A 55,446-nucleotide genomic window follows, 5' to 3' on the forward strand; every position below is an offset into this window, starting at 1 on the left:
AAGCCGATGCAAACCGAATATATCAACGCCTTCGACATCGTTATCGGCGTGCTCTGGCGCTTCTGGCCGGTATGGGCCGGGCTCATCCTGGTGATGGGCGCCAGCTTTACCTACAAGAAGCGGCTTGGCCTCTACGGCCAGCTCTTCGACAGCGGCGTCGGCATTGCCGGGGTCTTCATCTGCCTGTTCTGGCTGTTCACGGCGATTTTCGCTTCCACCATCTCGCCCTTCGACCCGCTGGCGCAGGTCTCGGTGATGAAGGACACGCTGCCCGGCGCGATCGAGCCGGCGTCGAAGCTGGTCTACTATTTCGGCGGCGACAAGCTCGCCCGCGACGTGTTCTCGCGCATGGTCTATGGCAGCCAGATCGTGCTGATCATCGCGCCGGCCGCCACCGGATTCGCGCTGATGGTCGGCATCACGCTCGGCCTCCCGGCCGGCTACTATGGCGGCAAGATCGACACGCTGCTGTCGTTCCTGGCCAATCTGGTGCTGGCCTTCCCGGTGATCCTTTTGTTCTACCTGCTGGTGACGCCGGGCATCATGGACACGCCGATCCCCTATGCGATGGCGGGGTTGTTCTTTCTGTTCCCGATCATCTTCTTCAGCGTGTTGTTCTGGACCCGCTTCAAGAACCGGCCGGACCGCCTCTATATCCTGCTCGGTATCACGCTCGTCGTCGGCGGCTGGATCTATGCCGGCCTGGTCTTCGACAAGGATCCGTTCAAGATCGTCCACATCGATCCCAACCAGCTCAACATCTTCGTGGCGGTGGTGTTCGCCTCAAGCCCCGGCGTGTTCCGCATCGTGCGCGGCTTGACCATGGACATCAAGACGCGCGACTATGTGGCAGCGGCGCAGACGCGCGGTGAATCGCCCTGGTACATCATGCTGTGGGAGATCCTGCCCAATGCACGCGGTCCGCTGATCGTCGATGCCTGCCTGCGCATCGGTTACACGACGATCCTGCTCGGAACGCTCGGTTATTTCGGCCTGGGCCTGGCTCCTGAAAGCCCCGACTGGGGCACCGCGATCAAGGATGCCAGCCGCCTGCTGCGTTCCTTCATCCACCCGGCGCTGCCGCCGACGATCGCGCTGATGTCGTTCGTGCTGGGGCTGAACCTGTTGGCGGATTCGCTGCGTGAACAGTCGATGAAGGATTGATGGCGGGGTCGAAGGCCCTACTTGCCGGAGCATGATCCCGAAAAGTGGAACCCGGTTTTCGGACAAGATCACGCTCAAACCAAAGACCAAGGATTGGAGCGACCCATGAACGAGGCAGTTCGAGATCCAGCCAAGCCGACCAATGGGCCGATCATCGAGATCGAGAACCTCTCGATCTCCTTCTTCACCCGCAAGGGCGAAATACCGGCCGTGATGGACTTTTCCTGCACGGTCATGCCCGGCGAGGCGATGGGCATCGTCGGCGAGTCCGGCTGCGGCAAGTCGACCGTGTCGCTCGGCATCATGCGCGACCTCTCCAACATCGGGAAGATCGTTGGCGGGCGCATCAAGTTCCAGGGCAAGGACATGGGCGAACTCTCCGAGGAGGAGTTGCGCGCCATCCGCGGCAACAAGATCGCCATGATCTACCAGGAGCCGATGGCGAGCCTCAATCCGGCGATGAAGATCGGCCAGCAGTTGATGGAAGTGCCGCTGATCCACGACAAGGTGTCGAAGGAAGAGGCGCATAGCCGCGCGCTGGAGATGGTGCGCGCGGTGAAGCTGCCCGATCCCGAGCGCATGATGCGCTCCTATCCGCATCAGCTTTCCGGCGGCCAGCAGCAGCGCATCGTCATCGCCATGGCGCTGCTGTCCAAGCCGGCACTGCTTCTGCTCGACGAGCCGACCACCGCGCTCGACGTCACCGTCGAGGCCGGCATCGTGGAACTGGTCAAGGGGCTGGGCGAGAAGTTCGGCACCTCGATGATCTTCGTGTCGCACAATCTTGGCCTCATCCTTGAGACCTGCGACAAGATCACGGTGATGTATTCCGGCGAGGCGGTCGAGACCGGCAAGATCAAGGACGTGTTCGACCGGATGCGCCATCCCTACACGCAAGGGCTGTTCCGCTCGATCCCGCTGCCCGGCGCCGACAAGAACTCGCGGCCGCTGATCTCCATCCCCGGCCAGTTGCCGCTGCCGCATGAGCGGCCGAAGGGCTGCAATTTCGGGCCGCGCTGCCACCATTTCGTGGAGGGGGTCTGCAACGCCGCCGAAATCCCGATGGTTCCGGTCGACGGCCATGAGGGGCACTTCTCGCGCTGCGTGCGCTTCAACGAGATCGACTGGGAGGCGCTGCCGCCCGGCGCCAAGAAGGTCAATGAAAAGGTCGAGCCCGGCGCGCCGGTCCTGAAAATCCAGGACCTCAAGAAATACTACAAGGTCGGCGGCAGCGAAGTGTTCGGCTCCAGCGAGGGCCGCGTCGTCAAAGCCAACGAGACGATCTCGTTCACCGCGCGCGAATCCGAGACGGTGGCGATCGTCGGGGAGTCCGGTTGCGGAAAGTCGACCCTGGCCAAGGTGCTGCTTGGTCTGGAGACCGCCAGCTCCGGCACCGTGAGCCTGGCCAACAAGGAAATCCAGTCGACAGGCATCGAGAAACGCGGCGTCGATACGGTGTCGTCGATCCAGATGGTGTTCCAGAACCCGTTCGACACGCTAAACCCCAGCCATTCCGTCGGCTCGCAGATCATCCGCACGCTGGAAAAGTTCAATGTCGGCAAGAATGTCGCCGAGCGGCGCCAGCGCATGCTGGAGCTGCTCGACCTGGTGAAGCTGCCGCGGGCCTTCGAAACCCGCAAGCCGCGCCAGCTTTCGGGCGGCCAGAAGCAGCGCATCGGCGTGGCGCGCGCCTTCGCCGGCGATGCCAAGGTGGTGGTGGCCGACGAGCCGGTCTCGGCACTCGACGTCTCGGTGCAGGCGGCGGTGACCGAGCTGTTGATGGACATCCAGCGCAAGAACAAGACGACGATGCTGTTCATCAGCCACGATCTGTCTGTGGTGCGCTACATCGCCGACCGCGTCGTCGTCATGTATCTCGGCTACATCGTCGAGCAGGGCACGACCGACCAGATATTCTCGCCGCCCTACCATCCCTATACCGAGGCGCTGCTTTCGGCGATCCCGATCGCCGACACCAGCGTGGTCAAGAAACATATCGTGCTCGAAGGCGACATCCCCTCGGCGATGAACCCGCCGACCGGCTGCCCGTTCCAGACGCGCTGCGGCTACAAGAAGCTGGTGCCGGACAATCTGTGCGAGACGAAAGTGCCGCCGGTGAAGAATCTCGGCGACGGCCATATGAGCCTGTGCTGGCTCTCGGACGAGGTGCTGGCCAAGATGGAGCCGGTCATCAAGTTCGACAAGGAACATGCCGCGCATGAAGGCGTGCCGGAAGATGCTCCGCACGGCTCGGGACCGGGCTTTACCGGTACGCCGCCGCAGCGTCCGGGTGGCAAGAAGCCGAGTTGACACGCATAGACGCAACGAAGTCTGTTGACGTATTGCCTCGGTAGCGTCGTCACATCTCATCTGTATCACGGCATTACAAGACCGAGTTCGCTTGAACATCAGGGACCATTGCCTTATGTGATGCGTGATGTTTGATGCGCAATGGAGCGTATTGTGAGAACGACACTTGCAATCGATGACGATGTCCTCCTTGCGGCCAAGGCCATTGCGCGACAGCAGGATCGCAGCGTTGGCGAGGTCATTTCCGATCTAGTTCGCCGTTCACTGCGCAGGCCGCAAGTCGGCGGTGAGCGTAACGGTATCCCTTTGCTTTCATTGCAGCCCAACGGCCCGATGGTCGATCTCGAAATGGTCAACGCGCTTCGCGACGAACTGCCGTGACCTTTCTGCTTGACGTCAATGTGTTGATCGCGTTGATCGATCCGGCTCATGTCGCGCATGAAGATGCGCATCGGTGGTTCCAATCCACCGGGCATTTGTCATGGGCAACATGTCCCATTACCGAGAATGGTGTCATCAGGATCGTGGGCAACCCGAAATACCCAAATTCACCCGGCTCGCCCGCTGTCGTTACGCAGTTTGTCGCCAAGTTGCATGAACTTTCAGGACATCGTTTTTGGCCCGATGATATCAGCTTGGTGGGTTCGGCAGACATTGACGCGAGCAAGATAATGACCCCCGGGCAAACAACGGATAGTTACTTGCTTGGGCTTGCCAAGGCGCATGGCGGCCAGTTGGCGACATTCGACCGGAAGCTGTCGACGGCGGCGGTGAAGGGAGGGAAGTCGATCCTCCACCTGATCCCCAGTGAATGACGGACAGCGTCCGCTTTCGATCAAGAGTTACATCGCTTTCCGGGATGCCAAGTGGCTTTAGTTGGCTGCGCGATATCCCGTCGACGTCAGCTTCCGCACTGCCGCATCTGCGCGGCGTAATCGCGGGCCATCTGGTCGGTGGCGCGCGCGTAGCTTTGAACGCCGCCGTCGCCGCGATTGCCGCGGCCATAGGCTGTCCAGCCAAGATAATAGGCCAGGTAGAGATTGTAGGTGTCGTTGCGCGCGACTTTGAACGTATCGGCGGTCTTGGAGTGGTACCAGCCGACGAAATCGATGGCGTCGGCAAAACGCGTGCGGCGTGCCGTCCAGTTGCCGGTCTCGCTTTGATATTGCGACCAGGTGCCGTCGAGCGCCTGCGAGTAGCCGGTGGCGCTCGAGACATGCGTCCATGGGATGAAGCCGAGCAGCTTGGTGCGCGGCGGTCGGGCATTGCTCTTGAAGCCGGACTCCTTGCGCACCGTGGCCATCAGCACCGGAACGGGAATGCCGTATTTCTGCTCGGTGCGCTCCGCGGCGGACTGCCAGTTGTCGAACCAGCCGTCATTCTGGTCGAAGACGGCACAGACATTGTTGATGTGACTGGGCGCCGTCGCGCAGGCCGAAAGCGCCAGCAGCACGGAGACGGCGACAATTTTACTAAAACTCGATCTACGCATTGAAAGACGAATAGGCCGAAATCATAAAAGGAGTCTTGCGCGGTTCCTTAACGCGGGCGCCGAAGGCGCGAAAAATCGAGTATCGATATTACGACTATCTATGTCGCTATCCTTGTCATTGACCTTGAAGAATGCCGCCTTGGCTAAAATCACGCCGGCAAATGGCGAATTTCTGACAGCCCGCCTGTGATGCGGGCGCTCTGATGCGCGCATGAGCGAACCAAGACGCAAGCGCGGCGCCGAACGCACCAGCAACCGGGGGCCGGCCGCTATTCCGCAACTGCCGCGGCGGCGGGTGGAGAATCCCTATCCGCCGATGGCGCTGCTGTCGGCCGACCAGATCGAGGCCATCCACCAGGCCTCGATGCATATCCTGGAGAATTTCGGTATCGAGGTGATGAGCCCGCGGGCGCTGTCGCTGTTCGAGCGTGCCGGCGCCAAGGTCGATCAAGCCATGATGAATGTGCGCGTCGATCGCGGCATGGTCGAGGAAGCGCTGAAGTCGACGCGCAGCCACTACACGCTTACCCCACGCAATCCGGCACAAGCCGTCCATCTTGGCGGCAGCACGATCAACTTCACGCTGGTGGCGGGGCCGCCCAATGTGCATGACATGGAACGCGGCCGCCGTGCCGGCAACATGCCCGACTATCAGGATCTTGTCCGGCTGGCACAGCATTTCAACTGCATCCACATGCTGGGCAACCAGGTCTGCGCGCCGATCGAGCTGCCGGCGAACACAAGGCACATGGACACCTATTTCGCCAACCTGACGCTGACCGACAAATGCTTCCACGTTTCGGCAATCGGAAGAGGCAGGGCGCTCGACGGCATCGAGATGATGGCGATCGCGCGCGGACTGACACTGGATGAGATGCGCGACGATCCCGGCATCACCACCATCATTTCGGTCAATTCGCCGCGCCGCTTCGATGAGATGATGGCCGAAGGGCTGATGACCATGGCCGAGTACGGTCAGTCGGTTGCGGTGACGCCGTTCACCCTGATGGGCGCGATGAGCCCGGTGACGCTTGCCGGCGCGCTGGCGCAGCAGAATGCCGAAGCGCTGTTCGGCATCGTGCTGACGCAGCTGGTGCGTCCCGGCGCGCCGGTGATGTATGGTGCCTTCACCTCCAATGTCGACATGAAGTCGGGCGCGCCGGCCTTCGGCACGCCGGAAAACACCAAGGCCAACATCGCCTCGGGGCAGTTGGCGCGGCGCTACAATTTGCCATACCGCACGACGCCGGGCTCGGCCTCCAATGCCGCGGACGCGCAGGGCGCCTACGAGACGTTGATGGCGTTGTGGGGCGCGGTGCTTGGCCACGGCAATCTCGTCTACCACGCCGCCGGCTGGCAGGAAGGCGGGCTGACGGCATCGTTCGAAAAGCTCATCATCGACGTCGAGATGATCCAGCACATGATGGAATTCCTGCGGCCGATCGTCGTCGACGAGGGCGAGCTGGCGGTGGAGGCATTGGGCGCAGTGCCGACCGGCGGCCACTTCTTCGGCGAGCCGCACACGCTGGAGCGCTACGCCACGGCCTTCTACCAGCCCATGCTCTCCAACTGGCAGAATTACGAGGCCTGGCAGGAGGCCGGCGGGCTCGACACGACGGCGCGCGCGACGCGGCTCTGGAAGAAAGCGCTGGAGGAGTATGTTCAGCCGGCCATGGATCCTGCTGCTCGCGAAGCGCTCGAAGCCTATATGGCACGCCGCAAGGTAGCGATCGGGCAGGGCGAGCCGTGACTTTAGCGTCGGCGCGAGCTGGCGCTTCCCGTCCCGATTCATCTCACCGATCCAACTCACTGAACGAACGAGAAAAAGCCCATGAAGTCGCATGCAAAGGTCGTGGTTATCGGCGGTGGTGTCGTCGGATGCTCGGTGCTGTTCCATCTTGCCCGCCATGGCTGGACCGATGTCGTGCTTTTGGAGCGCGACGAGCTGACGTCGGGCTCGACCTGGCACGCCGCTGGCGGCATGCACACCATCAATGGCGACCCCAAGGTCGCCAAGCTGCAGAAATACACCATCTCGCTCTACAAGGAGATCGAGGAGTTGTCGGGACAGGCGACCGGCGTGCACCTCACGGGCGGCGTGCTTCTGGCGGCGACCGAGGCGCGGCTCGACTGGCTGCGCGGCGTGGTGTCGAAGGGCCGCTATCTCGGCATCGACCTCGAAGTGATCTCGGCGAAGGAAGCGGCGGAATTGATGCCGCTCATCGATCCCAGCCAGTTCGTCGGCGCGGTGCGCAACAAGGAGGACGGCCATCTCGATCCGTCGGGCGTGACGCACGCCTATGCCAAGGCCGCACGCAAGCTTGGCGCCGAAGTCGAGCGCTTCACCAAGGTCGAGGACATCGTGCGCCGGTCCGACGGGTTGTGGCGTGTGATCACCAACAAGGGCGAGGTGGTGACGGAGCATGTCGTCAATGCCGGCGGCCTGTGGGCACGCGAGGTCGGCCGCATGGTCGGGCTTGAACTGCCGGTGCTCGCCATGGAGCACATGTACCTGATCACCGAGGACATGCCGGAGGTCGCCGACTGGAACGCAAAGACCGGCACCGAGATCATCCATGCGGTCGACTTCGACGGCGAGCTCTATCTGCGCCAGGAGCGCGGCGGCATGCTGATGGGCACTTACGAGAAGGCGAACAAGGTCTGGTCCGAATTCCAGACACCGTGGAATTTCGGCCACGAGCTGCTGGAGCCGGACATCGACCGCATCGCGCCGTCGCTGGAAGTCGGCTTCCGTCATTTCCCGGCTTTCCAGAAGACCGGCATCAAGCAGATCATCAACGGCCCCTTCACCTTCGCGCCGGACGGCAATCCGCTGGTCGGTCCGGTGCGCGGCCTGCCCGGCTTCTGGGTCGCCTGCGGCGTCATGGCGGGGTTCAGCCAAGGCGGCGGCGTCGGGCTGGCGCTCTCCAACTGGATGATCGAGGGCGACCCGGGCGCCGACATCTGGGCGATGGACGTGGCGCGCTACGGCGACTGGGCGACGATGGCCTACACCAACGCCAAGGTGCGCGAAAACTATTCGCGCCGCTTTTCGATCCGCTTCCCGAACGAGGAACTGCCGGCAGGGCGTCAGCTCAAGACGACGCCGGTCTATGACACGCTTGCCGCCCAGGGCGCGCAATGGGGTGTCTCTTACGGGCTCGAGGTGCCGCTTTGGTATGCGCCGGATGGCGTCAAGGACGAGTTCTCGTGGCGGCGTTCGAGCGACTTCGACCATGTCGGCAAGGAAGTCGCGGCCGTTCGCAACGGCGTCGGCCTGTCGGAGATTTCGAACTTTGCCAAATACAGGGTGACCGGCGAGGGCGCGGCTGCCTGGCTCGACCGCATGCTTGCCTGCAAGCTGCCCAGACGCGGCCGCATGACGCTGACGCCGATGCTGAAGGACGACGGCCGACTGATCGGCGATTTCACGCTCGCCAATATCGACGACCGCGAATGGTTCATCGCCGGCTCCGGCGTCGCCGAGCAATATCATATGCGCTGGTTCGAGGCGCATCTGCCGAAGGACGGTTCGGTGCGGGTGGAAGCGCTGGGACAGAAGCTCACCGGTCTCGCCATTGCCGGGCCGAAGGCGAGGGAGGTTCTGGCCAAGGTCACCCGCGCTGACGTTTCCAACGCGGCATTCCCCTTCATGGCGGTTGCGCGAATGGATATCGGCATGGCGCCGTGTCAAGTCGGCCGCGTCAGCTACACCGGTGACCTCGGCTACGAGATCTGGGTGGCGCCGGAATATCAGCGCGCCGCCTACCAAGCGCTGGTCACAGCAGGCGAGGAGTTCGGCATCGGCCTGTTCGGCTCGCGCGCGCTCAACGCGCTGAGGCTGGAAAAGAATTACGGCTCGTGGGCGCGCGAATACCGGCCGATCTACGGGCCGGTCGAGGCCGGGCTCGACCGTTTCGTCGCCTATGGCAAGGACGCCGATTTCATCGGCAAGGAAGCAGCACTTGCCGAGCGCAGACAGGGCGGCAAGCTTCGGCTGCGCAGCTTCATCGTCGACGCCACCGATGCCGATGTGATCGGCGACGAGGCGATCTGGCATGACGGCGTCGTGCGCGGCTGGGTCACGTCCGGCGGCTATGCGCATAATTCGAAGAAGTCGGTCGCCATGGGCTACGTGCCGAAGGAAATCGCCGACAGGCCGGACGGTTTCGAGATCGAGATCCTTGGCAAGCGCCATGCGGCGCGCGTCCAGGCGGCGCCGCTGTTCGACGCCAATTTCGAACGGATGCGCGCCTGAAACCGGGCGCGCTGATCAGGCCTTGGCGTTGTTGCGATTGTCCAGCGCGAAAGCGCCGGGTCCGGCGAAGATCAGATAGAGGAAGATGAAGCAGAAAGAGATCGCCGAGTCGCCGCCATTGTTGACGGGGAAGAAGTCGCGCGGCGCATGCGCCATGAAGTATGCGATGGCCATCTCGCCGCAGAGCAGGAACGCCACCGGGCGCGTGAATAGCCCCACTGCCAGCAGGACGCCGCCGGCGAACTCGAGAATGCCGGACGACAGCGCGAGTCCGGTCAGGGCCTCGGCATGGGGGCCGGGAGGAAAATTGAACAGCTTCTGGGTGCCGTGCTCGATGAACTGCAACGCGGTCATGATGCGCAGCACACCCAGCGCCTGCGGTCCGTACTGGGCAAGGCCTTCGAATAGCTTCATCCAGAACTCCAATTTAACCCCAGGACCGGCCACAAATATCGCCCGGCAACCGACCGCTCGCGTCCCATGGCTTGCCATCAACAATCGGTGAGCGGAAATGGTTTCAACTCTCATATTTTTTCTCGCAATGGTTGCATTTGTATCCTTATGGTTGTATTGATGCGGGTACACCAAACCGTGCGAGTCCCTTTGCCATGAAAAAAGTCGCCATCAGCCTCTTCGCAATCCTCGCAGGCACGAGCTTCGCCATGGCCGGCGACGCCGGCTGTGATGCCTTCAAATGGCCGGTTGCACGCGAGCAGGCTCTGTTTCCGGCGGCGCCCGCCGCGCAGTCCGGGGCCGCCCTGACGGTCGGGCAAGCGGTGGATTTCTCGCTCGCGGCGGTCGACACGATCAGCTTTGAAGTGCCGCCGGAACATGCACCGGCAGCCGGCACGTTCGGCGCGACGGCGAGCGTGACCGTGCCGCCTGAAGGCGAACTCCAGTTCAGCCTGTCCGACGAGGCCTGGATCGATGTGGTGCAGGACGGGCAGGCCGTAAAATCAGCGGCCTTCAGCGGCGTGAGGACCTGCCCCGGCATCCGCAAGAGCGTGCGTTTCAAGCTGACCGCCGGTACCGCCACCGTGCAGCTCAGCGGCGCGAAGAAGGCCGATCTGAAACTGGCGGTGCTGGCGCCGGAGTGACGCACAAGAGGGCGAGGTCTGCGGGACCGCGCCCCCTCTGTCCTGCCGGGCATCTCCCCCACAAGGGACCCACAAGGGGGAGATCGGCAGTCGCTACCGCGTCGGCGCGAGCAAGGCGAAATGCGCGCCTTGCGGGTCCTGGCACTGGATAATCCACTGGCCGCTCGGCACATCCATCGGTCCCATCAGCACCTTGCCGCCATTGTCGGTGACGCGCTTGGCGGCGGCGTCGATGGCGTCGACGTTGAAATAGAACTGCCATACGGGAACCGGGATCTGCGGCGGCTTGTTCATGATGCCGCCGCCGGATTCGGGGCCGGCGCCGAAGGTCTTGTAAGTCCCCATCTCGCCCATATCGAACTCGCCGGCGCTCTCCCAGCCGAACTGGCTTGAATAGAAGTCGAAAGCGGCTTTCCAGTCCGAAGTGTAGAGCTCATGCCAGCCGACATGGCCGAGCGTGGTCGCCGGCACCGGCGGCTGGTCGGGTTGGTTGGGTTGCAGGAACATGAAGGTTGCGCCTTGGGGATCGGCGACGACGGCAAAGCGGCCGACGCCCGGGATGTCGTCCGGTGCGCGGTGGACGGCGCCGCCTGCCTCCTGCAACGCCTTCGTCGAGGCATCGACATCCCTGGTGTAGATGTAGCCCATCCAGGCGGGCGGCATGCCCATCTTGGCTGGTTCTTCCGGCATCGTCATCAGTCCGCCGACACCACGCACGCTGGAATTCATCACGATGTAGCGGGGCATACCGGGCGCCTTGTCGAAGGGCTCGGCCCTCCAGCCGACAATTGCGGTATAAAAGGCCTCGGCGGCGTCGAGGTCGGTGGTCATCAGTTCGTACCAGAAGAAGGGTTTTGGGGCATTCGGCATGGTCGGTCTCCTCACCGGTTCAGGCAGCGATCGTGGTTCGATCCATCCTAGGACGATCCTGGCGACAGAAATCCGACATCTGGGCCAGAATTCGAGGATGGCAAGGCACTCTGTCCTGCGATCTTGCGTGTCCAGCGATTTTCGACTTTGCTGCCCTCAAAGAGGGGGTTGCGTTTCCATGCGTCGAATGTCGCTCACGTCAGAGCTTGTCGCGCTCTGCCATCGCGAGGAAATCGATCCCGGTCCGAGCGGGGAGTGGACGCAGCTGAGCGACGACGATTTCAGAGCGCTCGCCTCGCGTCTCGCCGATGAAGCCGACGAGGGGCCGCTCTGGGTATTCGCCTATGGCTCGCTGATTTGGAAGCCGGCCTTCGAATCGGTCGAACAGCAGCGTGCGGCGGCGCATGGCTGGCACCGGTCGTTCTGCCTCGACATAAGGCGCTGGCGGGGCAGCCGCGAACAGCCTGGATTGATGATGGCGCTGGAACGCGGTGGGCGCTGCGACGGCGTCATCTACCGCCTGCCGGATGGCGAAAAGCCCGCACAGATCGAACGACTGTTGCGACGCGAGATAGATGACCATGAAAGCGTCAGTTCGGTGCGATGGGTTCCGGTGCGCACGACACAAGGCCGGTTGCGGGCGTTGGGCTTCTGGGTGGGCGTGACCGGCAAGGGCACGTCGCTCAGGCAGCCGCTGGAAAGGGTAGCGCAGATACTGGCACGCGCGTGCGGCCATGTCGGCTCCGGCGCCGAATACCTCTACAACACCGTCAGCCACCTCGAGACATTCGGCATCCATGACCGCAATCTGTGGCGCCTGCAGGAACTGGTCGCGGATGAAATCCGATCGATCCATCCTGCCAAGAGTGAAACCGGGGAGTCCTCTGGTGCTGCTGCGATGGCATAATATGACTTAATCTATCATGTTTTTTCCAGCCCTTACAGTGACTTGGCCGAAAATTGACCAATTGATAAAAAAACAAAACGTGCTAGCCTTCCCCAAAACGACAACAAGGGGAACTGGAATGGCAACTGGTCATTTCATTGAAGGCATTGCCGGCGGCAGGCTGTCTTCCGAGCAATATGCCGACAATTTCTCCGACCTGCATCCGCCGCTCGACCACCATGAGGCGCTGGTCGAGGCCGACCGCTGCTATTTCTGCTACGACGCGCCGTGCATGAACGCATGCCCGACGTCGATCGACATCCCGCTGTTCATCCGGCAGATCGCCACCGGCAACCCGCTGGGCTCGGCCAAGACGATCTTCGACCAGAACATCCTCGGCGGCATGTGCGCCCGCGTCTGCCCGACCGAGACGCTGTGCGAAGAGGTCTGCGTGCGCGAGGTGGCGGAAGGCAAGCCGGTGCAGATCGGCCGGCTGCAGCGCTACGCCACCGATGTCGCGATGAGCGAGGACAAGCAGTTCTATAAGCGCGCCGAGCCGACCGGAAAGACGGTCGCCGTGGTCGGCGCCGGGCCTTCGGGGCTGGCGGCGGCGCATCGCCTTGCCCGCCACGGCCATGACGTGACGATCCTGGAGGCGCGGCCGAAGGCCGGCGGCCTCAACGAATATGGCATCGCCGCCTATAAGAGCGTCGACGATTTCGCCCAGGCCGAAGTCGACTATGTCACCGCGATCGGCGGCATCGATATCCAGAACGGCAAGGCGCTCGGCCGCGACTTCCAGCTCTCCGATTTGATGCGCAACTACGATGCGGTGTTCCTTGGCCTTGGCCTCGGTGGCATCAACGCGCTGCGCGCCGAAGGCGAGGACGCGGACGGTGTTGCCAATGCCGTGGAATTCATCGCCGACCTGCGCCAGGCGAGCGACCTTTCCGACCTGCCGGTCGGCCGGCGCGTCGTCGTGATCGGCGGCGGCATGACGGCAATCGACGCCGCGGTGCAGTCGAAGCTGCTCGGCGCGGAGGAAGTGACGATCTGCTACCGCCGCGGCCAGGAGCATATGAACGCCTCCGGCTTCGAGCAGGATCTGGCCGCCGCCAACGGCGTCACCATCCGCCACTGGCTGCAGCCGAAGCGCGTGATAGCCGAGAACGGCAAGGTATCGGCGATCGAGCTCGAATACACCGCGATCAGCGGCGACAAGCTCGCCGGCACCGGCGAAACGCTGCGGCTCAACGCCGACCAGGTGTTCAAGGCGATCGGCCAGAGCTTCGTGCCGGCTCATCTCAACGGCAGCGGCGAACAGATCGAGCTCGAAGGCGGCCGCATCAAGGTCGATGCCGAAGGCCGCACCTCGCTGGCCAAGGTCTGGGCCGGCGGCGACTGCATCTTCGGCGGTGACGATTTGACGGTCTCGGCGGTTGCGCAAGGCCGCGACGCCGCCGAGAGCATCCATCGGGCGCTGACCTCTAACGGGAGGGCATGAGCATGGCAGACATCCGCAACACTTTCGTCGGCATCAAGTCGCCCAATCCATTCTGGCTGGCCTCGGCGCCGCCGACCGACAAGGCCTACAATGTCGAGCGCGCCTTCAAGGCCGGCTGGGGCGGCGTGGTTTGGAAGACGCTGGGCGAAGAGGGCCCACCGGTCGTCAACGTCAACGGGCCGCGCTATGGCGCGATCTGGGGCGCCGATCGCCGGCTGCTTGGCTTGAACAACATCGAGCTCATCACCGACCGCGACCTGCAGGTCAATTTGCGCGAGATCAAGCAGGTCAAGAAGGACTGGCCGGACCGCGCCATCGTCGTCTCGCTGATGGTTCCTTGCGTCGAGGATGCCTGGAAGGCGATCCTGCCGGTGGTCGAGGACACGGAAGCCGACGGCATCGAGCTCAATTTCGGCTGTCCGCATGGCATGTCGGAACGCGGTATGGGCGCGGCCGTCGGTCAGGTGCCCGAATACATCGAAATGGTGGTGCGCTGGTGCAAGCAGAATACCCGCATGCCGGTCATCACCAAGCTGACGCCCAACATCACCGATGTGCGCAAGCCCGCGCGCGCGGCACTGGCCGGCGGCACGGACGCGGTGTCGCTGATCAACACGATCAACTCGATCACCGGCGTCGACCTCGACAGTTTCGCGCCACAGCCGACCATCGACGGCAAGGGTTCGCATGGCGGCTATTGCGGCCCGGCGGTGAAGCCGATCGCCATGAACATGGTGGCCGAGATCGCGCGCGATCCGGAAACGCATGGATTGCCGATCTCGGGCATCGGCGGCATCACCACCTGGCGGGATGCGGCCGAATTCATGGCGCTCGGCGCCGGCAATGTGCAGGTCTGCACGGCGGCGATGACCTATGGCTTCAAGATCGTGCAGGAGATGATCGCCGGCCTGGAGAACTGGATGGACGAGAAGGGGCACGCCTCGCTCTCCGACATCATCGGCCGCGCCACGCCCAACGTCACCGATTGGCAGTATCTCAACCTCAACTATGTCGCCAAGGCGCAAATCGACCAGGATGCCTGCATCAAATGCGGCCGCTGCCACATCGCCTGCGAGGACACCTCGCACCAGGCGATCACCAACATGGTCGACGGTGCCAGGCATTTCGAGGTGATCGAGGCCGAATGCGTCGGCTGCAATCTCTGCGTCAATGTCTGCCCGGTCGAGGGCTGCATCACCATGGAGCCGCTGGCGGCCGGCGCGATGGACCAGCGCACCGGCAAGCCGGTGTCGCCGATCTACGCCAACTGGACGACGCACCCGAACAATCCGATGGCCAGGGTGGCTGCCGAATAGGGATTCGTCCAAGGTTTAGCTAAATCGCTCCGCGCCTTCGCATGGGCGATTTTATGTGACGCGCGGCGCCTCGATTTCAGAGGTCCGCGCCGCCCCTCATCCGCCCTTCGGGCACCTTCTCCCCGTGAACGGGGAGAAGGCTAGGTGAGGCGTCCTCGCCGCCCTTCATGCGCAACGGTGGTGATTGGCGAAATCGTTGGCGAAGGCGTCTTTCGCCCCGTTTACGGGGAGAAATGCCCGGCAGGGCAATGAGGGGCAGCGCCAACCTTCGAGGGCATGCGCCGCGAAGTCCTTAGCTCTCCGCACGGCCTTTGGCACAACCGATATCACAACCGCGATTGTACGAAATCCAGACTCGCCTATTGCAGATAAAAAATATCCACGATAAGATATATCCATGAATAGGAGATTGGCACGATGAAGCTGGGTGAGGGCGTTGAGGCGGCCATCCACTGCGCGGCGACGCTTGCCAGCGTCGATGGCAACAGCACCATGCCAGGTGCTGCGCTCGCGAAGTGCTTCGGGCTGTCGCCAAGCTATCTGCTGAAACATCTCAACCAGCTGACGGCGGCGCGCATCCTGGAATCGGTGCCGGGGCCGGCGGGCGGCTATCGGTTGGCGCGACCGGCCGAGCGTATCACGCTCCTCGATATCGTGCTGGCCGTCGAGGGACGGGAGCCTGCTTTTCGTTGCGGCGAAATCCGCCAGCGTGGCCCGGTTAAGATCGACGCGTCGGCCTATGTCAAACCCTGCGGCATCAATGCCGCGATGCTCAAGGCCGAGCGCGCCTATCGCGCTGCGCTCGCCGAAGTGAAGCTATCCGATATCGTGGCGGACTATGCCGCGGAAGGCGATCCCCGCGCGTTTGCCGCGAGTTGCGCCTTCGTCGAGCGCCATCAGCGGCCGCAGAAATCCGCTCCACCCAAGCAGATCTAACCCAACCTCCAAACCCACCCAAAACCTGGAAGGAAAGACGATGAAACAGAGATTGCAGTTTTTTGCCAAGGCGCCCGAGATCATGAAGGCGGTGTCGGCGCTCAACAAGGCCGTCGACGAATGCGGACTGGAAGTGAGCCTGCTGCATTTGATCAAGCTCAGGGCGTCGCAGATCAATGGCTGCTCGTATTGCGTCGAGATGCACAGCCGCGAGGCGAGGTGCGACGGCGAGACCGAAACCCGGCTCTACCTCGTCGCCGCCTGGAAGGAATCGCCGCTGTTTTCCGAGCGCGAACGGGCCGCCTTCGCCTGGACGGAGGCCGTGACGCTGATCGCCGACAATGGCGTATCGGACGAACTCTACGCCCGCACGCTCGAACACTTCTCGGAAGAAGAGCTGGTCAAGCTCTCGGTGGCGCTCGGCATGATCAACACCTGGAACCGGCTGTGCGTTCCGTTCCAGGCCATTCATCCGGTGCCGGCCGCCAAGGCTGCGTGATCGGGCGAGCTGCGCGCGGATGAAAGATCCGCGCGCCTCATTGTTCACGCGGCGTAGCGCAGGCCGCCGTCGCAGGTGAGCACCTGGCCGGTCATGAAGCCGTTGGAGACCAGGAAGGCGATTGCGCCGGCGACATCGTCGGCGCGGCCGATGCGGCCGACCGGCGTCTTGCCGGCATATTCGGCGAACACCGCCTGCCGCTGGTCGTCCGGCAAGAAGTCCCACCAGGGGGTGTCGATGACACCAGGCGCCACGACGTTGACGCGCAGCGGCTTCAGCTCGACTGCCAGGATCGGCACGACGGTCAAAAGCATGCCGTTGATGGCGCCGATGCCGGCGATGCCGGGCGCTGCAATCTGCGCCGAGACGGCCGAGATGAAGGTCACCGATCCGGCTTTGTTCAAGGTCGGCAGGGCCGCCTGCAGACAGGACAATTGCGGCCGGATCTTTTCGTCGACGCCGCTGCCGATATCGGCGAGATCGAGGGTTGCGAACGGCCCCAGCCCCTTGCCGCCGCTGGCGGCGAGAACCAGGTGATCGAACGGCCCGAGATCATCGAAGAAATTCCGGACCTCATTCGGCTTCGTGGCGTCGAACACGGCCTTGCCGACGGTGCCGCCAAGGGACTTCCACGCGCCTTTGAGCTTCTCCTCGTGGCGGCCGGTGATCGTGACTTTCATGCCGGGGCCGACCAGCCGTTTGGCCGTGGCAAGGCCGATGCCGGATGAGCCGCCGATGATGACGCAGTGTTCGATGTTCTCGCTCATGAGTTTTTTTCCCTGGATGTCGCAGAAGATTGTCCGGTCAATTCGAGGCTGAGCGCGCGCAACTGGCGGCGGGCCTTCCCGTCATAGGCCTGGGCATCGGCGCGCGATTCCCGCTGGCCGTCGAAATAGAGGCCGCTGCGCCGTTCGAGCGCCGGCGACGTTGCCAGGTTGAGGATGGCGTCGGCGCCGGTCTCGACCAAGTTCCATGGCGTGACCCCAGCCTGCCGGACCATGGTGGTGTCCATGTAGCTTGCCGGGTGCAGGGCATTGACGGTGATGCCGGTGCCGTCGAGCTGCTCCGCCAGATCGATGGTGAACAGGATCTGCGCCAGCTTGCTCTGGCAGTAGGCCCGCACGCCGCTATAGCCATGCGTCAGCATCACGTCGTCGAAATCGATCGCCTGCTGGCCGGCCGAGGCGACATTGACGATGCGCGCCGGCGTGCTTGCCTTGAGCAAGGGCAGCAGTTCCGACGTCAGCAGGAAGCCGGCGAGATAGTTGACGGCGAAGCGCAGCTCATAGCCGTCGGCGCTGGCCTGCCGCTTCGCGCCCTGGCCACCGGTGCCGACGCCGGCATTGTTGATCAAGATGTCGAGCCGATCGGTTCTTGCGCGCACGGCTTCGGCGAGGCGGCGGACCTCGGCAAGCGAAGCGAGGTCGGCGAGGAGCAATTCCGCCTTGCCGCCCTTGGCCTCTATGGCGGCAACTGTCGCCTTGCCGCGGCCTTCGTCGCGGCCATGCACCAGCACGCGTGCTCCGCCGGCGCCGAGCCTTTCGGCGACCACGCGGCCGACGCCGTCGGTCGAGCCGGTGATGAGAATTGTTTTGTCCTTGAGTTCCATGTTCAGAGCCTCCTTGCGCTGCTCTGAACGGAAAGATGGGACACGGCGCGCGCCCCAAACAGTTCAAACTTTATCCTGGTATCAGTACTGCTATAATACCGGGATGGATGCCAACACCCATTCCCCCGAAGATCACCGCCGGCGAGAGCTCGGCGCCTTCCTGCGTTCCCGCCGCGAGCGGCTTTCACCTTCCGATACCGGCATCGCGGCCGGGCAGCGGCGGCGCACGCCCGGGCTGAGGCGCGAGGAAGTGGCGATGATCGCCGGAGTCGGCACGACCTGGTACACGTGGCTGGAGCAGGGCAGGGACGTGCGGCCTTCGGTCGAGGTGCTGTCGGCGCTCTGCCAGGCGCTGCGGCTCGACGGCGCCGAGCAGCGGCACCTGTTCACGCTTGCCGGCCGCCAGCAGCCGGAACGGCGGCGCATCGTTGCGGGAAAGGTCGAGGGGCCCTTGCTGCACATGTTGCAAAGCCTGGTCCTGCAGCCCGCTTATGTCGTTGGCCCGCGCTGGGACGTGCTGGCATGGAACGACGCGGCCGTCGCCATTTTCGGCGATTACGGCCTGTTGGAGGGCGACGCCCGCAACATCATCCATGGCGTGTTCACCGATCCGCGCCGGCGGCACCTTTTGGTGGACTGGGAGCAGCTGGCACGCGCAACCCTTGCCGCGTTCCGCGCCGAGAGCGCGAAATATACCGGCGATCCGGATTTCGAACGGCTGATCGAACTCATGATGCGCTCAAGTCCCGAGTTTCGCGAATGGTGGCCGCAGCGGGATGTGGTGCACCGGCTTTCCGGGTTGAAGCGTCTGCGGCATCCGATCGCCGGCGCGATGACGTTCGAGCATATGAGCCTGTCGATCGACGACGGCTCGGATATGAGGCTGATCGTCTACACGCCGCTTGCCGAGCAGAACTCGATTGTGAAGCTGCGGAAACTGCTGGATGACCTTCCATCCGAGCGGCGCAGCGCCTGAAGCCCTCAGCTTCGTCATCCACGGGCGGAGCGGGAGCGAAGCGGACGCGGAGACCCGAGGATCCATTCCGTTACCTTTGCCGTGGGGATGCAGCGGAGCAGAATTCCGGATCGTTGCAACGCGTCGAAGGCACGGAATGGATCCTCGGGTCTGCGCTGCGTCGCTACGCTCCCGCTCCGCCCGTGGATGACGAAATGATGGGCGCCTCGGCTAGTCTCCACGGTCGGCAACAACCAGGCGGCGGACAAGTTGGCCCCACACACGGTCCACCTGCTAAGCCATCTTGTCGACGCTAACCCTTCGGCTTCAGCCCCTCGAGGAACAGCTGCTCGAGGAAGCGGGCCGCGTCCTCGAAGCGGCCGTCGCCGCCGCGGTCGGTGCCGAGCACGGCGCGCACCTGGACGTCGAAATCGGCATAGTGCTGCGTCGTCGCCCAGATCGAGAAGATCAGGTGCCAGGGATCGGTGCGGGCGATCTTGCCGGCGCGCATCCAGCCCTTGATGACGGCGGCCTTCTCGTCGACCAGCGATTTGAGTTCGCCCTCCAGCATCGGCTTGATGCGCGGCGCGCCCTGCAGGATCTCATTGGCGAACAGCCGGCTCTCGCGCGGAAAATCGCGGGCCATTTCCAACTTGCGCCTGATGTAGCTCCTGAGTTCGGTCAGGGGATCACCGATATCGTCGAGTTCGCGCAGCGGCGCCAGCCATGTGTCGAGAAGGCGCTGCATCAATGTCTCGTGAATGTCCTCCTTGCGGCGGAAGTAATAGAGAAGGTTCGGTTTCGACATGCCGGCGGCTACGGCGATCTGGTCGATGGTCGACCCGCGGAAGCCATTGGTGGAGAACACTTCGAGTGCTGCCTCCAGGATGAGCTCCCGCTTTTCCTGCTGGATGCGGGTCCGGCGAGGGGCTTCCATGCTCGTCGTCACCGTAGCGGCTCCCTGCATTGACGGTCATCTGGACCAATTCTCTGGACCAGTTTTTCCCCAGCCTGTGGAACGCACTTCAGGAGCCGCATTTCCGCTAGTAATCCCTTGACCGCCGACAGGGCGGTGCTAACGTTTGTCCAATCGGTCAAAAATTTGCGTAGCATGAAAGCGCGGCAAAGACCAAGCGTTGGACGCACCGAAACAGGTTACAAGGGGAAGTCTTGGTCATGTCCAACCGGCTGAAAGTCACGCCGAACGATCTCAGCGCATTCTGGATGCCGTTCACGGCAAACCGGCAGTTCAAGCAGGCGCCGCGCATGTTCGTGTCCGCCAAGGACATGCACTACACGACCAGCGACGGCCGCAAGGTGCTCGACGGCACTGCGGGTCTGTGGTGCGTGAACGCCGGCCACTGCCGGCCGAAGATCACTGAGGCGATCCAGAACCAGGCCGCCGAACTCGACTACGCGCCGGCCTTCCAGATGGGCCACCCTATCGTGTTCGAGCTGGCGAACCGCCTGGTCGACATCGCACCCAAGGGCATGGACCATGTCTTCTTCACCAATTCCGGTTCGGAATCCGTCGACACCGCGCTCAAAATGGCGATCGCCTATCACCGCGTGAAGGGCGAGGGCTCGCGCACGCGGCTGATTGGCCGCGAGCGCGGCTATCACGGCGTCAATTTCGGCGGCATCTCGGTCGGCGGCATCGTCAGCAACCGCAAGATGTTCGGCACGCTGCTGGGCGGCGTCGACCATCTGCCGCACACGCACCTGCCGGAGAAGAACGCCTTCTCGAAGGGCGTGCCGGAACATGGCGCGGAACTGGCCAACGAGCTCGAGCGTCTCGTCACGCTGCATGACGCCTCGACCATCGCCGCCGTCATCGTCGAGCCGGTTGCCGGCTCCACCGGCGTCATCCTGCCGCCGAAAGGCTATCTGCAGAAGCTTCGAGAAATCTGCACCAAGCACGGCATATTGTTGATTTTCGATGAAGTGATCACCGGTTTCGGCCGCCTCGGCGCGCCGTTCGCGGCCGACTATTTCGGCGTCACGCCGGATATCATGACGACTGCAAAGGGCGTCTCCAACGGCGTCATCCCGATGGGCGCGGTGTTCGTGAAGAAGGAGATCCACGACGCCTTCATGACCGGCCCGGAACACATGATCGAGTTCTTCCACGGCTACACCTATTCGGGCAATCCGATCGCCTGCGCCGCGGCGCTGGGTACGCTCGACACCTACAAGGAAGAGGGCCTGCTGACGCGCGGCGAGGAGCTGGCGCCTTACTGGGAAGACGCGCTGCATTCGCTGAAGGGCGAGCCGCACGTGATCGACATCCGCAACATCGGCCTGATCGGCGCGATCGAGCTGGCGCCGATCGCCGGCAGCCCGACCAAGCGGGCCTTCTCGGCTTTCGTCAAGGCGTTTGAGCGCGGCGCGCTGATCCGCACCACCGGCGACATCATCGCGCTGTCGCCGCCGCTGATCATCACCAAGGGTCAGATCAACGAGCTGATCGACCATGTTCGTGAAGTGCTGAGATCGATCGACTAAACTTGCTTTTATCTGGGCGGGTGGCGATGGGAACCGCCAGCCGCCCAGAACATGAAATGGAAGGACTTTGAATGGCCGCCCCCGGCGAGAATCTGCGAATCAATTCAGACCGTTTGTGGGATTCCATCATGGAGATGGCGAAGATCGGCCCCGGCATTGCCGGCGGCAACAATCGCCAGACCGTGACCGACGAGGATGGCGAAGGCCGCCATCTGTTCAAGCGCTGGTGCGAGGCGGCGGGGCTCGAAATGGGCCTCGACGAGATGGGCACGATGTTTGCTCGCCGCGAAGGCAGCGATCCCAGCCTGCCGCCCGTCTATGTCGGCAGCCATCTCGACACGCAGCCGACCGGCGGCAAATATGACGGTGTGCTTGGCGTGCTGGGCGGGCTCGAAGTCGTGCGCTCGCTCAACGATCTCGGCATCAAGACCAGGCACCCGATCGTCGTCACCAACTGGACCAACGAGGAAGGTGCGCGCTTCGCGCCGGCGATGATGGCCTCAGGTGTCTTTGCCGGCGTGCTTGATCAGTCCGACGTCTACCAGCATGTCGACAAGGACGGCAAAAAGTTCGGCGAGGAGCTCGAACGCATCGGCTGGAAGGGCACGGAAAAGGTCGGCGACCGCAAGATCCACGCCTTCTTCGAGCTGCATATCGAGCAGGGACCGATCCTTGAGGACGAAGGCATCGATATCGGCGTCGTCACGCATGGCCAGGGCTTGAAATGGCTGCAGGTGACGCTGACCGGCAAGGAGGCGCATACCGGCTCGACGCCGATGCCGAAGCGCCGCAATGCCGGGCTCGGCATGGCGCGGGTGATCGAGCTGGTGCATGAGATCGCCATGGACTACCAGCCGGACGCTGTCGGCGCGGTCGGCCACATGCAGGCCTATCCGAACTCGCGCAACATCATCGCCGGGCGCACCGTATTCACCATCGATATCCGCTCGCCGGAAAAGCAAGTGCTCGACACCATGGATGCGCGCATCCGCGAGGGGATCGACACGATCTGCGACGCGCTCGACATCAAATACGAGATCGAACAGGTCGGGCATTTCGATCCGGTCACCTTCGACAAGAACTGCGTCAAGGCGATCCGCGACGCCGCCGAGCGACTGGGCTACTCGCATCGCAATATCGTCTCCGGCGCCGGCCACGACGCCTGCTGGATCAACCGCGTTGCGCCGACCGCCATGGTGATGTGCCCCTGCGTCGACGGGCTCAGCCACAACGAGGCCGAGGAGATCACCAGGGAATGGGCGGCAGCGGGCGCCGACGTGTTGTTCCATGCGGTGGTCGAAACGGCGGGGATTGTGGAGTGAGAGGTTTGGGTCCGGCCAGATGGATTCTTGCGAAGAGGAACCCCCACCCTAACCCTCCCCACAAGAGGGAGGGAACTCCAGTCAGCGCCAACCTGGCGCAAATTACCAACGTTTCGAACGCCAAGGTCGCAAGCCGGAGTGCGCGGCAGCATTCCCTCCCCCTTGTGGGGAGGGTTAGGGTGGGGGTCTCTCTTCGCAAAAAATTCATATGCGATTTCTCTGCACTCGGGGGGAGGATGAGCAGTGGGGGTAGTCGTCTTGGCGCCGACCGCTATTGAACCCGCCGCCATCAAACGTGCCAGGACGTTGCGGCGGAACATGACGGATGGCGAGCGCAAGCTCTGGTCTGAGTTGAAGGAATTCCGTCGGCTCTATGGTCGACATGTGAGAAAACAGGCGCCGATCGGGCCTTACATCGTGGACTTCGTTCTGCATGAGAAAAATCTCGTCATCGAGGTCGACGGAGAGCATCATTTCACGCCAGAACAAATGGAGAAGGATCGGAAGCGCGATGCATGGTTTGGCCGACAAGGCTATCGTGTGCTGCGGTTGACGACCGGAGACCTTGTAAATTCTTTCGATGGCTGCATCGAGGAGATATTGAGAGAAGTCGGAGTCACCTAGGGGTCCTATACGGGCTTGCGATCGATCTAAATTCTGCCGAGACGCTCACAAAGAAGCGCAGCAAGAAAAAGGGAACAAATATGACCAAAGTCATCCGCAACGGCACCGTCGTCACGGCCGACCGCACGTGGAAGGCCGACGTGCTGATGCAGCACGGCAAGATCGTCGCCATCGGCTCGAACCTGCATGGCGACCATGAGTTCGACGCCACCGGCTGCTATGTCATGCCCGGCGGCATCGACCCGCACACGCATCTCGAAATGCCCTTCATGGGCACCTATTCGGCCGACGATTTCGAATCCGGCACGCGCGCCGCGCTTTCCGGCGGCACGACGATGGTGGTCGATTTCTGCCTGCCGGCGCCGCAGCAATCGCTGCTGGAAGCGCTGCAGATGTGGGACAACAAGACCTCGAAGGCGGCCTGCGACTATTCCTTCCACATGGCCATCACCTGGTGGGGCAAGCAGGTGTTCGACGAGATGGCGACCGTTGTCGACCGAGGCATCACCTCGTTCAAACATTTCATGGCCTACAAAGGCGCGCTGATGGTCGACGACGACGAGATGTATTCGTCGTTTCAGCGTTGCGCCGACCTCGGAGCGCTGCCGCTGGTCCATGCCGAGAATGGCGACGTGGTCGCCGCACTCTCCCAAAAACTGCTGGCTGCAGGCAACAACGGCCCCGAAGGCCACGCCTATTCGCGTCCGCCGGAAGTGGAAGGCGAGGCCACAAACCGCGCCATCATGATCGCCGATATGGCCGGTGTGCCGCTCTATGTCGTGCATGTCTCCTGCGAGCAGAGCCATGAAGCGATCCGCCGCGCCCGCCAGAAGGGCATGCGCGTCTATGGCGAGCCGCTGATCCAGCACCTGACGCTCGACGAGACCGAATATTTCAACAAGGACTGGGACCATGCGGCACGCCGCGTGATGAGCCCGCCCTTCCGCAGCAAGTGGCACCAGGATTCGCTGTGGGCGGGCCTGCAGGCCGGCTCGCTGCAGGTGGTGGCGACCGACCACTGCTCCTTCACCACCAGCCAAAAGCGCAACGGCGTCGGCGATTTCACCAAGATCCCGAACGGCACGGGCGGGCTCGAGGACCGCTTGCCGGTTTTGTGGACAAGAGGCGTCAATACCGGCCGGTTGACGATGAACGAATTCGTCGCCGTGACCTCGACCAACATCGCCAAGATCCTCAACATGTACCCGAAGAAGGGCGCCATCATCGAAGGCGCGGATGCCGACATCGTCGTCTGGGATCCGAAGCGCAAGAAGACGATCTCGGCCAAGAAGCAGCAGTCGGTGATCGACTACAACGTCTTCGAAGGCGTCGAGGTGACCGGCCTGCCGCGCTTCGTCTTCTCGCGCGGCGAGCTTTCGATCCAGGAAGCGGACGTCAAGGCCAAGATCGGCCATGGCGAGTTCGTCGCCCGCGAGCCGAACGCCGCGGTCAACCGGGCGCTGTCGACCTGGAAGGAGATTTCCGCGCCGCGCAAGGTCGAGCGTACAGGCATTCCGGCGACGGGGGTCTGAACATGCGGGTTCTTCATCTTGCGATCGCGGCGGCTGCAATGCTGGCCGCCGGCCAGGCCCTCGCCGCGGGCATAGATCTGTCTAAGCCTTACGGCGACAAATATGGCTGCATCAACAGGAACGGCCAGAAGGTCTATGCCGACAAGATGCTGCTTTTGACCGACAAGGAATTGATCACTGCGGCCAGCGCCTGCACCTTCAGTGACAGCCAATCGCAGGCCGACGGATCGCTCGTGGTGACGGCGAAATGCGAAGCGGACGGCGAAGAGGGGCAGTCGCCGACCAAGTTCACCATCAAGCGCAGCGCAAAGAACGCGAAGAAGCTGGTGGTTGCCGACGAGGACGGTACTGTCTATGGGGAAGTGTCCCGGTGCCGATGACGGCCAGCCACCCTCGTTCGACGATCTCAGGCGACCAGTCCATCCAGTTCCGGCAGCAGGACGACGCTTTCCTGCTCGTTGGGATCGGTGCGGGCGATGACAGCCGAAGAGGAGGCGCCGCTCAGGTTGGCGGGCAAATGCGGCACGCCGGCCGGAATGTAGAAGAGGTCGCCGGCCTTGACGACGATGTGATGCTCGAGCCGGTCGCCATACCAGGTGTGGACTTCGCCCGAGAGCACGTAGATGGCCGTCTCGTGGCTTTCATGCATATGCGCCTTGGCGCGGGCGCCGGGCGGCATGGTGAGAAGATGCATGCAGATGCCGGAGGAGCCAACAGTTTCGGCGGCGATGCCGGCGAAATAGCTCAGCCCCTGCTTGCCTTGATAGGTGCTTTCAGGGCGAACAAGACGACACGTGGGTTTAGGCGACATCGGCAAGGCTCCGGGCGGTGTCGATCGGGTGGGACAGGACGAGTGGAAAGCAACGCTATCATAAAATCGACCGGATTGCGGACATCGCGGCAGCGGCTGCGAAAGGCAGGCTGCAGCCAATGACCGAACAGCCGCCAGCCGTCGTTTCGGCACGCAAGCTTGGCCTCACCTTCCAGACCAATGACGGTCCGGTGCAGGCGCTCTCCAATGTCGATCTGACCATCGGCAAGGGCGAATTCGTTTCCTTCATCGGCCCGTCCGGCTGCGGCAAGACCACTTTGCTGCGGGTGATCGCCGATCTGGAAAAGCCGACCTCGGGCGCGATCTCCGTCAACGGCATGACACCGCAGCAGGCGCGCGAGAAGCGCGCCTATGGCTATGTCTTCCAGGCGGCGGCCTTGTTCCCGTGGCGAACGATCGAGCGCAATGTCGGGCTGCCGCTGGAGATCATGGGCCTGTCCACGGCGGAGCAGGCGGAGCGCATCAGGCGCACGCTCGAACTCGTCAACCTCTCCGGCTTCGAGAAGAAATATCCCTGGCAGCTTTCCGGCGGCATGCAGCAGCGCGCATCGATCGCGCGCGCTTTAGCCTTCGATGCGGACCTGCTTTTGATGGACGAGCCGTTCGGCGCGCTCGACGAGATCGTGCGCGACCATTTGAACGAACAATTGTTGGAGTTGTGGGCACGGACCAACAAGACGATCTGCTTCGTCACCCACTCCATTCCGGAGGCTGTCTATCTGTCGACGCGCATCGTCGTGATGTCGCCGCGGCCGGGTCGCGTCACCGACATCATTGAATCGACGCTGCCCAAGGAGCGGCCGCTCGACATCCGCGAGACGCCGGAATTCCTGGCGATCGCCGCGCGCGTGCGCGATGGGCTGAGGGCAGGGCACAGCTATGATGATTGAGGGGCGGGAGGACGAGTTTCCTCCTCTTCCCCCCGGGGAGAGGGTGGCCGGAGCGAAGCGGAAGTCGGGTGAGGGGGCGGCCACTCGCGCCTTCGTCATCCTAGGGCGGAGCAGGCGCGAAGCGGCCTGCGCAGACCCTAGGATCCATGCCGTGACGTCGGTCGAGGGGCGTAAGCGGGCGAGAATGTTCGCCAAACACCGCGACACGTCGGGAGCCCCATTCAGCACCGCCGCGGAACGTCAAGGTAACGGCATGGATCCTAGGGTCTGCGCTGCGTCGCTCCGCTCCTTGCTCCGCCCTAGGATGACGAAGAGCGGGTATGCCACGGCACCACAGTGCAAGCTGCACGGCCTTCGCTTCGCTCCGGCCACCCTCTCCCCGGTGGGGAGAGGAGAAGGGCGGCGCTAGATGGACACCTTCCGCTCCAAGATCATCCCCGTCACCAGCATCCTCGCCGGCGTGGTGGTGCTCTGGTATGTCTTCGCCGTCATCCTCAACGCGCCGTTTCAGCGCGACCTCGACGCCAGAGCCAATGAGACCCCCGGCGCAGCCGAGTTCATCGGCAAGACGCTGTCGCAGCCGAAGCCGACGCTGCCGGCGCCGCACCAGGTGGCGGTGAATTTCTTCGAAAACACCTTCCTGCGCGGCGTCACGTCGAACCGCAGCCTGGTCTACAACGCCTGGGTGACGCTGTCCTCGACGCTGCTCGGCTTTGCCTTCGGCACCGCGCTCGGCATCGTCATTGCGGTCGGCATCGTGCATGTGGCGACGCTCGAGCGCAGCCTGATGCCGTGGATCATCGCCTCGCAGACCATTCCGATCCTGGCGGTGGCGCCGATGATCATCGTGGTGCTGGCGGCTGTCGGCATCACCGGCCTGATCCCCAAGGCACTGATATCGACCTATCTGTCATTCTTCCCGGTCGCCGTCGGCATGGTGAAAGGCCTGCGGTCGCCCGAATTGATGCATCTCGACCTGATGCATACCTACAACGCCAGCGCCTCGCAGACCTTCTGGAAGCTCAGGGTGCCGGCCTCGGTGCCGTTCCTGTTCACGTCGATGAAGGTGGCGGTGGCGGCAAGCCTGGTCGGTGCCATCGTGGGTGAATTGCCGACGGGCGCGGTCGCCGGCATCGGCGCCAAGCTGCTCGCGGGCGCCTATTACAGCCAGACGATCGAGATCTGGTCGGCCCTGGTTGCGGGCTCGATCGTCGCGGCACTGCTGGTGATGGTGGTCGGCATTGCCGGACGCCTTGTCGATCGCGCCATGGGCGGGAGGCCGGCATGAGCTGGCTGAAGCCCTCCTGGCAGGCGGTTCTTGCCGTCCTTCTTTGCCTGGTAGCCTTCGGCCTGGGCGCGATGTCGAAACCAGAAGCCGCGGCTTTGGCCGAGCCCACTGCGACCATTGCCTATCCCTATATGGGAGCAAAAGGCCTGATCATCGGATTGCTGTTGATCGCAGCCGTGATCTCGATGGTGAAGCTCACGCCGATCGTCGAAGCCGTCCTGCTGTTCGTCGGCGCCCATGCCGCAGCCTGGCTCTTGATCAAGGGCATAGCCGGTTTCGAAGGCACGGCGCTGGCGCCATATTTCCTGCTGCTCGCCGCGGCCTGGCTGCTTGCCTGGCGCTGCGTCGCCTTGTTGTCGTCATTGCGTCCCAGCGAAAGCGCGGCAAAGACGGCGCTGCGCCTGATCATCCCGGCAATCTTCGGCGCCTGGATCCTGATCATCTGGGAAGCGGTGACGCGCGGTGCCGGCATCCCGTTCATCCTTTTGCCACCGCCAAGCGCCATCGGCGCGCGCATCGCCAACTCGCTGCCGATCCTGGGGTCGGATGTTAGGCAGACGATCTTCAAGGCGGTGCTGATCGGCTACTTCGTCGGCAATCTCGCCGGCTTCGCCGTCGCCATCCTCGCCGACCGCGTGCCGTTCCTGCGGCGTGGGCTGCTGCCGATCGGCAATATGGTTTCGGCACTGCCGATCATCGGCGTAGCACCGATCATGGTCATGTGGTTCGGCTTCGACTGGCCGTCCAAGGCCGCGGTCGTCATCATCATGACCTTCTTCCCGATGCTGGTGAACACGGTCGCCGGTCTGGCCGCATCCGGGCATATGGAGCGCGACCTGATGCGCACTTATGCATCGGATTATTGGCCGACCTTGCTGAAACTCAGGCTGCCGGCGGCAATGCCGTTCATCTTCAATGCGCTGAAGATCAATTCGACGCTGGCGCTGATCGGCGCCATCGTCGCCGAGTTCTTCGGAACGCCGGTGGTCGGCATGGGATTCCGCATTTCGACGGAAGTCGGGCGGATGAACATCGACATGGTGTGGGCCGAAATCGCAGTTGCAGCACTGGCGGGTTCGGTCTTTTATGGCGTGGTCGCTCTTATCGAGAGAGCCGTCACGTTTTGGCATCCCTCTGTCCGAGGTGGATAGGGGCGGTGGGTTTGGGTGCTAACTTCAGAGGGTAATAACATGAAAAGACTGCTGATTTCTGCTCTGGCCGGCGCCATGTCGCTGGCTGCCTTCCAGGCGATGGCCGCCGACAAGGTGACACTGCAATTGAAATGGGTCACCCAGGCCCAGTTCGCCGGCTACTATGTCGCAAAGGCCAAAGGCTTCTATGATGCCGAAGGCCTCGACGTCGACATCAAGCCGGGCGGCCCGGACATCGCGCCCGAGCAGGTGATCGCCGGCGGCGGCGCCGACGTCATCGTCGACTGGATGGGCGGGGCGCTCGCGGCCCGCGACAAGGGCGTGATGCTCGTCAACATCGCCCAGCCGTTCAAGAAAGCGGGCATGGAACTGGTTTGCCCCAAGGCTGGCCCGATCAAGACGGAAGCCGACTTCAAGGGCCATACGCTCGGCGTCTGGTTCTTCGGCAACGAATATCCGTTCTACGCCTGGATGAACAAGATCGGCCTCAAGACCGATGGCGGCCCGGACGGCGTCACCGTGCTTAAGCAGAGCTTCGATGTACAGCCGCTGATCCAGAAGCAGGCCGACTGCATCTCGGTCATGACCTACAACGAATACGGTCAGGTTCTGGATGCCGGCTACAAGCCGGAAGACCTTGTCGTGTTCAACTACTCGGCAATGGGCAACGACCTCTTGGAGGACGGGCTCTACACGCTTGAGGAAAAGCTCAAGGATCCGGCCTTCGAGGACAAGATGGTGCGCTTCGTACGCGCCTCGATGAAGGGCTGGAAATACGCCACCGAGAACACCGACGAGGCGGCCGGGATCGTCGTGGACGCCGGCGGCCAGGACGAGAACCATCAGAAGTTCATGATGAAGGAAGTGGCCAAGCTGGTCGACAACGCCGACGGCAAGCTGATCCCGGCTGCGTACGAGCGCACCGCCAAGGCTCTGCTCGACCAGAAGATCATCAGCAAGGAGGCGAGCGGCGCCTATACGACCGCGATCACCGACAAGGCGATCAAATAAGGCCGAGCCTTGAACAGCCGATATTGGAAGGGGCGGGCGACCGCCCCTTTTTCGTGCTTGCGGTAAAATAAACGTGCACAGGGATACATCGGGCCGCCCAACCGTTGCATTGATGCATCCGCGCGCCGGGGAGCCGCGAGGGATGCTGCAACCAACGGAGGTTCTTCATGCGCATCCTATCCGTGCCGATGCTCTCGGCTTTAGCCGTTTCGACCGCCTTCCTCGTCGCATCACCGGTCATGGCCGAGACGATGAAGTTCAAGGCGACGCTCGACGGCAGCCAGCAGAACCCGCCTGTCACCACCAAGGGCAAGGGAACCGCCACGCTCACCTTCGACACCACCAGCAAGAAGCTCAGCTGGAATGTGAAATATTCCGGTCTCAGCGGGCCGGCCGTGGCTGCTCACATCCATGGCCCGGCGGATAAGGGCGCAAACGCGGACCCGGTCATCCCGTTCGAGAAGCTGAAGAGCCCGATCAAGGGATCGGCGACACTGACCGATGCGCAGGCAGCCGATTTGGAAGCCGGCAAGTACTACGTCAATGTCCACACCGCCAAGAACAAGGACGGCGAGATCCGCGGGCAGATCGAGAAGTCCGGCGGAGCGATGTAGCGGCGGGTTCTAGAGCGTTTCACCGTTTCACAGAAACGGCGAACCGCTCTATCTCTTTGTTTTGACGCAATTCCGGACGGAAAACCGCTGGAACGAGGCTGGAAAGCGCCTCGTTGCTTGCCGAGTCACGACTTGTCACGAATCTGCGTCAGCGTGCGGGTCGGCGTAATCGCTTCAGGATCGAGCTTGATCTCGACGATCGCCGGCTTGCCGCTGGCGCGCGCGCGTTCGAAGGCCGGCGCGAAGTCGGCGGTCTTCTCCACCGTCTCGCCGTGGCCGCCATAGGCGCGGGCAAGCGCGGCGAAGTCGGGATTCTTGAGGTCGGTAGCGACGACGCGGCTCGGATATTCCCGCTCCTGATGCATGCGGATGGTGCCATAGATGCCGTTGTTGACGACGATCACGATAATCGGCAGGTCATACTGGATAGCCGTCGCGAACTCCTGGCCGTTCATCAGGAAGCAGCCATCGCCGGCAAAGGCGATGACCTCGCGGTCGGGGAACAGCGCCTTGGCGGCAACCGCCGCGGGCGTGCCGTAACCCATCGAGCCGGACGTGGGCGCCGCTTGCGTGCCGAAGCGGCGGGAGCGATAGAAGCGATGCACCCAGGTGGCGTAATTGCCGGCGCCGTTGGTGAGGATCGCGTCTTCCGGCAGAACCTTTCCCAGATAGTCCAAGATCGGGCCCATCTGGACTGTGCCGGGGCCGGTCTGCGGCGGCGTCGACCATTCGAGATAGGCGGCATGCGCCTTTTCCGTCTCAGCCGCCCATGAAGGCTTGGCCGCGGGCTTACGCTTGGCAAAGGCCTCGACGAAGGCGGCGGGCGAAGCGTTGATGGCCAGCGTCGGCCGGTACACACGGCCAAGCTCGCCGGCATCGGCATGGACATGCACCAGTGCCTGGTCGGGGTAGGGGCTTTTCAGCAGCGTGTAGTCGGAAGACGGCATCTCGCCCATGCGGCCGCCGATCAAAAGCACGACGTCGGCCTGCTTGATCGCCGCCGCCAGCTTCGGGTTGATGCCGATCCCGACATCGCCGGCATAGTTCGGGTGCAGATGATCGAACAGCATCTGGCGGCGGAAGGAGCAGCCGACGGGCAGCGACCATGTCTCGGCGATCGAACGCATCCGCGCCACCGCTTCCGCGTCCCAGCGCGTGCCGCCGAGGATGACGAACGGTCGCTTCGCGCCGTTAAGCAGCATTTCCAGCGCGTCGAGTTCAGTCCCGCCGGGATACGTCTCGACCGGCGTGTGCGGCAGCGCTTGCGGAGCCTCGACCTCGCTGGTCAGCATGTCCTCCGGCAGCGAGACGACCACGGGGCCCGGCCGACCGGATGTCGCGACCGCGAAGGCGCGGGTGACGAATTCGGGAATGCGCGCCGCATCGTCGATCTCGACCACCCATTTGGCGATGTCGCCGAAGAAGCGCTTGTAGTCGACCTCCTGAAAAGCCTCGCGCTCCTTGGCGTGGCTGGCGACCTGGCCGATGAACAGGATCATCGGCACCGAATCCTGCATGGCGATATGAACACCGGCCGAGGCGTTGGTGGCGCCGGGGCCGCGCGTGACGAAGCAGATGCCGGGCTTGCCGGTCAGCCGTCCCTGGCAGTCGGCCATCATCGCGGCACCGCCTTCCTGGCGGCAGACGATCGTGCGGATCGCTGAATCATGCAGCGCGTCGAGCACCGCGAGATAGGACTCGCCCGGCACGCAGAAGATGCGATCGGTGCCGTTCGCTTCGAGCGCCTCGACGATCAGTTGTCCACCGGTCTTCATTTTGCTGCTCTCTCCAGTTCGGCAAGGATTTCGTCGGTGTGCTCGCCAAGACGCGGCGAGGGGCGCTCATAGACGAGCGGCGTGCCCGACATCACCATCGGCGCGCGCACGGAAGGCAGGCGATTGCCATGGCCGTCGTCAAGGTCGAGGCGCATGCCGCGCGCGATCGTCTGCGGGTCGTCGAACATCTGGCCAATCGTGTTGATCGGGCTTGCCGGCACGCCTGCGGCTTCCAGCTGCGCCAGCAACGGATCGCGGTCGAGCGCCGCTAGCGTCTGGACAATCCGTTCGCGCAGCCTCGCGCGGTTGGTGACGCGCGCCGGATTGGTGGCAAAGTCGGGGTTCGACGGCAAGTCGTCGAGACCGACGGCAGCGCAGAACTTGCCGAACTGGCCATCATTGCCGACCGCAAGGATGATGTGGCCATCCCTGACCGGCAGAACCTCGTAAGGCGCGATGTTCATGTGCGCATTGCCCATCTGCACCGGCGACTTGCCGGAGACCAGATAGTTGAGGTTCTGGTTGCCGAGCGCCGAGATCTGGCTGTCGTAAAGCGCCATGTCGATATGCTGGCCTTCGCCGGTCTTTTCGGCATGGCGAAGTGCGGCCTGGATGGCGATCACCGAATAGAGGCCGGTGAAGAGATCCGAGATGGCGACGCCGGCTTTCTGCGGCTCGCGGCCGGGCTCGCCGGTGATCGACATCATGCCGGCCATGGCCTGGATGATGAAATCGTAGCCCGCGCGCGGCGCGTAGGGACCGTCCTGGCCGAAGCCGGTGATCGAGCAATAGACAAGGCGCGGATTGATCGCCTTCAGGCTCTGATAGTCGAGCCCGTATTTCTTCAGGCCGCCGAGCTTGAAGTTCTCGATCAGCACGTCGGCGGTGGCGACCAGCTTGCGGAGCGTCTCGGCGCCTTCCGGCCTTGAGAAGTCGATGGCGATCGAGCGCTTGCCGCGATTGCAGGAATGATAGTAGGCGGCCGAGAGGTTCTCGCCGTCATGGCTCATGACAAAGGGCGGACCCCATTTGCGGGTGTCGTCGCCACCATCGGGGCTCTCGACCTTGATGACATCGGCGCCGAGATCGGCCAGCAGCTGCCCCGCCCAGGGGCCTGCGAGGATGCGGGCAAGTTCGATGACGCGGATGCCTTTCAGCGGGGGTTCGGCCATAGATCACCGTGGTTTTGACGAAACGCAGCCTCTATCAATCGTAGCGGGCTGTGTCACGACCCATGCTGTAGGCCAAGCCGGTCAAGACTTCAGCACGCTGTCAGCCCAGGCGGCGAACTCGTTCATGACGGTGTCGCGGTTGATCTCGTTCAGGCTTTCATGGCGGGTCTCGGCGTAAACCTTTGAAACCAGATTCGAAAAGCCCATTGCCCGCATGCGCTTTGCCAGCTGATGAACCGCCTTGCCATAGTCCGACGCCGGGTCCTTCTCGCCACCGACGAGGTTGACGAAGAGGTCGCGCCGGACGCCGGCAAAGCTGGAATCCTTGCCGCCGTGAAGCGCCATGTTGACCACGTCGCGCCACATCGAGACCGAGGCATCCCAGCCGCAGAGCGGATCGGCGATATATTTGTCGACCACGACCGGATCGCGCGACAGCCAGTCGAACAATGTCCGGTGGTTGGGCACCGCCTTGCCCCAGGCCTGGAAGGTGAGTTTGGGCAGAAGCCGCGACGGCACGTCGGAGCCCAGCCGCATCCGCTCCCAGCCGAGAATACCCAGCGCCAGCTGGCCGAGCAGGCCAGCTGAGAAATTGCCATTCCAGATCGCGGCGGCATGAATGCGTTGCGAGTGGCGAAGCACGAAGTTCAGTGCGATCGACGCGCCAAGCGAATGTCCAAACACGATCACCGGCAGTCCCGGATGTTCGGTCGCGATCAGGTCGTGAACGGAGCCGACATCGGCGATCACCTTGGCGATGCCGTTACTATCCGCGAATTTGCCGAGCGGCGCGTCGGCTGCCTTCGTCTCCCCATGGCCGCGATGGTCATGGGCATAGACGTGGAACCCGCGCCGGCTCAGAAAATCGGCAAAACGGGCGTAGCGCGCCGCATGCTCGGCCAGGCCGTGATTGATCTGGACCACGGCGCGCGGATTTCCCGCCGCTTCTTTCACATAGAGGTTGAGGTCGGCCCCGGTTGGTGAGGCCAGTCTGGTCTGCGTGTCGAATAGCATGTCTCGCTCCCTCGGCGACTGTTGGGCGAGGCTTTTGCTCGCGTCAAGTGGATGACCACGCTGTCGATATCGCCGCGCTGGCGGCGCGTCGCGTGGCAAGGGCACTCAGGGCAGCTTGCGAATGCGCGGATGGAGGCGCTCAGATGGGGATTATTTTCGCATGGTGAAAAAGATCGCAATTCTGACACGTCGGCTGTTCTAGTGTGACGAATCCAATACGGTTCAATGATCGCCGGGAGAGCGGGATGCGGGTTTGGGCATTGTGGGGTTCGATGGTGCTGGCTCTGGCCGGCGCCGGCGCGGCGCATGCCGACGTGAAGATGAGCGGCACTTTCGTTGCCGACAGCGCCTGTCCCGCGACGCAAGCCATCAAGAACGGCAAGAATCCCGGCAACATCTCGACCGCAGCCGGGCAGAGCTACCAGCTTCTTGCCGGCAACAAGGACGAGCCCACCCATTATCTGATCCAGGTGCCGGGCGCCGATCCCGAGCGCCGCTGGGTGAAGATCAGCTGCGGTCATGTCACCGGCGGCAGTGCTGCGACCACGCCTGCGCCTTCGGGCCAGACCAAACCGTCGCAGTCAGCCTCCGGAAAACCGGAATATGTCTTTGCACTGAGCTGGCAGCCGGCTTTCTGCGAGACCAAGGCCAGCAAGCCCGAATGCAAGGCGCAGAGCCCCAGCGAGTTCGATGCTTCGCACTTCACCCTGCACGGGCTGTGGCCGCAGCCGAACGGCAATTTCTATTGCCAGGTGTCGGCAAGCGACAAGGGCAATGACAACCCGGCGCATTGGGGAGACCTGCCGCCGGTCGATCTCGATGCCAATACACGCGCCGAGCTCGACCAGGTGATGCCGGGCACCGCCTCCAAGCTCGAGCGCCACGAATGGATCAAGCACGGCACCTGTTACGGCAAGAGCCAGCAGGAATATTTCTCCGACGCGCTCAACCTGACGCGGGCGGTGAACGCCTCCGCGGTGCGCGACCTCTTCAACAAGAACATCGGCAAGCAACTGACCTCGGATGAGATCCGCGGCGCCTTCAACCAGGCTTTCGGCGCCGGCGCCGGGGACCGCGTGCGCGTCTCCTGCCTGGTCGACCCGTCGAGCGGCCGGCGCCTGATCGGCGAGATCACGCTCGGCCTGTCCGGCCCGATCGGCCCGGACAGCAAGCTCGCCGATCTCCTGATGGCGTCGGCGCCGACAGGCAAGGCCGGCTGCCCAAAGGGCACGGTCGACGCGATCGGTTTTCAGTAAGGCGGCAGTTTTTGGTCAAACCGTCCTTTGGTTAGACTGCGACGAAAAGCTGTGTAGGGACTTTTGGGGCGCAAACCGGCGAATGCGCGCGGATTGGCCGCCGTCGCGCCGAAAGCGATTGCTGTTCGGCGCTGCATCGCCTACATAGCGCGCAATCCCCATCCACCTTGACACTTCAGTTCCAGGGAAAGCGCGCGTGGCTCGCCAGTTCATCTATCACATGTCCGGCCTGTCGAAGGCCTATGGCACCAAGAAGGTGCTCGATAACGTTCACCTATCGTTTTATCCGGACGCCAAGATCGGCATCCTCGGCCCCAACGGTTCGGGTAAGTCGACGATCCTGCGCATCATGGCCGGGCTCGACAAGGAGTTCCAGGGCGAGGCGTGGCTGGCCGAGGGCGCGACCGTCGGCTACCTGGCGCAGGAGCCGCAACTCGACAACAGCAAAACCGTGCGTGAAAACGTCATGGACGGCGTCGCCAGGAAGACCGCCATCATCGAGCGCTATAACGAGCTGATGATGAACTATTCCGACGAGACGGCGGACGAGTCGGCCAAGCTCCAGGACGAGATGGATCGGCTGAACCTGTGGGACCTCGAGCAGCAGGTCGAGATGGCGATGGACGCGCTGCAGTGCCCGCCGCCTGATTCCGAGGTGACCAACCTGTCGGGCGGCGAGCGCCGCCGCGTAGCGCTGTGCCGGCTGCTCTTGGAGCAGCCCGACCTTCTGCTGCTCGACGAACCGACCAACCATCTCGACGCCGAGACCACGCAATGGCTGGAAAAGCATTTGCGCGACTATCCGGGCTCGGTGCTGATCATCACCCACGACCGCTACTTCCTCGACAATGTCACCGGCTGGATCCTCGAGCTCGATCGCGGCCGCGGCATTCCCTATGAGGGCAACTACACCAAATATCTCGATGCCAAGGCCAAGCGCCTGATCCAGGAAGGCCGCGAGGACGACTCGCGCCAGAAGGCGATCTGGCGCGAACGCGAGTGGATCCAGTCCTCGCCGAAGGCGCGCCAGACCAAGTCGAAGGCGCGCATCAAGGCCTATGAGGAACTGGTCGAGCAGTCGCAGAACCGCAAGCCGACCGACACGCAGATCGTCATCCCGTCGAGCGAGCGCCTCGGCAATGTCGTCATCGAGGTCGAAGGCCTCAACAAGGGTTTTGGCGACGAACTTCTGATCGAGAACCTGTCGTTCAAGCTGCCGCCGGGCGGCATCGTCGGCGTCATCGGCCCGAACGGCGCTGGTAAGACGACGCTGTTCAAGACGTTCACCGGTCAGGAGAAGCCGGATGCGGGCTCGGTGCGTATCGGCGAGACGGTCAAGCTCGGCTATGTCGACCAGAGCCGCGACGCGCTCGATGCCAACAAGACGGTGTGGGAGGAAATCTCCGGCGGCGCCGAAATCATCAAGCTCGGCAAGCACGAGGTCAACAGCCGCGCCTATTGCTCGTCCTTCAACTTCCGTGGCGGCGACCAGCAGCAGAAGGTCGGCAACCTTTCGGGCGGCCAGCGCAACCGCGTGCATCTGGCCAAGATGCTGAAGGGCGGCGGCAACGTGCTTCTGCTCGACGAGCCGACCAACGACCTCGACACCGAAACGCTGAGCGCGCTCGAAGATGCGCTCGAAGCCTATGCCGGCTGCGCCGTCATCATCAGCCACGACCGCATGTTCCTCGACCGCATGGCGACCCACATGCTCGCCTTCGAGGGCGACGCGCATGTCGAATGGTTCGAAGGCAATTTCGAGGAATACGAGAAGGACAAGCTGCGCCGCCTGGGTGCGGAAGCGGCAGCCCCGCACCGCATGACGCACAAGCGACTGACGCGGTAGTATCAGTCCAAAGGGGGCGGCGAACAAAAGCGAGGTTCCGGAATGGCTGACTGGTCCGCCGCCCAATATATGAAGTTCGAGGATGAGCGCACGCGGCCCGCGCGTGATCTCGTGGCGCAGGTACCGGTCGATTTCCCGCGCCGCGTCGTCGACATAGGCTGCGGTCCAGGCAACTCGACCGAGTTGCTGGTCGAGCGCTGGCCGGACGCCCAAGTGAGCGGCTTCGACACCTCGCCCGACATGATCGAGAAGGCGAGGGCGCGGCTGCCCAATGTCAATTTCGAGCTGGCGGACGCCGCCAGTTGGCAGCCCGAATATCCCGTCGACGTCATCTTCGCCAACGCCGTCTTCCAGTGGCTGCCGGAACACCCGGCGGTGTTCCAACGGCTGATGAGGTTGCTCGCTCCGGGCGGCGCCTTGGCGGTCCAGATGCCGGACAATCTCAGCGAAGCCTCGCACCAGCTGATGCGCGCGGCCGCGGCGGAGGTGCCGTTTGCAGCCAAGCTCGAGGGCGCCGCGCGCGGGCCGCTGCCGCCGGTGTCCTTCTATTACGATCTGCTATCGCCGCTCGCCGCTCGGCTCGACATCTGGCACACCATCTACAACCATCCGCTGGCCGATGCCGAGGCGATCGTCGAATGGGTCAAGGCGACGGGCCTGAAGCCGTTCCTCGATCCGCTCGATGCGGATGAGAAGAAGGTATTCCTCGACAGCTACACGGCAAAGATCGCCAAGGCCTATCCGAAGACCGATAACGGCAAGGTGCTGCTGCGCTTCCCGCGGATCTTCATCGTGGCCAAGCGAGGTTAAAGCGCGTCGCGCTGAACCGGATTCAGGCGACGCGCTTTAAGTCTTTGTTTTGATGCATGTCGTTGTCCCAGAACCGCTGCACACTTCTGGGCAACATGCATTAGGCTCCCAGCTTTCGGTCGTGGGTCAGTTTGAAATTCGATCTAGCTCGATGGAACTCGTGCTCATCGGCGCAAAGAAGCACATCCACCGCATCGTGAGTCTGCCGACACGCCTGGTCGGCACCAACGTTTCGCAGATATGGTAGCCGTTGTCCTCTGACGCTTGAACGCGGTCTTTCGGAATAAACCACTCTCCCGTAGGCGGGTCGTTGCGGGAGTAAGGTTCGGGCTGCCTGACGAAAAAGCCACCTCCCTCGGCCGGCCTTACTTCATCGGCATTGAGCGGATGGCAGTCTCGATGGCCGCAACATTTCCAGTGCATAACAGGATCAGTCTTACCCGTGTACCAATCGTGAGCGTCAGCATCCACGATCAGCACAAGCCATATCAACGAAGCAAAGCCCTTCTGCGAATGCTTCATGGGAATCCCCCGCACTCGTTTATAGCATAAATTAGCGTCAACTAAACTACAGACCTGAAGTCGCATTGGCCGGCGCCTGGGTCTGGTGCGATGCAGGCGCGACGACGGTGCCTGCTGGAACAATCCGCAGACCAACACAAAGCTGTGTGCCTGGTGAGCCGCCAGGGTGGAGTTTAAGCTGGCATAAACCGGCCAAATGCGACATGGGTAGCGCCGGGCTCGCACCCGAGCCCGGTACGGATTGGACATGCATCGCGTCATCATCAGCGGCATCGGCGCCGAAATCCCTGAACCCGTCATCACCAATGAAGAGCTGGTCGCAAGCTTCAACAGCTGGGTCGACGCCGAAAACACGCGCCGTGCCACGACCGGCGAAACGCTGCTGCAGAAATCTGACAGCGACTTCATCGTGCATGCCTCGGGCGTCAAGAGCCGCCATGTCATCGAGCGCGAGGGCATCCTCGACCCGACCCGCATGACGCCGCGCATTCCGGCGCGGCCGGACGACGCGCTGTCATTGGAGGCGGAGTTCGGCATCGCCTCGGCCAGGAAGGCGCTTGCTCATGCAGGCGTCGACGGGTCGGACATCGATCTGGTCATCTGCTCAGCCTCGCATCATCAGCGGCCCTATCCGGCCATCGCCATCGAGATGCAGGAGGCGCTCGGCACCAAGGGCGCCGGCTTCGACATGGGGCTCGGCTGCTCTTCCGCCGCTGCCGCGTTGCATGTCGCCGTCAATCTGGTGAGGGCAGGGGCGCACAAGCGCATCCTGGTGTCGACGCCCGAAATCATCACCGGCCATCTCAACTTCCGCGACCGGCAGACGCATTTCATCTTCGGCGACGCTTCGGTCGCCATGGTGGTCGAGGGGCTGGCGCAAGGCGAGAAGCGGCCGGGGCGTTTCGAGGTGCTCGACACGCGCACATGGACGCAGATGTCGAACAACATCCGCACCAATCTCGGCTACCACACCCGCACCGCCCAGGACGATCCCTACATGATCAACCTGGAAGGCAATCTCATCAAGCAGGTCGGCAACAAGGTGTTCAAGGAAGTCACCGTTGCCGGTCAGAAATTCATCGTCGAGTTCCTGGCCGAGCATGGGCTGACACCGCAGGGGATCCGGCGCTTCTGGCTGCACCAGGCCAATGCGCGCATGAATGCGATGATCCTAAAGCTTTCCTTCGGCCACGACGTCGACCACGACCGCGCGCCGATGGTGCTGGAGCGGCTCGGCAACACCGCTGGCGCCGGCGCCATCGTGGCGCTGTCGGAGAACCATGCCGACATGAAGGCCGGCGATTTCGGCTTGATCTGCGCTTTCGGCGCTGGTTATTCGATAGGCGGCGCGCTGCTCAGGATGCTGTGAGGATGTGCTGACATTCAGGTGAGCCCGGCCTGCAAACGGCGGGTTCCTGCGCTTCCGGCCTTCGCCGGCCGAAGCCATTCATTCGTGGCGTAGCAATTAATTAAGGCTACGGCCGGCGTAGGCCGGTGCTCACGTACTTTAAGCACGCACCGCTCCGGTTCTCGAAACCCGATGTTTTCGACTGGTTCCCCGACACAGGGATTTTGAAAGGTTGCCGTTTGTCTTGGTGCAAGATTTTTCCGTTCATTTCCGTGAAATCAGCGCAAACGCCGGAGATTGGTTGAAGCCTCCCAACGTCGTCATTCTATGGTCTGCGCGCGTCGCTTCGCTCCTGCTCCGCCCTAGAATGACGATCGCGATGGACGTTTCGGCCAATCTCCAACGCACGCCACCTGCCAACGCAAACAAAGAGCCGAGCGGTTAAAATCCCTGTGCTGGGGAACTAGGCCTGACCTGAATTTCAGCACATCCTTCAAGCCGGAGCGAAGGGCACCAGCATCGGCACGCGCCTGGCGTAGTCGTCATAGGCAGGGCCAAGCTCGCCGCGCAGGAAGCTCTCTTCCAGCCTCGCCTTGACGACGACGCCGACGAGCAGCAGGGCGGCGCCCGCGATGCCCCATACAGTGCCCTTGGCAACCATGGTGGCGAGGATCGACAGCAGCAGGCCGGTGTAGATCGGGTGACGGACCAGCCCGTAGGGGCCGGTATCTATGACGCGATGATCAGCCTTGGCGGTCACCGTGGCAGACCATAGCCGGCCGAGATGCAGGCGGGCCCACCAGGCGAAGGCGATGCCGATCGCGATCAGGGCGACGCAGATCCAGGCTATGGTGAGCGTGGGCATCCAGAGCCGCAGCCGGCCGACATAGCCGTGCGCCGGCACGAACAGCAGGACGGTGCCAGCCAGCCAGAGAACCCGATAACGGGCCTCCGCCTTGAAATCCGCGCGCTTTTGCGCGGGATCTGCCCAGGACGCGGCGAGGATCCACGATACCGCCCAGAACAGCCAGAGTGCTGCGATTGCGTGTCCAACCTGCATGATCGAACCTTCCCGATTGCGCGCGCGACCGCCTAAAGCGCGTCGCGCCGAAAACGGATTCGGGCGACGTGCTTTAGATCTTTGTTTTTATGCATGTCGTTGCCGCAAAACCGCTGCACACTTTTGCGCGACATGCATTAGGCCGCCGGCGCGGCAGCATTGCGGCTTGCAGCGGTCGACGAAAGGGATTTGCGATAAGAAGATCGTGATCGCCATCAAATGGCGTGATCGGATCATCAGCGCTTTCGACTGGACCGCATTCTCCCCGGCCTTTAGACCAGCGGCATGCAGGAAACGAACCTTGAGCTTTTTCCCCCAGCGGAACCGGCGGTCGATATCGTGCCGGGCCGCAAGCTGACGGCAAAGGCAGCGGCACTCTACGCCGCTCCGTTCGATCATTTCGAGACGAGGGCGGTCGAGGAACTGCATCTTGGCTTCGACGGCATCGCGGGCGACTTCCATGGCGGAACGACGCGGCGTTCCGGCGGGCGCGAGCCGTGGTATCCGCGCGGCACCGAGATGCGCAACGAGCGGCAATTGTCGCTTGTCGCCGCGGATGAGCTTGCCATCGTCGCCGAACGCATGGTCCTCAAGGAGATCAAGCCGGAATGGATCGGCGCCAATCTGCTGATCGAAGGCGTGCCGCATCTCTCGATGCTGCCGGCCGGCTCGCTGATGTTCTTCAAGGGTGGCGTGACCATCAAGATCGATGTCCAGAACAAGCCGTGCCGTATCGCCGGCCAATCGATCGCCGAGCATGTCGGCGCCGGGGATCGCGATGCCACCGCGCTGCTCTTTCCAAGGGAGGCGAAACGGTTGCGCGGCCTTGTCGCCTGGGTCGAGAAGCCAGGCACAATCAAGATGGGCGAAGAGATTTCCGTGCGCGTGCCGGAGCAGTGGATTTATCGTTGAGGGGAGGGACATGCCGCACCAGGCGGCATGGCTGGCGTTTCGGACTAAGCTTTCGGCTTTTTTCCAGAGGCGCCGCCGGAATTATCTGGCGGGCAGCCATGGAGAGCGCACCGGATCATTGTGCCTTTGCCGATAGGGCACCATTCAGACGTTCGGTGATTGCGCCGACCTCACTCGTCCTCGTCATCTTCCTCAAGCAGCCGCGTCGCCCGCCAGCGGGTGAGCACCTCGTTGGTCCGCCCGATGACGAAGAAACGCGCCGAGTCCCGGTCATAACCTTCGGCGAGCAGCTTTTCGTAATCGGTATGGACGTGGCGGACATGGGCGATGGTGGCCAGCCACACCGCGATCGTTGGCGGCAGGCTCTTCATGTGTACAGAACCGGCGTCGGCGCGGATCCTTTCCATGTCGGCGTAAGGAGCGAGCGGCAAGAGCGCTGTCAGCGCCTTGGCAAGCGCGCGCCGGCGGCCGGTGGGGGCGCTCATTTTTCGTCGCGCCCGGCAATAGTCGCTTCGGGGAAGGCGTCGACCGAAGCGTAGTAGGGCTTGATGTCGATGACCGGCGTGTCGTCGAGCACATCGATGGAATCGATCTCGATCCGGCCGGCCTCGATGTCGAGCGCGACGAGTTTCGCCACATGCAGGCCGACAGGGTTCGGCCGGGCGGGGGAGCGCAGCGAAAAAACGCCTTTTGGTTCAGCCGCATGGCGCGGTTTCTGGACAATCAGATTCCGCGGCGCGTGATGGAGCCAGGACAGGATGACGATATGGCTGGCGCGTTCCAGGTTTTGCAGTCCCGGGCGATAGGCCTCGTCGATCAGAACGGTTGCGGCGCGGCCGGATTCCCGGGCGGCACGCATGTTCTTGGGGCAATCTTCGCGGCGCCTCCAGGGCGACACAATGCGACCGATGAAGACGATATGGCCGTCCGGCCGCAGTTTCGCCGGATCGGCCTCAAGCAGCGTTTCACCTTCGCGCGTCTCAAACATCCCATTCATCCTGTGGAAGAACCGTCCGCCCGGCGCGGATCACGGCTGCGCCATTTTCTTGTCCGGAAGCGACATAGCGCTTGCCAGGGTTTCAAATTCGACATAAACATATCTTTATATCTTTCAACGAGAACCCGCGCATGCACATCTCGCTCGACACAATGGTAGATACATTGAAGGCGGCGGCCGAATCCAGCCGGTTGCGCATCCTGGTGCTGCTGTCGCGTGGCGACCTGACCGTCTCCGACCTCACCGAAATCCTCGGCCAGTCGCAGCCGCGCGTCTCGCGCCATCTGAAGTTGCTGCTCGATGCCGGGCTGATCGGCCGCTACCAGGAAGGTTCCTGGGCCTTCTTCAGGCTGACGGATACGGATAATTCGCGCGACTTCGTGCAGCGTCTGGTAGCGGGCATCAGCGAGGCCGATCCGCAGGTGGTCCGCGATCTGGAAAGATTGGCATCGGTCAAGCGCAAGCGGCAGGACAGGGCCGCCGAATATTTCTCCGAGAATGCCGCGAGCTGGGATCGTATCCGCTCGCTGCATGTGCCGGATCGCGCGGTGGAAGCGGCACTGCTGAAGCTCGTCGGCAAGCGGCCGTTCCAGTCCATGCTCGACCTCGGCACCGGCACCGGGAGGCTGCTTGAAATCTTCGCGCCGCTCTACCGGCGCGGCGTCGGCATCGACATGTCGCGCGAGATGCTGACGGTTGCGCGCGCCAATCTCGACAAGGCTGGCATCGCCAACGCGCAGGTGCGCCAGGGCGACATCTTCTCGCCGCCGGTCGAGCGCAACGCCTTCGATCTCGTGACCATCCACCAGGTGCTGCACTATCTCGACGATCCGGCCCGCGCCATCGCCGAAGCGGCGCGGCTGCTGCGTCCGTCGGGCAGGCTGATCGTCGTCGACTTCGCGCCGCACGCGCTTGAATTCCTGCGCGACCAGCATGCGCATATGCGGCTGGGTTTTTCCGACCGCCAGATTTCGGAATGGTTCGCGGAGGCCGGGCTCGACCTCGAGGACAGCCAGGAATTCGAGCCGCGCGGCGGCAACGAAGCCAGGCTCACCGTCAAGCTCTGGCTCGGCCGTGACCGCCGCCTGCTCATCGCCGATCCGTCCAACGATTCTCTGCCAGTAAGGGAAACAGCCTGATGAACCAGTTCCGCTTTTCCCGCCGCCCCGACATTGGCGACAAGGTCAGGGTCTCGTTCGAATTCTTCCCGCCGAAGACCGACGAGATGGAAGCAAGGCTCTGGGACACGGTCACCCGCCTGGAGCCGCTCAAGCCGAAATTCGTCTCGGTGACCTATGGCGCCGGCGGCTCGACCCGCGAGCGCACGGCGCGCACCGTCGGACGCATCCTCAACGAGACGTCGCTGACACCGGCGGCGCATATGACCTGCGTCGATGCCGCCCGCGATCAGGTCGACATGGTCATCCGCGAATTCGCCGACATGGGCGTCAAGCGGTTCGTCGCGCTGCGCGGCGATCCAGCGGCCGGTGTGGGCACAAGCTACCGTCCGCATCCCGACGGCTACGCCAATGGCGCCGAACTGGTCGGGGCGCTGAAGAGCGCCGGCGATTTCGATATCTCGGTCTCGGCCTATCCGGAAAAGCATCCGGAAAGCCCGGATTTCGCCACTGACATCGACATGCTGAAGCGCAAGGTCGACAATGGCGCGACGCGGGCGATCACCCAGTTCTTCTTCGACAACGATCTTTACGAGCGCTATGTCGAGCGGGCGCGCCGCGCCGGCATCTATATCCCGATCGTGCCGGGCATCCTGCCGGTGCACAACTTCACCCAGGTCGCGAATTTCTCGTCGCGTTGCGGGGCACTGGTGCCGGCGTGGCTGGCCGAGCGTTTCGAAGGACTGGAGAACGATCCGCAGACGCATGCGCTGGTGGCCTCGGCCGTGGCGGCCGAGCAGGTGCTCGACCTTGTCGAGCGCGGGGTTGGCGACTTCCACTTCTACACGATGAACCGCGCCGACCTCGTCTTTGCCGTTTGCCACATGATCGGCATCCGCTCGCATGAGGTGGAGGCGGCGGCCGGGTCGGCCGCGGCCTGAAACGGAAAAGGCCGGGTAGAACCCGGCCTTTTCGAACTGTTTGGACTATTCCTGGTGCTGGTCTTCCCGGCTTTGGCGGGTCAGGGAAGAACGCCTATGATAAGGGCGCCGATGAATGCAAACGCAGCACAAATCATCAATGCGTTGATTGGCCTCGTCAGTCCCATGTCATAGCCTCCTCTTCAGAGCTACGGCCGGAATCTAGAGTCATTTGGGTCACAGGCAAGCGGAAAACGTGCTGCAATGCGACATAATTGTGGGATTTGCGACTTCCGATTTACCGTTAGCCGTTGAAACTCTTCGGCAAAAGCCGCTTCAAGAGTTGTGAATAAATTGTGGCGGAGCCGTGGCATGACACCGCTACCATCGGCCAAACAACCGCCCGTCGATGGTGACTAGGCCGAGTCCGATCAGCGTCATGCCGCCGATCTCGAACAGTGCCAGCCGCTCGCCGAGGAAGAGGAAGCCGAGCAGCACCGCGCTGACCGGCACGATCAATGTGACCAGCGAGGCATTGGTGGCGCCGGCCGAGGCAACGAGGTTGAAATAAAGGATATAAGCGAAGGCGGTGGACAGCAGCGCCAGTCCCAGCATCGCGGCCCAGACCGGCGGCGAGGCCGAAAACAGCCCCGCCGTGCCGTAGGCAATGAGCACGATGGGGATCATGATGATGGTCGAGGCTGTCAGTTGCCCGGTGGCGATGACCGGCGACGGCACCCCCTTGAAGTGCCGGGCGACCATCAGGGCGACCGCGTAGGACAACGAGGCGCCGATCAGCGCGAACTTGGCCCACACCGGTCCGCCCAGCCCGGCAAGCAGGCCCGGGCCGATCATCACCGCCGTTCCGGCGACGCCGAGCACGATGCCGGCCAGCTTGTTCCAGGACAGCTTCTCGTCGGTGGTGAGCGCATTGGCCAGGATCAGCGTCCAGAACGGCGTCGTCGCATTGAGCACCGAGGCGACGCCGGCGCCGAGCTCTGTCTGGCCGGCGAAGATCAGCGAGAAGGGGATGACATTGTTGGTCAGCGCCAGCAGGAAGAAAAGGCCCGCATGCGGGAGGGCGAGCCGAAACGACGGGCCGCGGACCGCCAGGTAAAGCTGGAGCGCTGCCGCGGCCATGGCGACGCGGAACAGCACCAGCGCCAGCGGATGGATTTCGGAAACGGCAATGCGGGCAAAGAAGAACGAACCGCCCCAGATCGCGCCGAGCAAGAGAAGCTGCGCCCAATCCTTGAGCGTCATCGGTCCGCGCGTCGGCGCGGCGCCAGCCGTAATGGACATGTCTTGCTCCTCCCGGGGCCGATCGCAATGTCAGCCCGCCGAACACCTCACCAACCGATATCGGGTTTGGCGGCAAGGGCCACCCGAAACCTGACTGATGGTTTGGCGTGCCCAAGAAACGTGCAGCGGGCCGTCTGGGAACGCCGGACACAGAACTGTTTTCTTTGGCGGCTAGCTAGGATTAATTGTGCGCGCTCCAGATCGAGGATTCGTCCATGCAGCGATTCGAAAATGCACGTGAGGCGGCACTGGCGCTTCGTCCTGACGACCCGGTCTACTGTTTCCGCCCGCAGGTGCTGAAGGCCGATGCGCTGCAGTTCATGGGCATGTTTCCCGGCAAGACCGCTTACGCGGTCAAGACCAACGGCGAGCAGATCGTTTTGAAGACACTGGCGGAAGCCGGCGTCGGCACCTTCGACGTGGCCTCGCCCGGTGAGTTCGCGGCCGTGCGCGCCGTCTCGCCCGACGCCGAAATGCTCTACATGCATCCGGTCAAGGCGCAGTCGGACATCAAGCTTGCGCTGGAGAAATACGGCATCCGGGTGATCTCGCTCGACCACGAGGACGAGATCACGAAGCTGACGCGCGTTGTGCGGGCGCTCGATATCGACCCGGGCGCCATCACCGTCTTCGTGCGCATCCAGACCAAGGGCCATGCGGCTTACGAATTGTCGAAGAAATTCGGCGCAGGGCCCGCCAATGCCGTCGAGCTTGCCGAGCGGCTGAACCGCACCGGTTACAAGGTGGGGCTCTGTTTCCATGTCGGCAGCCAGATCGAGGACCCCGACACCTATGAGCGGGCGCTGGCCTCGGCCGACTGGGTGCGCAACCGTTTGACTTTCGATATTGCCGGCCTCGATGTCGGCGGCGGCTTCCCCGCCGAATACGGCCACGATCCCAACCGCAAGCATATCGACATGCCGTCGCTCGGCCAGCTGATGTCGCGGCTCGCCGGCGACCTCAAGGAATATCAGTTCGACCAGATGCCGCTGGTTGCCGAGCCCGGACGCGTGATCGTGGCGCGCTGCCTGTCGCTGATTGTCCGCGTGCTGCTGCGCAAGGGCAAGCGGCTCTACATCAATGATGGCATCTGGGCGTCGCTCTCGGATTCGTGGACCGGCAAGATCACGCTGCCGGCGCGCTTCATCCCCGATCCCGCGATCCGCACACGCAATGGTACCGAGAAAAACATAGTGCCGTTCAAGGTCTGCGGCGCGACCTGCGATTCCGTCGACATTCTGTCGCGGCCGTTCTGGCTGCCGGAAACGGTCGACACCGGCGACTGGATCGAGATCGGCCATATCGGCGCCTACTCGCTGTCGCTGAGGACGCGCTTCAACGGCTTTTATCCCGACACTTTCGTCGAGGTGGCGACGCCCTTCGACGAAGGCGACGCCCCGCAAGGGTTCGCGAGTTTGGAGACGATGGCGGATTAGCGAATAGGGAGTAGCGAATAGCGAATAGCGAATAGCACACAAGCGAGGGATGCGCCGCGGCGAGCCCTATTCGCTACTCTCTATTCGCTATTCGCTCTTAGAGTTTTGCCAGCAGTTCCGGCGTCGGCCAGCCATCCACGGGAAGTCCAAGCCGCATCTGCTCTTTGCGGATCGCTTCGCGTGTGTTGGTTCCAAGAATGCCGTCGACGGTGCCGACATCGTAGCCCCTGGCTTCGAGCTTGGTCTGCAGCGCCTTCATCTGGTCGCCGCTGAGGCCCTGCTCGGGCGTGCGCGGGTCGAATTGCGGCGCGCCGGCAAGGCGCGTGGCAAGCACGGCCGCGGTCAGCGCATAGGTGAAGGACTGGTTCCATTCCAGATAGACATCGAAATTGTCGTAGGTCAGGAAGGCGGGGCCCTTGCGACCCATCGGCAGCGCCAGGCCGGCTTTCAACCCATTGTCGACGAGCGGGTTGCCGTTGGGTTCGGTAACGCCCCACTGCGCCCATTGCGACAACGGCAATTTGTTGGTGCGGCCTGTCTGGTCCCACGGCATCTCGTCGGGGACGCGCACTTCCTGGACCCAGGGCTGGTCTCGCTTCCAGCCGCGCGACATGATCTTGCCGGCCGTCGTCATGATGACATCCGGCACGCTGTTCCTGAGGTCGACCTTGCCGTCGCCGTCGCCGTCGACGCCACGCGCCAGATAATCGGTGGGCAGGATCTGCGTCTGGCCGATCTCGCCGGCCCAGGCGCCCTTGACGTCGGCCGGCAGCACGCCGCGGTCGATCAGGGTCAGCAGCGGTACCAATTGCTGCCGGAAGAGCTGAGGGCGGCGGCAATCATGCGAAAGCGTCACCAGCGCATTCAGCGTATGAAAGTCGCCTTGCACGGCGCCGAAGTCGGTTTCCAGCCCCCAGAAAGCGGCGATGATGGCCGGCTGGACACCGAATTCCTTGTCGGCGCGGTCGAAGACGTCGGCATATTTCTTCAGATTGGCCGCACCCTGCTTCAGGCGGTAGCCCGAGATCATGCGGTTCGAGAATTCGGTGAAGGTTTGGGTGAACACGCCCTGGGCGCGGTCGCGCGCCAGCACCTTCTCGTCGATGGTCGCGTCTTCCAGCGCGTCGAGGCCGACAGCGCCGACGCCGGTTGCTTTGGCTTCGGCTGCGACACCCTGTTTCCAGGCTTCGAAATCGCTGCCGCATTCCTGTGCCGCGGCTGGCAAGGCGAAGGCTCCGAAAAGCAGCGCCGCCAGGATTTCAACGCGCAATCGCATCGCTTCCCTTTCGAGACCGGCGCATGACCCCATCGTGACCCCGGACCGGAATCGGACAGGCGCATGCGAGGATTTCAAAGTTCAGGAGCTGCGTTCGGCACTCGGACGAGTGCGCTGCTCCAGATTACCAGCGGTTGCATGTTTCGCCGCCCGCCGTGTCGAAAAGCAGGCGCGGAGGCCGATGTCAACGGGTGTTCTGCCGCAACCACTTCCGCCAGGCGGCTTCCGAACCGTTGAAAACATTGATGTCGGATTTGCCGGTCATGCCGGGCACGATGCCGGTGCCGGTGTATTGCCAGAAGGTGAACGGGTGGCTGCCGTATTTTTCGCGCGGGTGACCGGCAACCGAGCGCAGCCAGTAGGGATAGCCGCGGAAGGTCGCCAACTGGTTGTCGTCGAAGAAGTCGAGCGAGGTGTAGATGATCGGCTTCTTGCCGTAGTGACGCTCGACCATTTCGAGGAAGACGGTCATTTCGCTGCGCACGGTGGCCGGATCGGGGCGCAGCCTGCAGGTCGGCGACTTCGGGTTCCATTCCATGTCGAGCACCGGCGGCATTGCCGACGGGTCCCTGGGGACATTGGCGATGAACCAGCGCGCCTGGGCTTGCGCCGGCGTGCAGAAATAGAAGAAATGATAGGCCGCGCGCGGAATTCCGGCAGCCCTGGTGCGCGCCCAATGCTCGTTGAAATAGTCGTCGAAGCGGTCGCCGCCTTCCGTAGCCTTGATGAAGGCGAAGGAGATGCCGCTTGCCCTGGCCGCCGGCCAGTCGACCGAGGTCTGGTATTTGGAAACGTCCGTGCCATGGATGGCGTAGGTCCATGGTGCGCCGCTGTCCCATTCATGCGGCTTGGAGTCCTCGAACTTGGGCGCGCGCACTGCAACCGCCTGCGAGGACGGCGACAGGGGTGAAATATCGTCCACCGTCGAGCAAGCGCCCAGCAGCGTCGACATCAGGATAGCCGCAAGACGGCGCATGGCATTTCCCAGGCCGGGTCCAGCCGGCCGCTGATGGGTCTTTGCAGATGGCCGTTGCTTGCGCAGGCCCCCTCCGGACGATCGCCCCACAGGATCGCCCACACCTTTTGTTTCGTCCATGTCGTTGTCCCAAGATCGCTGCGCACTTTTGGGCGACATGGACAAGTTGATCGCCGAACATGGTTGATAATCCATTGACGGCGCTCGACGACGCCGACGATTTTGCGAAAGCAATGGCGGCAAATCGATGACATAAGTCGAGCCGGCGAATCCGAAGGGCGGAAAAGATGCGGGCTGTCGTGAAGTTCATCAAATGGCTGCTTGGCCTTGTGATATTGGCGGTGGTTGCGCTCTTCGCCTGGCTCTATTTCGCGCCACCGGAGCTCATCCGTGTCGGCTCCGGCTATTCGGCCAAGATCGTGTGCTCGAACGTCTTCATCGCCGGCCGCGATGCCAACGAGGTTCTGGCCGTCGACGTGCAGGCGCCCGGCCATCCGCTGCTCAGGCTGATGAAAGTCTCCGTCGACAAGGAGCGGGGACTGGTTTCAGCCGGCCTGCTGTGGGTTCTCGGCAAGAGTGTCGCGGTTGAGCGCGACGGCGTCGGCTGCGCATCGGTTCCCGACGGCGATACCGGTAAGGCGCGGCAGACGTCGCTGCGTGCAGCGGCCTCTACACCGGCGCAGCCGGACGCGCTCTGGCCCGACGGCGAACGGGTGGATGCTTCGCAGAATCCCGAGGTCGCGAAAATCGTCGAAGACGCCGCGATGGCCGGCACAGGCATGCGCGCCATCGTGGTGGTGAAGAACGGCCGCGTCGTCGCGGAGCGCTACGGCGAGGGCTTTTCGGCCAAGACGCCGCTGCTCGGCTGGTCGATGACCAAGACGGTGAATGCCGCGATCGTCGGCACGCTGGTTAAGGACGGCAAGATGGCTGTCGACAACAAGGGCCTGTTTGCTCGGTGGAAGGCCGACGGGCGCGGCGCCATCAGCCTTGCCGACATGATGGCGATGTCGAGCGGACTGGAGTTCAACGAGGATTATGGCGACGTCGCCGACGTGACGCGCATGCTTTATCTCGAGCCCGACATGGCGGGTTTCGCCGAGGCCAAGCCGCTGACCGGCGAGGTCGGCAAGGTATTTTCCTATTCGAGTGGCACGGCGGTGATGCTGTCGCGGCTGTGGCAGGATGCGGTCGGCGACAAGGCGAAAGCGCTGACCTTGCCGCGCACGGCGTTGTTCGAGCCGCTCGGCATGCACAGCGCGGTGCTCGAAACCGACGAACAGGGCACGTTCGTAGGCTCGTCCTATCTCTACGCCACCGCGCATGACTGGGCGCGATTCGGCCAGTTCCTGCTGCAGGGCGGTGTCTGGAACGGAAACCAGGTGCTTCCGGCCGGCTTTGTCGACTGGATGCGCGAGCCGGCGCCGGCCTCGAAGGTCTATGGCAAGGGTCAGCTATGGATCGAGGGGCCGGGCGACGAGGAAAGTCCGGGCGCGGGCGTTGCCGCCGGCCTGCCCAAGGACACCTATTGGATGGAGGGCCATGACGGCCAGACGGTTGCGATCGTTCCGTCGGAGCAGCTGGTGGTGGTGCGGCTTGGGCTGACGCCGGCCAAGCTCAACTACCGGCCGCAGACGATGGTGGAAGCGCTGGTGAAGGCGCTGCACTGAGGCATGTGATCGGCAGTCGCCGCAAGCTTGCCTATGCGGCGGTCGGCAAAGGCTTGGCGCGATCCACACGCGCGCGCTCGTCAGGCGAGTTCATGACCTGCCAAAGATCGCTGCGGCGTTGCACGTTCAGCCAGAAATCAGGGCTGTTGCCGAACACCCGCGCCAAAATGAGCGCGGTCGCCGCCGTTACATTGCGGCGGTCGTTGCACAATTCGTTCACATGCTTGCGCTGGACGCCCATGGCCTCGGCCAGAGCCGCTTGCGTCAGGCCGAGCGGGTGCATGAACTCTTCCGTGAGGATTTCGCCAACCGTTGCGGGCTTGCGTGCGGTCATCAACATGTCTCACCTCACTTATAGCTATGGTCGTCCAGGTAGATGTCCGACGCCTCACCCCGACCACCATCCCAGCGGAAAACCAGCCGCCATTGCTTGTTGACGCGGATGGAATGAAAGCCTTCGAGATTGCCGCCCAACTTCTCGAAGTGATTGCTTGGCGGTACACGCAAATCCCGATCGGTAGCAGCGTCGTCGATCATCTGGAGCTTGCGAAAACAGGCGGCTTTCGAGATCGGACGGAATGTTGCGGGAGTGGGTATCGTCCACGAAGAAGGCCCGCAGCCACCCATCTCTAAAGCCGACGATCATCACATGCTTCCAACATGGGGATAGTGTACCACTCCTTGGGGCATAGCGCAACGCGTGGGTCGCCTTTGCTGCAGACCAGAGCAGCGGGCCTTGGCAAAATCAGATGGCGATCCTGATCACGGCCAACCAGGCATAGCCGCGATAAAGCGTTCTGAACCGGAAGGTTGCGCCGGCGCGCTCGGATTCCGATTCAAGCACATCGCGCAGCGCGGCTCGCGGCTCGACATGGAATTTCCGCAGCCAGCCACGCAGCAAGGCCCTGAACCAGCGCGGCAGGCCTTCCTGCTGGCCGAAGTCGACGACGTGGAGCGAGCCGCCGGGGGCGAGCGCGGCGAGAGCGGCTGCAACCGTTTTTTCCCAACCGGGGATCATCGATAGCGAATAGGACACGAAGACGCGATCGAACTGTGCGGTGTCGAAAAGCGCCTTGGCATCGAAATCCGTGGCATCGCCGCGCGCCAGATTGACTCGTGCCGCGAGACCTTCACGAGCGATCGAGGCATTCGCCGTCTCCAGCATCTCGGCGGAGATATCGAGGCCGAAGAAGCGGGCGTTGGGGTAACGGCGGGCGGCAAGCGCGATGTTGCGGCCGGTGCCGCAGCCAAGCTCCAGCACGGTGCCATTTTGCGGCACGTCCAGCCCGTCGATCAGACGGTCGCGGCCGAGCAGGTAGTATTTGCGGGTCAGGTCGTAGATGTGACGCTGCCAGCGGTAGACGCCGTCCATAAGCTCAGCATGGCTGGCCGGCAGCTCGGTCGTGCTCATGCGGCGCGCTTCACATAGAGGTGGAAGCCGCCATAGATGGCCGAGCGATCCCTGGCGGAGAATTCGCGCGAAGCCTCGTTCTCATAAGTCCACTGGTCGAGCAGCGAGTTGGAGAGGCGGCCGGGCAGCAGGCTGGGCTCGGCCGCGGTGCGGAAGATGACGCGGGCGCCGACCGAGGCGGTGCGGGTGATCTCGGTCCACAAATCGTTGAGCAGGTCGTCGGTCATCCAGTCTTGGGCGTCGAGCAGGACGAAACGGTCGACGCTACCCGCATCCTTGGCGGCCAGGAACTTGATCAGATTGGCGTGGTGAATGGCGACGCGGTCGATGTTGTCGCGGATCGTCTTGTAGTTGCGCTGTTCCAGATAGGCAGGCAACGCGGCCTCGCCGGGTTGCGGATAGCGGCGCGCAAAGGCCTGCCAGGCGAAGTAATTGTTCTTCAGCGGGAAGTCGCAGGCGAGCTTTTCCAGCCGTGCCTTGAGCACGCTCGCCATCGAGCCGTCGCCGGAGGTGATCAGCGAGTCGTACTGGGCCGGCGGGATGCCGAGGCCGAACAGCGAAGCCTTGCGTGAGGTCGCCCAGCGCAGGAGCTTCCTGTCGAAGACCGGCGCCAGCTCCTCGTTGAAGAAGCGGCGTTGCTCGCCGATGTTCTGCGCCTTCATGATGCCGGCCGGGTCGACACCGAACAGCTTGCCGACGCGATGGCCCATGGCGATGAAGAGGCCGAGCAGGCCGGTCTGGTAGAAGTTGCGGTCGAAGACCGAGATGCGGCGGCGGCCGCGCCAGCTGCGGTGCTCCCAGTAGTGGCGGCTGACCGGATCTAGATGCGGCGCGATGAAGCGGTCATAGGCATCCGAATTGTGGCTGGTGTCGGCGGCGCCGAAGAAGCGGAACAGGTCGCCCTGCGACGGCAGGTGGCGCACCGCTTCCAGCTTCATGCGGTTCAGCGCGACATGCGCGGCATTGAGATCGACGGCGTCGATCCTGGCCGGCGAGCGGGTCAGGTAAGCCAGAATGTTGCAGCCGCCCGAGGCGATTGTGACGACCCGGTGGCCGGCGCCGAGCTGCATGGCCTCCATGTCGACATCCGGATCTTCCCAGATCTGCGGATAGACGAGGCCGGAGAACAGGAAAGCGAAAAGCCGCTCGGAAATGCCGTCCTTCGACAATGCGCGGTTCTGGTAGACGGCCTTTCCGACTTCCTTGCCTCGGCGATAAACGAGTTCTCCGGATACGTCCGACATCGCAAGGTGATTCCCCGTTTGCGTTGGCGCAAGCGGGTACCGCAGCGTCATGACAGGCAGGTGACAGCCTGTTGACGGCAGGCTGACGCCGAGGCGCTTCGCGATGGACGCGCCTTAGCCTCGCTTCCATGCATGTCGTCGTTCCAAAATCGCTGCGCACTTTTGGGCGACAGGTATCAGGCTTTTCCGAACGCTCCGGGTGTCGGCGTGGTGACGATGACGGCCTCGCCGGCGTTGAGCGTGGTCTGGTCGCAGGCTTTCAAGACGTCGGTCGACCCGTCATTGCGCCTGATGCTGGTCGAGCCCGCCTCGCCATCTCCGCCGCCGTCAAGGCCCTGGGGTGGGCGATTTCGGTGTGAGGACAGGATCGCGCACTCCATCCTTTCGAGGAAGCGGATGGTGCGCCTGGTGCCGTCGCCGGCGTTCCACTTGCCCTTGCCGCCGGAGCCCTCGCGGATGTGGAAGTCTTCCAGCACGACGGGGAAGCGCAGTTCCAGCACCTCCGGGTCGGTGAGCCGCGAGTTTGTCATGTGGGTGTGAACGCCGGAGGTGCCGGCGAAGCCGCGTCCCGAATTCACCCGACCGGCCGGCGAGCCGGAGCAGATCGTCTCGTAATACTGGTACTTCTTGTTGCCGAAGGTGAGGTTGTTCATCGTACCTTGCGCGTTGGCCATGGCGCCCATCGCGCCAAACAACGCATTGGTGACATGCTGCGA

General features: G+C 63.1%; 53 protein-coding genes and 1 pseudogene (1 of these 54 only partly in view). 32 read left to right on the plus strand and 22 right to left on the minus strand.

Going from position 1 to position 55,446, the window contains the following annotated elements:
• The first annotated feature begins 6 nt into the window (after positions 1 to 6).
• The 4 genes from RFM98_RS13750 (at position 7) to RFM98_RS13765 (ending at position 4,289) form a co-directional block, all read left to right on the plus strand.
• Complete coding sequence (locus RFM98_RS13750; RefSeq protein WP_320309381.1) at positions 7 to 1,164, plus strand: ABC transporter permease; 1,158 nt, start codon at positions 7 to 9, stop codon at positions 1,162 to 1,164.
• Positions 1,165 to 1,269: 105 nt separating this feature from the next.
• Positions 1,270 to 3,474 (plus strand): dipeptide ABC transporter ATP-binding protein, encoded by a 2,205-nt coding sequence (locus RFM98_RS13755; protein WP_320309382.1) that lies wholly within the window; start codon positions 1,270 to 1,272, stop codon positions 3,472 to 3,474.
• A 153-nt stretch (positions 3,475 to 3,627) separates the two neighbouring features.
• Positions 3,628 to 3,855, plus strand: coding sequence for a CopG family transcriptional regulator (locus tag RFM98_RS13760; RefSeq protein WP_320309599.1), 228 nt, complete (start codon positions 3,628 to 3,630; stop codon positions 3,853 to 3,855).
• Complete coding sequence (locus RFM98_RS13765; RefSeq protein WP_320309383.1) at positions 3,852 to 4,289, plus strand: TA system VapC family ribonuclease toxin; 438 nt, start codon at positions 3,852 to 3,854, stop codon at positions 4,287 to 4,289. Before RFM98_RS13760 ends, RFM98_RS13765 begins: the two co-directional genes overlap by 4 nt.
• An 86-nt stretch (positions 4,290 to 4,375) precedes the next feature.
• On the opposite strand, the gene RFM98_RS13770 is transcribed toward RFM98_RS13765, so the two are convergent.
• Positions 4,376 to 4,966, minus strand: a complete 591-nt coding sequence (locus tag RFM98_RS13770) for a transglycosylase SLT domain-containing protein (RefSeq protein WP_320309384.1) — start codon at positions 4,964 to 4,966, stop codon at positions 4,376 to 4,378.
• A 211-nt stretch (positions 4,967 to 5,177) separates the two neighbouring features.
• On the opposite strand from RFM98_RS13770, the gene RFM98_RS13775 reads away from it, so the two are divergent.
• On the plus strand, positions 5,178 to 6,716 hold the full coding sequence (locus tag RFM98_RS13775; RefSeq protein WP_320309385.1) for a trimethylamine methyltransferase family protein: 1,539 nt from the start codon (positions 5,178 to 5,180) through the stop codon (positions 6,714 to 6,716).
• A gap of 81 nt (positions 6,717 to 6,797) precedes the next feature.
• Positions 6,798 to 9,224, plus strand: coding sequence for a GcvT family protein (locus RFM98_RS13780; protein WP_320309386.1), 2,427 nt, complete (start codon positions 6,798 to 6,800; stop codon positions 9,222 to 9,224).
• Between the two features lie 15 nt (positions 9,225 to 9,239).
• Here the strand turns inward: RFM98_RS13780 and RFM98_RS13785 are convergent, their stop codons facing one another.
• Positions 9,240 to 9,638: a DoxX family protein gene (locus tag RFM98_RS13785; RefSeq protein ID WP_320309387.1), complete on the minus strand. Its 399-nt coding sequence runs from the start codon at positions 9,636 to 9,638 to the stop codon at positions 9,240 to 9,242.
• Positions 9,639 to 9,832: 194 nt separating this feature from the next.
• Between RFM98_RS13785 and RFM98_RS13790 the strand changes: the two genes are divergently transcribed.
• Positions 9,833 to 10,321, plus strand: a complete 489-nt coding sequence (locus RFM98_RS13790) for a hypothetical protein (protein WP_320309388.1) — start codon at positions 9,833 to 9,835, stop codon at positions 10,319 to 10,321.
• 93 nt (positions 10,322 to 10,414) lie between these two features.
• Here RFM98_RS13790 and RFM98_RS13795 read toward each other — a convergent pair whose 3' ends face one another.
• On the minus strand, positions 10,415 to 11,191 hold the full coding sequence (locus tag RFM98_RS13795) for a VOC family protein (RefSeq protein WP_320309389.1): 777 nt from the start codon (positions 11,189 to 11,191) through the stop codon (positions 10,415 to 10,417).
• Positions 11,192 to 11,369: 178 nt separating this feature from the next.
• On the opposite strand from RFM98_RS13795, the gene RFM98_RS13800 reads away from it, so the two are divergent.
• The 5 genes from RFM98_RS13800 to RFM98_RS13820 all read left to right on the plus strand — a co-directional run bounded on the left by RFM98_RS13800 (position 11,370) and on the right by RFM98_RS13820 (position 16,332).
• Positions 11,370 to 12,098, plus strand: coding sequence for a gamma-glutamylcyclotransferase (locus tag RFM98_RS13800; RefSeq protein ID WP_320309390.1), 729 nt, complete (start codon positions 11,370 to 11,372; stop codon positions 12,096 to 12,098).
• A 118-nt stretch (positions 12,099 to 12,216) separates the two neighbouring features.
• Complete coding sequence (locus RFM98_RS13805; protein ID WP_320309391.1) at positions 12,217 to 13,581, plus strand: NAD(P)-dependent oxidoreductase; 1,365 nt, start codon at positions 12,217 to 12,219, stop codon at positions 13,579 to 13,581.
• Between the two features lie 2 nt (positions 13,582 to 13,583).
• Entirely contained in the window at positions 13,584 to 14,897 is a 1,314-nt protein-coding gene (preA, locus tag RFM98_RS13810; protein ID WP_320309392.1) for an NAD-dependent dihydropyrimidine dehydrogenase subunit PreA, read from the plus strand.
• Positions 14,898 to 15,314: 417 nt separating this feature from the next.
• Positions 15,315 to 15,833 (plus strand): RrF2 family transcriptional regulator, encoded by a 519-nt coding sequence (locus RFM98_RS13815; protein WP_320309393.1) that lies wholly within the window; start codon positions 15,315 to 15,317, stop codon positions 15,831 to 15,833.
• A 40-nt stretch (positions 15,834 to 15,873) separates the two neighbouring features.
• The gene (locus RFM98_RS13820; RefSeq protein ID WP_320309394.1) at positions 15,874 to 16,332 is read left to right on the plus strand and encodes a carboxymuconolactone decarboxylase family protein; all 459 of its coding nucleotides are present in this window, start codon (positions 15,874 to 15,876) and stop codon (positions 16,330 to 16,332) included.
• Positions 16,333 to 16,376: 44 nt separating this feature from the next.
• Here the strand turns inward: RFM98_RS13820 and RFM98_RS13825 are convergent, their stop codons facing one another.
• Positions 16,377 to 17,099 carry an SDR family oxidoreductase gene (locus RFM98_RS13825; protein ID WP_320309395.1) on the minus strand — a complete coding sequence of 241 codons (723 nt, stop codon included), beginning with the start codon at positions 17,097 to 17,099 and terminating at the stop codon, positions 16,377 to 16,379.
• Positions 17,096 to 17,941, minus strand: a complete 846-nt coding sequence (locus tag RFM98_RS13830; RefSeq protein WP_320309396.1) for an SDR family NAD(P)-dependent oxidoreductase — start codon at positions 17,939 to 17,941, stop codon at positions 17,096 to 17,098. Before RFM98_RS13830 ends, RFM98_RS13825 begins: the two co-directional genes overlap by 4 nt.
• Positions 17,942 to 18,044: 103 nt before the next feature.
• Here RFM98_RS13830 and RFM98_RS13835 point away from each other — a divergent pair, with 103 nt between their 5' ends.
• Entirely contained in the window at positions 18,045 to 18,917 is an 873-nt protein-coding gene (locus tag RFM98_RS13835; RefSeq protein ID WP_320309397.1) for a helix-turn-helix transcriptional regulator, read from the plus strand.
• A 292-nt stretch (positions 18,918 to 19,209) separates the two neighbouring features.
• Here the strand turns inward: RFM98_RS13835 and RFM98_RS13840 are convergent, their stop codons facing one another.
• Positions 19,210 to 19,833, minus strand: coding sequence for a TetR family transcriptional regulator C-terminal domain-containing protein (locus RFM98_RS13840; protein ID WP_320309600.1), 624 nt, complete (start codon positions 19,831 to 19,833; stop codon positions 19,210 to 19,212).
• A 239-nt stretch (positions 19,834 to 20,072) separates the two neighbouring features.
• Here RFM98_RS13840 and aptA point away from each other — a divergent pair, with 239 nt between their 5' ends.
• The 5 genes from aptA to RFM98_RS13865 all read left to right on the plus strand — a co-directional run bounded on the left by aptA (position 20,073) and on the right by RFM98_RS13865 (position 25,259).
• Positions 20,073 to 21,401, plus strand: coding sequence for an omega-aminotransferase AptA (gene aptA, locus RFM98_RS13845; RefSeq protein WP_320212550.1), 1,329 nt, complete (start codon positions 20,073 to 20,075; stop codon positions 21,399 to 21,401).
• A 71-nt stretch (positions 21,402 to 21,472) separates the two neighbouring features.
• On the plus strand, positions 21,473 to 22,723 hold the full coding sequence (locus tag RFM98_RS13850; RefSeq protein ID WP_320309398.1) for a Zn-dependent hydrolase: 1,251 nt from the start codon (positions 21,473 to 21,475) through the stop codon (positions 22,721 to 22,723).
• A 243-nt stretch (positions 22,724 to 22,966) separates the two neighbouring features.
• Positions 22,967 to 23,347: an endonuclease domain-containing protein gene (locus RFM98_RS13855; protein WP_320309399.1), complete on the plus strand. Its 381-nt coding sequence runs from the start codon at positions 22,967 to 22,969 to the stop codon at positions 23,345 to 23,347.
• An 80-nt stretch (positions 23,348 to 23,427) separates the two neighbouring features.
• A complete protein-coding gene (gene hydA, locus RFM98_RS13860) occupies positions 23,428 to 24,879 on the plus strand; it encodes a dihydropyrimidinase (RefSeq protein WP_320309400.1) in 1,452 nt (483 codons plus the stop codon).
• Positions 24,880 to 24,917: 38 nt separating this feature from the next.
• Entirely contained in the window at positions 24,918 to 25,259 is a 342-nt protein-coding gene (locus RFM98_RS13865; protein ID WP_320309401.1) for a hypothetical protein, read from the plus strand.
• 26 nt (positions 25,260 to 25,285) lie between these two features.
• On the opposite strand, the gene RFM98_RS13870 is transcribed toward RFM98_RS13865, so the two are convergent.
• Complete coding sequence (locus RFM98_RS13870) at positions 25,286 to 25,690, minus strand: cupin domain-containing protein (protein WP_430682302.1); 405 nt, start codon at positions 25,688 to 25,690, stop codon at positions 25,286 to 25,288.
• Between the two features lie 119 nt (positions 25,691 to 25,809).
• On the opposite strand from RFM98_RS13870, the gene RFM98_RS13875 reads away from it, so the two are divergent.
• The 5 genes from RFM98_RS13875 (at position 25,810) to RFM98_RS13895 (ending at position 30,665) form a co-directional block, all read left to right on the plus strand.
• Positions 25,810 to 26,601 carry an ABC transporter ATP-binding protein gene (locus tag RFM98_RS13875; RefSeq protein ID WP_320309403.1) on the plus strand — a complete coding sequence of 264 codons (792 nt, stop codon included), beginning with the start codon at positions 25,810 to 25,812 and terminating at the stop codon, positions 26,599 to 26,601.
• Between the two features lie 409 nt (positions 26,602 to 27,010).
• Positions 27,011 to 27,889: an ABC transporter permease gene (locus RFM98_RS13880; protein ID WP_320309404.1), complete on the plus strand. Its 879-nt coding sequence runs from the start codon at positions 27,011 to 27,013 to the stop codon at positions 27,887 to 27,889.
• On the plus strand, positions 27,886 to 29,040 hold the full coding sequence (locus RFM98_RS13885; protein ID WP_320309405.1) for an ABC transporter permease: 1,155 nt from the start codon (positions 27,886 to 27,888) through the stop codon (positions 29,038 to 29,040). Before RFM98_RS13880 ends, RFM98_RS13885 begins: the two co-directional genes overlap by 4 nt.
• Positions 29,041 to 29,079: 39 nt before the next feature.
• A complete protein-coding gene (locus RFM98_RS13890; RefSeq protein WP_320309406.1) occupies positions 29,080 to 30,051 on the plus strand; it encodes an ABC transporter substrate-binding protein in 972 nt (323 codons plus the stop codon).
• A gap of 167 nt (positions 30,052 to 30,218) precedes the next feature.
• Entirely contained in the window at positions 30,219 to 30,665 is a 447-nt protein-coding gene (locus RFM98_RS13895; protein ID WP_320309407.1) for a CHRD domain-containing protein, read from the plus strand.
• A gap of 125 nt (positions 30,666 to 30,790) precedes the next feature.
• Here the strand turns inward: RFM98_RS13895 and RFM98_RS13900 are convergent, their stop codons facing one another.
• From RFM98_RS13900 to RFM98_RS13910, 3 genes are all read right to left on the minus strand, one after another.
• Positions 30,791 to 32,440, minus strand: coding sequence for a thiamine pyrophosphate-binding protein (locus RFM98_RS13900; RefSeq protein ID WP_320309408.1), 1,650 nt, complete (start codon positions 32,438 to 32,440; stop codon positions 30,791 to 30,793).
• Entirely contained in the window at positions 32,437 to 33,612 is a 1,176-nt protein-coding gene (locus RFM98_RS13905; RefSeq protein WP_320309409.1) for a CaiB/BaiF CoA transferase family protein, read from the minus strand. The genes RFM98_RS13900 and RFM98_RS13905 overlap by 4 nt, the downstream gene beginning before the upstream one ends.
• Before the next feature lie 81 nt (positions 33,613 to 33,693).
• Positions 33,694 to 34,626, minus strand: coding sequence for an alpha/beta fold hydrolase (locus RFM98_RS13910; RefSeq protein WP_320309410.1), 933 nt, complete (start codon positions 34,624 to 34,626; stop codon positions 33,694 to 33,696).
• Positions 34,627 to 34,871: 245 nt separating this feature from the next.
• Here RFM98_RS13910 and RFM98_RS13915 point away from each other — a divergent pair, with 245 nt between their 5' ends.
• From RFM98_RS13915 to tam, 3 genes are all read left to right on the plus strand, one after another.
• A complete protein-coding gene (locus RFM98_RS13915) occupies positions 34,872 to 35,882 on the plus strand; it encodes a ribonuclease T2 family protein (protein ID WP_320309411.1) in 1,011 nt (336 codons plus the stop codon).
• A gap of 196 nt (positions 35,883 to 36,078) precedes the next feature.
• Entirely contained in the window at positions 36,079 to 37,728 is a 1,650-nt protein-coding gene (gene ettA, locus RFM98_RS13920) for an energy-dependent translational throttle protein EttA (RefSeq protein WP_320309412.1), read from the plus strand.
• 42 nt (positions 37,729 to 37,770) lie between these two features.
• On the plus strand, positions 37,771 to 38,538 hold the full coding sequence (tam, locus tag RFM98_RS13925; RefSeq protein ID WP_320309413.1) for a trans-aconitate 2-methyltransferase: 768 nt from the start codon (positions 37,771 to 37,773) through the stop codon (positions 38,536 to 38,538).
• Between the two features lie 126 nt (positions 38,539 to 38,664).
• Here the strand turns inward: tam and RFM98_RS13930 are convergent, their stop codons facing one another.
• On the minus strand, positions 38,665 to 39,060 hold the full coding sequence (locus RFM98_RS13930; RefSeq protein ID WP_320309414.1) for a hypothetical protein: 396 nt from the start codon (positions 39,058 to 39,060) through the stop codon (positions 38,665 to 38,667).
• Between the two features lie 247 nt (positions 39,061 to 39,307).
• Here RFM98_RS13930 and RFM98_RS13935 point away from each other — a divergent pair, with 247 nt between their 5' ends.
• Complete coding sequence (locus RFM98_RS13935) at positions 39,308 to 40,429, plus strand: beta-ketoacyl-ACP synthase III (protein WP_320309415.1); 1,122 nt, start codon at positions 39,308 to 39,310, stop codon at positions 40,427 to 40,429.
• Between the two features lie 472 nt (positions 40,430 to 40,901).
• Here RFM98_RS13935 and RFM98_RS13940 read toward each other — a convergent pair whose 3' ends face one another.
• The gene (locus RFM98_RS13940; protein ID WP_320309416.1) at positions 40,902 to 41,468 is read right to left on the minus strand and encodes a methyltransferase family protein; all 567 of its coding nucleotides are present in this window, start codon (positions 41,466 to 41,468) and stop codon (positions 40,902 to 40,904) included.
• 285 nt (positions 41,469 to 41,753) lie between these two features.
• Between RFM98_RS13940 and RFM98_RS13945 the strand changes: the two genes are divergently transcribed.
• The gene (locus RFM98_RS13945) at positions 41,754 to 42,380 is read left to right on the plus strand and encodes an MOSC domain-containing protein (protein WP_320309417.1); all 627 of its coding nucleotides are present in this window, start codon (positions 41,754 to 41,756) and stop codon (positions 42,378 to 42,380) included.
• A 170-nt stretch (positions 42,381 to 42,550) separates the two neighbouring features.
• Here the strand turns inward: RFM98_RS13945 and RFM98_RS13950 are convergent, their stop codons facing one another.
• Together RFM98_RS13950 and tsaA are read right to left on the minus strand one after the other, a co-directional pair.
• Positions 42,551 to 42,865, minus strand: coding sequence for a DUF2293 domain-containing protein (locus RFM98_RS13950; protein WP_320309418.1), 315 nt, complete (start codon positions 42,863 to 42,865; stop codon positions 42,551 to 42,553).
• The gene (tsaA, locus tag RFM98_RS13955; RefSeq protein WP_320309419.1) at positions 42,862 to 43,368 is read right to left on the minus strand and encodes a tRNA (N6-threonylcarbamoyladenosine(37)-N6)-methyltransferase TrmO; all 507 of its coding nucleotides are present in this window, start codon (positions 43,366 to 43,368) and stop codon (positions 42,862 to 42,864) included. The genes RFM98_RS13950 and tsaA overlap by 4 nt, the downstream gene beginning before the upstream one ends.
• 140 nt (positions 43,369 to 43,508) lie before the next feature.
• Here tsaA and RFM98_RS13960 point away from each other — a divergent pair, with 140 nt between their 5' ends.
• A complete protein-coding gene (locus RFM98_RS13960) occupies positions 43,509 to 44,516 on the plus strand; it encodes an ArsR/SmtB family transcription factor (protein ID WP_320212573.1) in 1,008 nt (335 codons plus the stop codon).
• Positions 44,516 to 45,436, plus strand: coding sequence for a methylenetetrahydrofolate reductase [NAD(P)H] (gene metF / locus RFM98_RS13965; protein WP_320212574.1), 921 nt, complete (start codon positions 44,516 to 44,518; stop codon positions 45,434 to 45,436). The genes RFM98_RS13960 and metF overlap by 1 nt, the downstream gene beginning before the upstream one ends.
• A 360-nt stretch (positions 45,437 to 45,796) precedes the next feature.
• On the opposite strand, the gene RFM98_RS13970 is transcribed toward metF, so the two are convergent.
• A complete protein-coding gene (locus tag RFM98_RS13970) occupies positions 45,797 to 46,717 on the minus strand; it encodes a DMT family transporter (protein ID WP_320309420.1) in 921 nt (306 codons plus the stop codon).
• Between the two features lie 215 nt (positions 46,718 to 46,932).
• Between RFM98_RS13970 and RFM98_RS13975 the strand changes: the two genes are divergently transcribed.
• Positions 46,933 to 48,153, plus strand: a complete 1,221-nt coding sequence (locus RFM98_RS13975; protein ID WP_320309421.1) for an alanine racemase — start codon at positions 46,933 to 46,935, stop codon at positions 48,151 to 48,153.
• Positions 48,154 to 48,250: 97 nt separating this feature from the next.
• On the opposite strand, the gene RFM98_RS13980 is transcribed toward RFM98_RS13975, so the two are convergent.
• Together RFM98_RS13980 and RFM98_RS13985 are read right to left on the minus strand one after the other, a co-directional pair.
• Positions 48,251 to 49,429, minus strand: a complete 1,179-nt coding sequence (locus tag RFM98_RS13980; RefSeq protein ID WP_320309422.1) for a lytic murein transglycosylase — start codon at positions 49,427 to 49,429, stop codon at positions 48,251 to 48,253.
• Positions 49,430 to 49,613: 184 nt separating this feature from the next.
• Positions 49,614 to 50,405, minus strand: coding sequence for a glycoside hydrolase family 25 protein (locus RFM98_RS13985; RefSeq protein ID WP_320309423.1), 792 nt, complete (start codon positions 50,403 to 50,405; stop codon positions 49,614 to 49,616).
• A gap of 287 nt (positions 50,406 to 50,692) precedes the next feature.
• Here RFM98_RS13985 and RFM98_RS13990 point away from each other — a divergent pair, with 287 nt between their 5' ends.
• Positions 50,693 to 52,075 carry a serine hydrolase domain-containing protein gene (locus tag RFM98_RS13990; protein ID WP_320309424.1) on the plus strand — a complete coding sequence of 461 codons (1,383 nt, stop codon included), beginning with the start codon at positions 50,693 to 50,695 and terminating at the stop codon, positions 52,073 to 52,075.
• Positions 52,076 to 52,106: 31 nt separating this feature from the next.
• On the opposite strand, the gene RFM98_RS13995 is transcribed toward RFM98_RS13990, so the two are convergent.
• The 5 genes and pseudogenes from RFM98_RS13995 to RFM98_RS14015 all read right to left on the minus strand — a co-directional run.
• Positions 52,107 to 52,415: a HigA family addiction module antitoxin gene (locus RFM98_RS13995; RefSeq protein WP_320309425.1), complete on the minus strand. Its 309-nt coding sequence runs from the start codon at positions 52,413 to 52,415 to the stop codon at positions 52,107 to 52,109.
• An 8-nt stretch (positions 52,416 to 52,423) separates the two neighbouring features.
• Positions 52,424 to 52,721: pseudogene (locus RFM98_RS14000) on the minus strand (type II toxin-antitoxin system RelE/ParE family toxin).
• A 99-nt stretch (positions 52,722 to 52,820) separates the two neighbouring features.
• Positions 52,821 to 53,486, minus strand: coding sequence for a class I SAM-dependent methyltransferase (locus RFM98_RS14005; RefSeq protein WP_320309426.1), 666 nt, complete (start codon positions 53,484 to 53,486; stop codon positions 52,821 to 52,823).
• Positions 53,483 to 54,781: a BtaA family protein gene (locus tag RFM98_RS14010; protein ID WP_320309427.1), complete on the minus strand. Its 1,299-nt coding sequence runs from the start codon at positions 54,779 to 54,781 to the stop codon at positions 53,483 to 53,485. Before RFM98_RS14010 ends, RFM98_RS14005 begins: the two co-directional genes overlap by 4 nt.
• A 125-nt stretch (positions 54,782 to 54,906) precedes the next feature.
• Positions 54,907 to 55,446, minus strand: the end of a protein-coding gene (locus tag RFM98_RS14015; RefSeq protein WP_320309428.1) for a hydantoinase B/oxoprolinase family protein. Its footprint extends 3,093 nt past the window's final position; only the last 540 of its 3,633 coding nucleotides appear in the window; the start codon falls outside the window, past its right edge; the stop codon is at positions 54,907 to 54,909.

The sequence above is a fragment of the Mesorhizobium australafricanum genome, from assembly GCF_033977265.1.
GTDB lineage: Bacteria > Pseudomonadota > Alphaproteobacteria > Rhizobiales > Rhizobiaceae > Mesorhizobium > Mesorhizobium australafricanum.

What these genes read in the sequence shown, in the direction of transcription:
- RFM98_RS13750 (WP_320309381.1), top strand. Translation starts at nt 7, where the DNA reads ATGCAAACCGAATATATCAACGCCTTCGACATCGTTATCGGCGTGCTC.
- RFM98_RS13755 (WP_320309382.1), top strand. Translation starts at nt 1,270, where the DNA reads ATGAACGAGGCAGTTCGAGATCCAGCCAAGCCGACCAATGGGCCGATC.
- RFM98_RS13770 (WP_320309384.1), bottom strand. Translation starts at nt 4,966, where the DNA reads ATGCGTAGATCGAGTTTTAGTAAAATTGTCGCCGTCTCCGTGCTGCTG.
- RFM98_RS13775 (WP_320309385.1), top strand. Translation starts at nt 5,178, where the DNA reads ATGAGCGAACCAAGACGCAAGCGCGGCGCCGAACGCACCAGCAACCGG.
- RFM98_RS13780 (WP_320309386.1), top strand. Translation starts at nt 6,798, where the DNA reads ATGAAGTCGCATGCAAAGGTCGTGGTTATCGGCGGTGGTGTCGTCGGA.
- RFM98_RS13785 (WP_320309387.1), bottom strand. Translation starts at nt 9,638, where the DNA reads ATGAAGCTATTCGAAGGCCTTGCCCAGTACGGACCGCAGGCGCTGGGT.
- RFM98_RS13790 (WP_320309388.1), top strand. Translation starts at nt 9,833, where the DNA reads ATGAAAAAAGTCGCCATCAGCCTCTTCGCAATCCTCGCAGGCACGAGC.
- RFM98_RS13795 (WP_320309389.1), bottom strand. Translation starts at nt 11,191, where the DNA reads ATGCCGAATGCCCCAAAACCCTTCTTCTGGTACGAACTGATGACCACC.
- RFM98_RS13800 (WP_320309390.1), top strand. Translation starts at nt 11,370, where the DNA reads ATGCGTCGAATGTCGCTCACGTCAGAGCTTGTCGCGCTCTGCCATCGC.
- RFM98_RS13805 (WP_320309391.1), top strand. Translation starts at nt 12,217, where the DNA reads ATGGCAACTGGTCATTTCATTGAAGGCATTGCCGGCGGCAGGCTGTCT.
- preA (WP_320309392.1), top strand. Translation starts at nt 13,584, where the DNA reads ATGGCAGACATCCGCAACACTTTCGTCGGCATCAAGTCGCCCAATCCA.
- RFM98_RS13815 (WP_320309393.1), top strand. Translation starts at nt 15,315, where the DNA reads ATGAAGCTGGGTGAGGGCGTTGAGGCGGCCATCCACTGCGCGGCGACG.
- RFM98_RS13820 (WP_320309394.1), top strand. Translation starts at nt 15,874, where the DNA reads ATGAAACAGAGATTGCAGTTTTTTGCCAAGGCGCCCGAGATCATGAAG.
- RFM98_RS13825 (WP_320309395.1), bottom strand. Translation starts at nt 17,099, where the DNA reads ATGAGCGAGAACATCGAACACTGCGTCATCATCGGCGGCTCATCCGGC.
- RFM98_RS13830 (WP_320309396.1), bottom strand. Translation starts at nt 17,941, where the DNA reads ATGGAACTCAAGGACAAAACAATTCTCATCACCGGCTCGACCGACGGC.
- RFM98_RS13835 (WP_320309397.1), top strand. Translation starts at nt 18,045, where the DNA reads ATGGATGCCAACACCCATTCCCCCGAAGATCACCGCCGGCGAGAGCTC.
- RFM98_RS13840 (WP_320309600.1), bottom strand. Translation starts at nt 19,833, where the DNA reads ATGGAAGCCCCTCGCCGGACCCGCATCCAGCAGGAAAAGCGGGAGCTC.
- aptA (WP_320212550.1), top strand. Translation starts at nt 20,073, where the DNA reads ATGTCCAACCGGCTGAAAGTCACGCCGAACGATCTCAGCGCATTCTGG.
- RFM98_RS13850 (WP_320309398.1), top strand. Translation starts at nt 21,473, where the DNA reads ATGGCCGCCCCCGGCGAGAATCTGCGAATCAATTCAGACCGTTTGTGG.
- hydA (WP_320309400.1), top strand. Translation starts at nt 23,428, where the DNA reads ATGACCAAAGTCATCCGCAACGGCACCGTCGTCACGGCCGACCGCACG.
- RFM98_RS13865 (WP_320309401.1), top strand. Translation starts at nt 24,918, where the DNA reads ATGCTGGCCGCCGGCCAGGCCCTCGCCGCGGGCATAGATCTGTCTAAG.
- RFM98_RS13870 (WP_430682302.1), bottom strand. Translation starts at nt 25,690, where the DNA reads ATGTCGCCTAAACCCACGTGTCGTCTTGTTCGCCCTGAAAGCACCTAT.
- RFM98_RS13875 (WP_320309403.1), top strand. Translation starts at nt 25,810, where the DNA reads ATGACCGAACAGCCGCCAGCCGTCGTTTCGGCACGCAAGCTTGGCCTC.
- RFM98_RS13880 (WP_320309404.1), top strand. Translation starts at nt 27,011, where the DNA reads ATGGACACCTTCCGCTCCAAGATCATCCCCGTCACCAGCATCCTCGCC.
- RFM98_RS13885 (WP_320309405.1), top strand. Translation starts at nt 27,886, where the DNA reads ATGAGCTGGCTGAAGCCCTCCTGGCAGGCGGTTCTTGCCGTCCTTCTT.
- RFM98_RS13890 (WP_320309406.1), top strand. Translation starts at nt 29,080, where the DNA reads ATGAAAAGACTGCTGATTTCTGCTCTGGCCGGCGCCATGTCGCTGGCT.
- RFM98_RS13895 (WP_320309407.1), top strand. Translation starts at nt 30,219, where the DNA reads ATGCGCATCCTATCCGTGCCGATGCTCTCGGCTTTAGCCGTTTCGACC.
- RFM98_RS13900 (WP_320309408.1), bottom strand. Translation starts at nt 32,440, where the DNA reads ATGAAGACCGGTGGACAACTGATCGTCGAGGCGCTCGAAGCGAACGGC.
- RFM98_RS13905 (WP_320309409.1), bottom strand. Translation starts at nt 33,612, where the DNA reads ATGGCCGAACCCCCGCTGAAAGGCATCCGCGTCATCGAACTTGCCCGC.
- RFM98_RS13910 (WP_320309410.1), bottom strand. Translation starts at nt 34,626, where the DNA reads ATGCTATTCGACACGCAGACCAGACTGGCCTCACCAACCGGGGCCGAC.
- RFM98_RS13915 (WP_320309411.1), top strand. Translation starts at nt 34,872, where the DNA reads ATGCGGGTTTGGGCATTGTGGGGTTCGATGGTGCTGGCTCTGGCCGGC.
- tam (WP_320309413.1), top strand. Translation starts at nt 37,771, where the DNA reads ATGGCTGACTGGTCCGCCGCCCAATATATGAAGTTCGAGGATGAGCGC.
- RFM98_RS13930 (WP_320309414.1), bottom strand. Translation starts at nt 39,060, where the DNA reads ATGAAGCATTCGCAGAAGGGCTTTGCTTCGTTGATATGGCTTGTGCTG.
- RFM98_RS13935 (WP_320309415.1), top strand. Translation starts at nt 39,308, where the DNA reads ATGCATCGCGTCATCATCAGCGGCATCGGCGCCGAAATCCCTGAACCC.
- RFM98_RS13940 (WP_320309416.1), bottom strand. Translation starts at nt 41,468, where the DNA reads ATGCAGGTTGGACACGCAATCGCAGCACTCTGGCTGTTCTGGGCGGTA.
- RFM98_RS13945 (WP_320309417.1), top strand. Translation starts at nt 41,754, where the DNA reads ATGCAGGAAACGAACCTTGAGCTTTTTCCCCCAGCGGAACCGGCGGTC.
- RFM98_RS13950 (WP_320309418.1), bottom strand. Translation starts at nt 42,865, where the DNA reads ATGAGCGCCCCCACCGGCCGCCGGCGCGCGCTTGCCAAGGCGCTGACA.
- tsaA (WP_320309419.1), bottom strand. Translation starts at nt 43,368, where the DNA reads ATGTTTGAGACGCGCGAAGGTGAAACGCTGCTTGAGGCCGATCCGGCG.
- RFM98_RS13960 (WP_320212573.1), top strand. Translation starts at nt 43,509, where the DNA reads ATGCACATCTCGCTCGACACAATGGTAGATACATTGAAGGCGGCGGCC.
- metF (WP_320212574.1), top strand. Translation starts at nt 44,516, where the DNA reads ATGAACCAGTTCCGCTTTTCCCGCCGCCCCGACATTGGCGACAAGGTC.
- RFM98_RS13970 (WP_320309420.1), bottom strand. Translation starts at nt 46,717, where the DNA reads ATGTCCATTACGGCTGGCGCCGCGCCGACGCGCGGACCGATGACGCTC.
- RFM98_RS13975 (WP_320309421.1), top strand. Translation starts at nt 46,933, where the DNA reads ATGCAGCGATTCGAAAATGCACGTGAGGCGGCACTGGCGCTTCGTCCT.
- RFM98_RS13980 (WP_320309422.1), bottom strand. Translation starts at nt 49,429, where the DNA reads ATGCGATTGCGCGTTGAAATCCTGGCGGCGCTGCTTTTCGGAGCCTTC.
- RFM98_RS13985 (WP_320309423.1), bottom strand. Translation starts at nt 50,405, where the DNA reads ATGCGCCGTCTTGCGGCTATCCTGATGTCGACGCTGCTGGGCGCTTGC.
- RFM98_RS13990 (WP_320309424.1), top strand. Translation starts at nt 50,693, where the DNA reads ATGCGGGCTGTCGTGAAGTTCATCAAATGGCTGCTTGGCCTTGTGATA.
- RFM98_RS13995 (WP_320309425.1), bottom strand. Translation starts at nt 52,415, where the DNA reads ATGTTGATGACCGCACGCAAGCCCGCAACGGTTGGCGAAATCCTCACG.
- RFM98_RS14005 (WP_320309426.1), bottom strand. Translation starts at nt 53,486, where the DNA reads ATGAGCACGACCGAGCTGCCGGCCAGCCATGCTGAGCTTATGGACGGC.
- RFM98_RS14010 (WP_320309427.1), bottom strand. Translation starts at nt 54,781, where the DNA reads ATGACGCTGCGGTACCCGCTTGCGCCAACGCAAACGGGGAATCACCTT.